Genomic DNA, 55,983 nt, shown 5'->3' on the forward strand with positions numbered 1-55,983 from the left:
TCCGGACCGGCTTCCACGGCCCGTTTCATGCCAGCGCCACCCACACCTTCACCTGTGTGCCCGGCGGCGCGCTGGTCAAGCCTAAGCACCCGGCCGCCCGGAAGGGCAGGTGAACCGAAATGCCGTCGCACACCTCCACACGCTGCCGAGAACCGGCGTCCGACTGCGACCGGCGCCCGCTGCGGCTGCCCGACGCCGGCGCGTATCCCACGCTGGCCAAGGTCGCCGAGGGCCGCCCGTATGAGCAGGTGGCGGTGGAGTTCATCGCGTCCCGACCGACCACCCGCCGCGGCCTGTCCCGCGTGGTGTTGAACCCTGGCGTGATCAACGACGACGCTGAGGAGTTCTTCGCCTGGGGGTATTGCTGGCTGCTGGCCGCGGCCCTGCACGAGGCCAGCGGCTGGCCGTACGGGCTGGTGGAACGGCAGCGGGAGAGCAGCTGGGAGTGGACGCACGCCGGGGTGATCACCCCCGGCGACCGGTTCCTGGACATCCGCGGCTGCCACGATCGGGGCGGTCTGAGCGCGCTGTTGACCGTCGCCTACGGCGTGCCGGCGCGCGTTCGAGCCGGCAGCTTCGCCGATCTGTGCCAGGCCATGGGCCTGGCCGCCGGCACCGCGCCCGACTGGTGGCTGGGCCTGCTGGCCGACCCGATTCTCACCGACACCGTCCGCTACTTCGCTGCGCGCCTGCTGCAGGCGTGCCTGCCAACGCCGCCGGCCGCGCCTGACCGCACTGTTCACGTGACGTCGGCGGCTACGCGCTGCCGCGCCGCGTGGGCGCCTGCCTTGACTGCGTTGAAGGGAGCGCCGCATGAACACGACTGAACGCATCGGCAAGGCCATCGAGATAGCCGTCGAGTGCGGCCGGTTCGACGGAAGCCATCACAAGATGTGGGTCATCGATCAGATGCTCCGCATCCTCACCGATTGCCCAATCATCACCCGGTCCGCCACCGACGCGGCCGGCCGCCCCTACACCTATGAGGCGTATGGGGAGAACGACGCCTACCGGCAGGCTGTCAACACCGGCGACCAGCACTGGTTTGCCTGGGATGTGGGGGTGGCACCCTGATGACCACCTCCTCCTATTGGGACGCCAAAGCCGCTCGTACGGTGGCAGCGGCCGACGCGGAAACCCGGCTGGCTGAAGCCGAGGCAACGCGCGCCGAGACGATGCTGCGCGTCCAGACGCAGCGCCTGGCGTTGCAGGCGCAGCAGGATGAGCACGCCGACCAGGCCCGCACGCGCCGCCTGGAGACGCAAGCCAGGGCGCGGCGGGAACGTCGCGCCGAGCGTGAGCGGCGCCGCAGGGAAGGCCGCCAGCGGCGCCGGCACACCATCGAGGCCGTCGCCGGCGCCGTGGGCGAGTGGGCGCCGTTGCTGGTCGGTGGGGTCGCGATGGGCGCTCCGATCGCCATTGCCTGGGATGGCCAACTGCAGTTCGGTCAGGCCGTCATGCGTTTGGGGGCGCTGGCTGCGGCGGTGCCGGTCGCGCTGGAGGGCAGCGCCTGGTATCTGGCCTGGCTGACCCACAAGGCGGTGCAGGCTGACCGGCCGACCGGCCGACTCCGTCTGTGGACGTGGCTGCTGGCGCTGATGGCCGCGTCCATGAACCTGTGGCACGGCATCACCGGTGCGGAGTTCGGTGCGGACGGGTTGCAGGTCGGCATCGTGCGCGGTCTGGCCTCGCTGCTGGGGGTCGGGCTGTGGGAGTTGACCGTGATGGCCCGCCGCCAGCGCAACGCCGGCCGGTCGCTGGCCGAACTGCGCACGGTGTTGTGGCGGCGGCTGCGCTACCCGCGCCTGTCCTGGCAGGCCGCCGGCATCCTGGCCGCCCGCGGCCCGGCCTGCCGCGCGGACGAGGCGTGGCTGGCGGCCTGGATCGACCGCTACGGCCTCGGCCCCGACGCATCCCGACCCGAACGCCGCCTCGCCCGCCGCATCATCCGCCGTCAAGCCCGCAAGGATCGCCAAGCGGTCAAGGCGGGACGGCTGTCCATGGTGGGCGGGTTGGTGCTCGGACGAGCGATCCCGATCATCATCCCCGACCGCCCCGGCACGCCCACCCCGGCGACAGCATCCCCGGTGGTGCCCGCCGTGTCGATCGACGTGGTTCGCATCGATCCTGGCGCCCGTCGATCGCCCAAGCGGCGGCCCGCGTCGATCGATCGACCCGTACGGGCATCGATCGAGCCCGTGGGAGGTGATAGCGATCGGGCTCCCCGTCGATCGATCGCCGAGCATCGCACGATCCTGCAGCGGTTGATCGGGCGCGGAGTGCTCACCGCGCAATCCACCGCCGAAGACATCCGCAAGACGCTGCGGTGCGCCCCCAGGACCGCCGCGGCGCTCAAGAAGGAACTCACCCAGGAGGTGAGCAGATGAGCCGTCGCCAAGCCTCCAAGCCTGATGTTTGGACGCTTTTCCCGGTAGCGGCACTGATCAGCTTCGCCGGATGGGTCGTCCACATGGCCGCGAACGACGACCCGATGGCCGTCATGCTGTGTGTCACGCTGTTCCTGGCCGCGGTGTGGAAGCTGTGCCGCAGGTATCACGAGATCCGCCGCAACATCGACAACGCCAGTGCCGGGCGTCGGCTGCGGGAGGACCTGTCCGAGCGGGGGCCGCGATGAGCCGGCGCCGCACCCTCACCGAAGCGCTGGTAGGCGCACTGTTCACGGTGGCCGCGCTGTCGGTCGCAACCGGCCTGTTGGTGGCCACCATGACGCCGTGGCCGCGTGAGCTTGCGCTATGGCTGTCAGGCGCGGTCGCCGGTCTGGTGGCCGGTCCGCCGGTGCGCGGGTGGCTGGCCCTGGTCGCTGCCCGGTTGGCCGGCAAGCCCGCCATGACGCGGCGCCGTACCGGCCGCACGACTGTACGGCGGGGGCGGTGACGGGTGATGACCGACACCGAACCTCCCGTCTACGTGATCACCGACGCCCCACCGCCCCGCGCCCTCGCCGCCTCTACCTCGATGTTCGCCCGTGGGGTGCGGCTGGCCGGCCGTGCGCTGGTGGCGGTGTTCGCGCTGGTGGTGGCGCGCTGGCTACTGACGGCTGAGGCGTTCGACGGCTGGCGCTGGCTCATCGGCGCCGCCCTGCTGGCCTGGCTGTGCCGGCCGTGGCTGGCCGGCGCCTGGCGGGTTGCCGGGTTGGTGTTCGGCGCTGCGGATGCGCTGATCTCGGCCTGGCTGGGCACCCGCCGCCTCGGCTACGTGGCCGCGCTGCTGCGCGCGGCCACCCGCACACCCCCCACCCCCAAGCCCAACCCCGACCTTGCTCCTGATTCGCCTGCCGAGAGGCGCCGGACGGAAGGAACGTCATGAGCGATCAGCCCGCCAAGCCCGGCCGCAGCCGGATTCCCGAGCTGTCGGCCATCCCCTGGCAAGGCCCTTCGGCGATCACCCGCTACGCCCAGGTGGGCCGTCAGCTCGCCCGCGATCTGGCCGAGGAGTTCGCCGTGGGCAGCGATGAGCTGTATGCGGTGCTCGTCCGCAGTTTCAAGGGGCACCCGGTGCTGGCCGTGTTCGGCGCCCCGGACGTCAAGCTGCGCGCCCGGCGCGTGGTCAAGCGCCTGCAGCGCGCCGCCGAACTGCAAAAGGGCGCCGGGGTGGAGCTGGTGAAGTTCCACGCCCAGTTCCGCAAGGAGTTCGTGGACATGCTGCCGCAGGCCAAACCGGACAAGCGGCGCTCGGAGTTCAACTGGAATGAGGACACCTGATGCCCCGCCCCGCATCCACCACATCGCAGCCGCCCGCGGTGCTGCCCGCCACCCCAGACTCCTCCTCGTGGGAGCAGGTGGCCACCCGCGAGGTTTCCAAGGCGCTGCTGTACTTCCCGCCCTGGCTGGTCGGCTTGCTGCTGTTCGGTCTCGGCTTCGTCTTCCACGTCACCCTGGCCAGCGATGACCCGCAGGTCAGCGCCTGGACCACCGCTGCGATCATCACGTGCGTGCTGGTGCTGACCGCGTACACGTGGAAGCAGTCGCACGCCCGCAGCCTCACCGGCCGTGCCCACACCACGCTGACCACGCTGGCCGCCGGGTTGTGGGTGTGCGCGGCCACCATCGACGGCCCCACCTCGACCGTGACCGGCCGCGCCATCTTGATCGGTGGGGTGGCGTTCGCGCTGTCGTTCAACATCCGCACCGTCATCCGCGTCAAGAACATCGACGTCAACGCGGCCGTCGCCGACCCGCTGGCGTTCTTGTTCAACCGCGGCGCCGAAAAGGCCGGCATGCCCGCCGTACAGGCGCGCACCATCCAGGCCACCGCGCACAAGGTGACCGGCGAAGTACAGATGGCGGAAGGCCGGCAGATCGCCGACGACTTGCAAAAGAAGGTGCCCTACATCGAGTCTGGCATCGGCCTGCCGCCCGGATCGATCACCACCGCGATCGATCCAGACGACGCCAGCAAGGCCAAGGTGATCATCTCCGATGCGCGGGTGATGAAGCATCCGATCGCCTGGCCCGGCCCCTCCCGCGTCGGCGTCAGCATCGCCGAACCGCTGCGCCCCGGCCTGTGGCAAGACCTCGACGACGTCGAATACATCATCATCGGTCACCACCTGCAGTTCATGGGTAAGACCGGCTCGGGCAAGTCCATCGGCGGCGCCTGGAACTTCCTGGCCGAGATCGTCACCCGCCGCGACGTGGCGGTGTTCGCCGTCGACATCACCAAGGGAGAACAGACCCTCGGCCCGCTCAAGGCCGCCCTGCACCGGTTGGAGACCAGTAAAGACGGCGCCCGCGCCCTCATCTCGCAGATGTTCGAGAAGATCAAGCCGCGCACCGATCTGCTGGCCGGCAAGGGCCTGCAGAAGTGGGTCGAGGGCTGCGGTCTCACGTATTGGGTGCTATGGCTGGAGGAGTTCCCCGACATCTACGACGCCCTCACCGACAAGCAGCAAGACCAATTCCTTTCGCTGATCAAGGCCATCCGCTCCGCCGGCGGCACCGTCGTGCTGTCGCTGCAGCGCTCGGACTGGACCCAGATGCCCACCATCGCCCGCGGCCAGCTCGCCAAGATGTGCTTCGGTGTGGACTCGCCCGGCGATGCCAGCTTCGGCCTGACCGAGGCCCAGCAAGACGCCGGCTGCCGGCCCGAACTGTGGGACAACAAGCAGCCCGGCATGGCCTACCTGGACGCCCCGTCCATCCCCGAGGAGCGCATCGCCATGCCCCTGCGCACCTACGCCTGGGGACTCACCCCCACCGGCCAGTTCGACGACGAGATGGCCAACGCACAGATGCGCGCGCACGCCGCGGCCTTCCCCGCCATCCACAAGAAGGTGGATGCGATGACCGCGGCCCTGTCGCGCCTGGCCGCCGAAGCGCTGGCCAGCCCCACGCCGCTGCCCGCCATCAACAGCCCGACCGCCGACACCAACACCGACACCGACACCGACACCGATGACGACGATGAGGAGGTGCGCAACGTCGCCGCGGAGTATCTGACCAGTGACGACCCCGACCCGCAGGTATCGGCCGGCCTCGACGATGAGATCACCGACTTCCCCGAGGGCGAGCCGCCGCTGACCTTCGCCCCGCCCGCCCAGACCATGACCCCCGAGCAGCGCGGCGCCGTACTGATGCAACGCCTGCACGAGCTGTGGGACGGCGGCGCCCGTGATGTCGGCACCGGCGACTTCAAAACCATCTGGGACACCACCGATATCTCCCGCGCCTGGTTCCAGAAGCAGCTCAAGCGCCTGTCCGCAGCCGACGTCATCGGCCCCTACGACGACGACCGCAACCGCTACACCATGCCTGCCCGTCCCGAACTGCCCTAGCAGAGCAGGAGAGCGCATGCCCCAAGTCCGTGTCATGGGTGACGACCTCCACCATGTCGAACAGGTCGTCACCCTGCTGTTGCACCTCATCAACTCCGCACCTGCCCTGACCGCCGGCGACCCCACCCGGCTACACCATCGCGGCGGCGGTGGGCGCATCGTCTTCGACGTCAACGCCACCACCCGCCCCGCGAGCGCCGAGCGGCCCGAACAGGTCCGCGCCGAACGCATCGACAACCAAGGCGCCCGGCCACCACGCCGTACGCCGCGCCGGCGCGCGCTCCCACCCGCCTAACGCCGGCACCCCCTTTCATGATCTCGTGGCCCCCTCGTTGGGGCCACGGGCGGGGGCTGGGGGAGGGATATACAGGTCAAAGCCAGGGCCACGCCCCGTGGCCCCCACCGTGGCCCCCGCGTGGCCCCCCGTCGTGGCCCTCCCTCGGCCCCCTCGCTCGACGGCCGTGGCCCCTGTCGTGGCCCCACCTGCAAGATCGAAAACTTTCGCGGCCCGCATCCCACGCGCAGCCGCGCGTAAGCCTGCCCGCAACCCCCGTCCAGCAGTCCGGAAGGACCCTGACCATGAACCCACTCACACTCAACCCCGCCCAATGGCGCGTGCTGACCTACCTGGCCGCCCACGGCACCAGCCGGGCCGGCATCCGGGCCGACGTGCTTCACGACATGTGCCAGGCCATCCCCGCGGACCTGATCGTGCTGGCCGACGCCGGCCACATCGCCGGCCACATGCACGGCGACAACGCCCGCCCGGTGCCGAGCGTCGTCATCACCGCCCGCAACCCCCGCAAACTGCGCATCCACCTCACCCGCCCCGGCCAAAGGGCCGCCACCACGCTGGACGCCTGCTACCGCGCCCTGCGCCACCTGTACGCCTACGGCCTCGCACCCGATCGCGCGCTGCCCCTGGCCAGCCTGTACGGCGAGGCCGGCACACATCCCGACACCCTCACCCACCTCCAGCGGCACGGCCACCTCGACATCACCCCCGGCCCCTACCTGGCCTGGAACACCGGCGGCTACCCCCACCTGTACGGGCCGCCACGCACCGCCGGCCGCTACGGCTGCGACCCCTGCCTGAGTTGCGGCAACCCCCCGCCGCAGGGCGCAACCATCTGGGTCAACAGCTACGGCGACCTGCACTGTGACCCCTGCGCTCGCCGCAACGCCGGCCAGGCGCCCACCGCCCTGGCCGCGCTCACCAGCCTCGGCTACCGCTACGCCCTGCCCAGCCACCTGCAGGTGCAGTCATGACCGGCGCATCATCCGTCTTCGACCTCCTCGCCCTCATCGCCACCACCGCCACCATCGTCGGCCTCGTGGTCGCCGGGCTGGTACTCGGCTACCGCTACAGCCTCAAACGCCACCCCTACGTCTACTGCCGCCGCTGCAACGGCACCGGCGCGCGCCGCAGCCGCATCTACGCCCACTCCTTCGGCATCTGCCCGAACTGCGACGGCAGCGGCCACCGGCTGCGGCTGGGCGCCCGGCTGCTCAACGTTCGCTAACCACCGGCATGGCAGACCCTCGCGACCTACGAAAGCAAGGCCCCTGACCGGCCCACCTTCTGAAAGGACGCCGCCCCATGTCCGGCGCCACCGTGATGACCATCATCGGCAACCTGACCGACGACCCCCAGATGCACTACACCCAGACCGGCGCGGCGGTGGCGAGCTTCACCATCGCCTCCAGCGAACGCCGCTACAACAAACAGGTAGAGCAGTGGGAAGAGGGCGATGCCCTGTTCATGCCCTGCAGCGCCTGGCGCGACCTCGGCGAACACGCCGCCGAATCCCTCACCAAGGGCACACGCGTCATCGCCTCGGGACGCGTGCGCACCCGCACCTACGAAACCGGCGAGGGCGAGCGCCGCACCGTCACCGAGATGACCGTCGAGGACATCGGCCCCTCCCTGAAGTTCGCCACCGCCCAACCCCACAAGGCAGCCCGCACCGGCAACAACAACCACGCCCGCGGGTTTGATGTCGGACCCGGCGACCCGTGGGCCAACGACGAGCCGCCGTTCTGACCCCACACCGACTCGGCCTCGGCGACAAGCCGGCCAAGCACCCCTGCCGAGGCCGCGACCCCTCCCGCTCCTCCCGCCCCGCCCTCTCCCATCCCTCGACCCTTTTAGGAACGGACCTGCCATGACAGCCACTCGTCACCTCGGCGACGATCACCCGCTGGCCGCGGCACTGGACGCCTACCGCCGCCGCCAGCAGCACCACCATGACCAGGACATGGCCATCCTCGCCCGCCTCGGCGGTGAGCTGCGCGAGGTCCTGACCCGCATCGACCTCACCCCCGTGGGCGGCATCTGCGCTGACGCCGCCGAGTCCGTCTCAGCGCTCATCGCCGACCTCGTCTCGGACAGCGACGACGACGGCAGAGAACTCACCCGCCGCGTCTGGGTGCAAAACCAGCGCGGCCACCTGCGCATCCTGACCGGCACCGCCGCCACCCCGATCTGGCGCGCCCGCCTCAGCACCGACTTCGGCCCCGAATGGCGCGAGCTGACCACCGATGACGACCTCCTGGCCGCCATCGGCAAAGCCCTCATGCACGACCCCTGGAACGACGACGAGCAGCCGGACCCGCCGCCCACCCACTACGAACTCGCAACCGCGGTCCTGAGCCCCACCCGATTGTCGAACGAACCGGCCCTTTCCTTGGACGTCGCTGAGATCTGCGACACGCTGACCGCGCTCACGCACGCCGTACTGGCCGTGGTCGAACAGATCGCCGCCGGCCGAAGCGCATGAACAGGCGCCGGATGCGGCCTCGGCGACAAGCCACCAAGCACCCCGCCGAGGCCGCGCCCTTCCGATCACAGCGAAAGGCGACCCCAGCATGACAGCCACCCACCCCGGCAACCAGACCCGCCACCACCACACCCCGCTACCGCCCCAACCCCCCGCCACCGCCCCGCTCGCACTGCGCACTGCGGCGCGTGCGACCGATCTGCGGCCTGGGCACGCCGTCCGTATCGCCGGCTACGGAACCCTGCCCGTGGCAGCAGCCGCGGCCCCGGTCGCGGCGCCGTTGATCGCGGTTCGGCTCGGCTGGGCCGGCCTGTCCCTGATCGTGCACCCGACTACCCCGTTGGACGCCCTCACCCACCACGGCGCCGCGCTCTACCGCATCTGGCAGTGCCACCACTGCCACGGCACCGGACAGTGGCAACCCGAGCGAAGGACGACGTCCCATGGGGGGCATTGACCTGACCAGCCAAAGCACGCCGCGCGCCCGCTTCTACCTCGGCACCCATCAACCCCACTGGCTAGAACGGGTCGATATCCCGCTGTTCGTCAGCCACCGCCAACTCGCCCGCCGGCCGCGCCGCCGTCAGCTCGCGGCGCGCTGCCGCTGGGCGCTGGACTCCGGCGGCTTCACTGAGCTGGCCCTGCACGGACGATGGATCACCCCGCCAACTGTCTACGCCGAGGCCGTCGCCACCTACGCCGAAACCATCGGCGGCCTGGACTTCGCCGCGCCCCAAGATTGGATGTGCGAGCCGGTCATGCTGGAACGCACCGGCCTGAGCGTGGCCGAGCATCAAGAACGCACCGTCGCCAACTACTTGCTGTTACGCCAGATCGCACCCGGCCTGCCGTTCATCCCGATTCTGCAAGGCTGGCATCTGACCGACTACCTGTCCTGCATCGATCTGTACGCCTCAGCCGGCGTCCGGCTGGCCGACCTACCCCGCGTGGGCCTGGGCTCGATCTGCCGTCGCCAGTCAACGGCCGAAATCGCGTTCATCGTCGCCATCCTGGCTGGCCGCGGTCTGCGCCTGCACGGTTTCGGCGTCAAAACCGGCGGCCTCAACCAGTACGGCAAGCACCTGGCCTCAGCCGACTCACTCGCCTGGAGCTACGCCGCCCGCCGCCAACCACCGCTGACCGGCCACCCCCACAAGAACTGCGCCAACTGCCTGCCGTATGCCCTGGCTTGGCGCGAGCGCGTCCTGGCCCACCTGGACGCAGCCACCCACCAGCAAGACCTCTTCGACCTCCTCGCCGAAGGACAGGCCGCATGACCACCGACCTTCGCGAAAGCGTTCCTACCGCCGCTCACCTCACCGGTGATGCGTCGCATTCCGCCGGCGCAACGCGACGCATCACCGACCACAACGCGTCGTGTTCCACCGCGGCGCGAGCCGACGCATCCCGTCAGAATGCGCGACAGTGCGCGTGGTGTGAGCAACCGATCCCCGGCACCGCCCGGCGTGATGCGGTGTGCTGTTCGGTGCGCTGCCGGCAAGCACGCCACCGCTTCCTACGCACGGTCGGCACCACGCCAGCCGTCGCGCCCGGCCGCACGCTACGGCTGGCCTACGCCGATCCGCCCTATCCGGGCAACGCCCGCTTGTATCGCGGGCATCGCGACTACGCCGGCGAAGTAGACCACCCTGCCCTGATCGCCCACCTGGCCACCTATGACGGGTGGGCGCTGTCCACCTCGGCCGCCGCCCTTCCCACGGTGCTGGCGCTGTGCCCGCCCGGCGTACGCGTGGCCGCCTGGCATCGCGGTGAACGCCCCACCGCCAGTCGCTGGCCGCTCAACGCCTGGGAACCAGTCATCTACACCCAGGGCCGGCCGAACGATCCGTCGCGCAGGACCTGCGCTACGCGGCGGGTCGATTCCCTGGTACACGGCATCTCCGCAATGACCACACTGCCCGAACGCGTGATCGGCGCCAAACCGGCCGCGTTCTGCCGCTGGGTCTTCGACCTCCTCGGCGCACAAGCCGGCGACAGCCTCGACGACCTGTTTCCCGGCTCCGGCGCCGTCAGCCGAGCATGGGCAGCCTTCACCACCACCCCGAACCCGTCGCACCTGGCCGCGGCCGACGCGTCGCACCCAGCTGGACGCGACGCATCAGCCGAAGTCCAGCCGTCGCACCCGCCGGCGCACACGACGCCTCCCCTCCACAACGCTGACACCGAGCTGACCAGGAAGGAAGCATGACCGTCTCGACCACGCAAGCGGCTGTAGCCTCGGCCCTGGACCACATCGCGGCGGGTCGCGCTGTCTTCCCCTGCGTTCCGGGCGGCAAGCGGCCCGTTGGTCACCTCGTTCCCAACGGCTTCCACGACGCCAGCACCGACATTGAGTTGGTGCGGGCTTGGTGGCGGCGATGCCCCCACGCCAACCTCGCCATCTCCACCGGAACCGGCTCCTTCGACGTCCTGGACGTCGATGTCAAGCCCGCCGGCACCGGCTACCCGGCGCTGCGCCGCCTGCACGCCGCAGGACTGCTGCCCCCACCCCTACTGGTCGTAGACACTCCCTCCGGCGGCCTGCACTGCTACTACCGCGGAACCAGCCAGCCCTGCGGCGCGCTGCGTGATCACTTCCTGGACTTCAAAGCCACCGGCGGCTACGTGCTCACCCCACCCAGCACCGTGGCCGGCCGACCCTACCGACACCGGTCGCGCCCGACCTCAATAGGACACCAACTCAATTGGAGCGCCATCCGTAGCTTCCTGCTTCCACCCAAGCCCGCCACCCACAGCCCCCGCCCCCCAGAAACGACCGCAACGGCCGCAGTGACGGCACCCGACGCCGGCGTCGCCGGCTTGGCCCGCTGGCTGGCCACCCAACCCAAAGGCAACCGCAACCGCGGCCTGTTCTGGGCCTGCTGCCGCGCCGCGGAAAACGGCGCCACCCTGCCCGACCTCGCCCCCCTCATCGAAGCGATCACCGCTCAAGGACTGGACCCCCACGAAGCCCACCGCACCGCCGCCGACGCCCTACGCACCAGCCAAGGGGCCACATGAAGCGCACACCAGGGGAGAGCCGCATGAACCACCCGCCAGACGGCGCCGCCCTCCTCGACCAACTCCGCGAGGCCCTGACCCGCTACGTGATCCTGCCCTCGCCCGAGGTCGCCGACGCCGTCACCTTGTGGATCGCCGCCAGCCACGCCCAAACCGCCATGGCCCACGCACCCCGCCTGGTCATCCGCGGCCCCGAGAAACGCTGCGGCAAAAGCAGGCTCCTCGACATCGTCGAGGCCACCTGTCACGACCCGTTCATCACCGTCAACTCCACACCACCGGCCGTCTACCGCTCCATCGGCGCCGACCCGCCCACCATCTTGGTCGATGAGGCCGACACCATCTTCGGCCCCAAAGCAGACGGCAACGAAGACCTACGCGGCCTGCTGAACGCCGGCCACCAGCGCAACCGGCCCGCCAAACGCTACAACGCCAACGCCAACCGGGTGGAGTCCATCCCCACCTTCGCCATGGCCGCCCTCGCCGGCATCGGCGCCATGCCCGACACCATCGAAGACCGCGCCGTCATCGTGCGCATGCGCCGCCGCGCCCCCGGCGAGAAGACCGCCCCCTACCGCTTCCGCCGCGACCGGCCACCCCTGCGCGAGCTGGCCACCGCCCTCAACCAATGGCTGCGCGCCGACCTCAAACGACTGGAGGAAGCCGAACCCGCCATGCCCGTCGAAGACCGCGCCGCCGACACCTGGGAACCCCTGGTCATCATCGCCGACCACGCCGGCGGCACCTGGCCCGACCGCGCCCGCGCCGCCGCCCTCGCCCTCACCGCCGAAGCCGACGACAACGGCACCCCCTCCACCGGCTTGCGCCTGCTCACCGACTGCCGACAAGCGTTCGGCCCCGACACCGCCCTGCCCACCGCCACCCTGCTAGACCGGCTCAAAGCCAACCCCGAATCAGGGTGGGCCGACTACGGACCCACCGGGCTGACCGCCATGAAACTCGGCGCCCTGCTCCGCGAATACGACATCCGATCCTGCAACATCCGCTTCCCAGATGCGCCACAGGGCAAGGGCTACCAGCGCGCCGATTTCCTCGACGCCTGGGCCCGCTACTGCCCCGCCGTCGAAGCCGTCCCAACCGCCGATGTGCTCCCCTTCGAGGGGGGTACCCGTCCCAGCCGTCCCAGCCTCATTTCCCCAGCTCAACGCGGGACGGCTTGAAACCTGGGACGGCTCAAGCCGTCCCACCCAAAAAGCCGTCCCAGGGCTGACCAGCCAAAACGAGGCTGGGACGGCTGGGACGGCTACCCCCCTCACAACCCGCCAACAGGCCCCGGCGACAAGCCGCCAAGCACCCCGCCGAGGCCCCCGCTCCGCATCGATCACACCGCATGGAAGGTCCATCACAACCATGACGACGCGTGCGAAAAGCCTGCTCACTATTGCCGAGGTTCTCGACGAAATCGACGTACCTAAGTCCACCTTCTACCGCTGGCTTCACACCGGACGTGGCCCCCGGTCCCTCAAACTCCCCAACGGCAAGCGTAAGATCCGCCGCGCCGACCTAGAGACCTGGCTCCGCGGCTGCGAACAATCCGCAGCCTAGGAGGACCAGCATGGAGTCTCTGGACGTCATCATCTGGAACATCCGTCAACGCAGCGGACGAGCAAAGCCGTACGAGCTCCGTTGGAAGGTCGGCACCGAGCCGAAGTCCAAATCCTTCATGACTCACGCTCTGGCTGATCACTTCCGCGCCAACCTACTCAAGGCCGCCAAGAAAGGCGAAGCCTTCGACACGATTACCGGGCTCCCCGCGTCCACGCTAAAGCCCGAAAAGCTCAACCTGAGCTGGTACGACTTCGCGCGAAAATACGTCGCCATGCGATGGAAGGCGGCCGCCGCAAAAACCAGGGAGAGCATCGTTGACAGCCTCATCGTCGCCACCTTCGGACTGCTGACCGGCGAAGCTGCCGGCCTACCAAAGAAGAACCTCAGAGCTGCCCTGCAATGGGCCCTCATCCCACGAGAAGACACCGAGGCTCCGCCGCCGCCACTAGAAAACGCCGTCCGACTTCTACGGAAAGGCACACTGGCCGTACATGAGCTGAGCGACCCCATCGTCGCACGCCGCGTATGCGATGAACTCACGCTCACCCGCGAGGGCGGACCTGCCGCGGCTGATACCGCAGCCCGGCGCCGCCGAGGTCTGAACACCGCTCTCGCCTACGCCATCGATCTGGGCGAACTGTCCGAGAACCCGCTCGAGCAAGTCAAGCAAAAGAAGATCGCGCGAGACAACAGTGTTGACCGTCGCTGCGTGATCAACCCCCGACAAGCGGACGAGCTTCTTATCTGCCTCTCCTACGTCGGAAGCTGGCACCGAGGCCGAGGTCGCCGCCTGGTCGCCTTCTTCGCCACGCTCTACTACGCAGGTGTACGGCCCGCAGAGGCTGTTGGACTCCGAAAGTCCGACTGTCATCTACCAGAGAAGGGATGGGGGCTGCTCACACTCGAAATCACCCGCCCAAGCAGCGGCAAACAGTGGACCGATAACGGCACCGTTCACGACCAGCGCGGACTCAAACAGCGCGAAGAACGCGCCGTTCGACTCGTCCCGATTCCCCCGGAACTGGTGGCCATCCTGCGCGCCCACCTGGAAGAGTTCGGCACCGCCCAAGACGGCAGGCTCTTCCGCAACGAGCGCGGCGGCGTACTCGGCGCCTCCACCTACTCGCGCGCCTGGGAAGAAGCGCGACGCCTCGCCCTGACGCCGCAGCAGGTAGCCTCACCGCTCGCCGGCCGGCCGTACGACCTGCGGCACGCGGCTTTGTCCACATGGCTCAACGCCGGCGTTGAGCCCACCGTGGTAGCAGAGCGCGCAGGCAACAGCGTCGGAGTACTGCTCAAGCGCTACGCCAAATGCCTGGACGGCCGAGACGAGCAAAACAACCAGCGCATCGCCGCTGCACTCCAAGCGTGACCTAGCCCGGCCCGTCGCTGGCCCACGGCTGGCCCACAACCAGCGAGCGCCAATGAGAACGGGCGGGACTCCATGAGACTGGAGACCCGCCCGATTCCGATATGTTCACCCTGGTCAGCGCCTGAAATAGCTGATCAAGATTGGTGTGCCCCCTGTAGGATTCGAACCTACGCACCCGGCTCCGGAGGCCGGTGCTCTATCCCCTGAGCTAAGGGGGCTCCAACGGGTCACAAGGCTATCAGCATCCCGCCACCACTCGGCACACGATAAAGCTCCGGGCACACATCCATCGAAAACCGCACGTGACCACCCCACTAGGAGTTAGCTTCGTGGCCGTGGGTGAGGTTCTGGGTAGGGTGCTGGTGGTTGATGATGACGAGGTCATCAGGCAGCTCATCGCGGTCAATCTGACCCTGGAGGGGTTCGAGGTGGAGACCGCCACCGATGGGGAGGACTGCCTGGAGCGGGTTCGGGATGTCATGCCCGATGTGGTCACCCTGGATGTGATGATGCCGTGTCTGGATGGGTGGGTTACGGCGCATCGGTTGCGGTCTGAGGAGGAAACCAGCCACATCAAGGTGGTGCTGATCACGGCCCGGGCCCAGGAGGATGATCGTCGGCGGGGCTTGGGGATCGGGGTCGATGCCTATTTGACCAAGCCGTTCGATCCGGCGGAGTTGATTCAGGTGGTGCGGGATCTGGCTGCTCGGGCGCGTACGCCCGGGGGCTAGGCGCCGGGGATCAGGTGGCGGGCGCGGGCGGTGGCGGCGGCCTGGGTGCGGGTGGAGGCGTCGAGTTTGGCCAGGATGTTGGAGACGTGCACGCTGACCGTCTTCTGGGCGATGAACAGGCGTTCTGCGATCTCCCGGTTCGTCAGTCCTTCGGCTACCAGGCTGAGGACTTCCAGTTCGCGGGCGGTCAGTGAGCCTGCTGTGGTGGGTGTGGTGAAGCGGGCTCGGCGCCCGAATTCGTCCAGGGCCGACAGGAGCGGGGTGGCCTTCAGGGCCGTCGCGGCGTCGCGGGCGAGGGTCCAGGTGGTTTGGGCGGAGTCGCGGTCGCCGGTGGCGAGTTGGGCTTCGGCCAGGCGCCAGCGGGAGCGGGCGGTTTCGTAGACGAAGCCGTAGTCGAATGCCTCCACTACCGATTGCCAGAGGGGCACGTCGTGGTGGCCGTTCACGCGGGACCACTCCGCTTCCACGCGCAGGGCCCAGGCGCGGCCTTCCAGGCCCATGGGGCCGCGGCCGCCGTCGGGGCCGGCCACGGCGGTGCGGGCGCGCCTGCGGAGGTCGTCGGCTTCGTCGGTACGGCCCAGCTCGGCCAACGCCCAGAGGCCGGTGGCGCAGATGCGCAGGTTGCCGGGATCGGCGGGGATGAGTTTGGCCAGGCACGCCTGTACGTGTTCCCAGGCGGTGGCGGGATCGCCCTTCCAGAGGGCGTCTTCCGCGGCCATGCCGCGGGACATGTAGGTGGCCAGTTCGCTGGTCCAGAAGGGGCGGAGCCAGTCGAGGCGGGATTCGGCGGCGGGCAGGCCGCGGGCCACCTCGATGAACAGGGCGAAGGACGACAGGATCGCCTCGGGCAGGGTGCCGACCCGGGCGCCGAAGGTCGCGGCGAGGTGTTCGGCGGCGTCCCATTCGCCGGCCACGTAGTGGATGAGGAAGCGCAGGAACCGCAGGTCGGTGCCGTACGTGCTCCACTTCAGCCCGGCTTCCTCCGCCATCCTGATGCCGGATTCCGTGACGGTGGCGGCACGGGTGAGCTCTCCCTGTTCATACAGGAGGCGGGCGCGGGCGAACTGGGCGCGCAGGTCCATGGCGAGGTCGCCGGAGCTGTGGGAGGCGGCCTGTTCGTAGCTGGCGGACGCGGCGGTGAAGTCGCCTTCCAGTTCGGACAGCATGGCGAGGACGATCAGGGCGCTGATCTCGGCGTCGGCCACGCCGGCGGATCGGGCGACGTCCAGGGCGCGGCGGGCCAGGGGGGCGACTTCGGTGTGCCGTTCGGTCCAGGCGAGGGAGCGGGCCGTGGTGGCCAGCGCGCGGGCCAGTTGGGCGGGGGTGGTGGCGGTTTCGATCGCGGCGTCGCCGGCTTGGACGGCGGCCTCGTCCTGGCCCAGTTCGGCCAGGTAGTAGGACAGGCGTTCATAGACCGGGGACATGGGCGGCAGGACGCGGAGCTGGGCCACGGCGCGGTGGTTGTCGCCGCTGTCGGCGGCCATGATCGCGCTGCGGAAGGCGAGGTCGCCGCGGCTTTCGCGGGCCAGTTCGGCGGCGTCGGGAACGCGTTCCCACAGGCTGAGCGCCTGGTCGTAGTGGCGGTGGGCCTCGGCGGGGGCGCCCAGGCGTTCGGCCTCCCTGCCGGCCTCGGCGGAGGCGCGCAGCGCGCCGGCCAGGTCGTGCCCGGCCAGGTGGTGGTGGGCCAGCTCGGCGGGTGAGGTCAGGAGGGCGGCGAAGGCGGCGTGGAGCCGGGTACGTTCGCCGGGCAGCAGGTCTGTATAGACGGTCTCCTGCAGCAGGGCGTGCCGGAACGCATAGCCGTACCCGTCGACGCGCATGAGCCCGCGCGAGACGATCTCGCGGACGGCCTCCTCGAAGTCGGCGAGAGGGAGGCCGGAGACCTCGCGCAGCAGCACGTCCTCGACGCGCCGGCCGGCGACGGCGGCGGCGCGCAGCACGCGCTGGCCGGGCTCGGACAGCAGCTCGACCCGGGACATCAGCAGGCTGGCCAGCCCGTCGGGGAACGTCTCGCCCTCCGACAGGGCGGCGTACAGCTCCTCGGCGTAGAAGGGGTTGCCGTCGGCGCGGTGGACGATCTCCCAGAGCTCCCGCCCGTCCATCTCACCCAGAGTCGCGACATAGTCGGAGATCTCGTCGGTCGCCATCGGCCCCACCTCGACCGACGTGACCGAAGGCAGCCGCTTGAGCTCGGCCAGCACGGACCGCAGCGGATGCCGCCGATGCAGGTCATCCGTCCGGTATGTCCCGACCAGGCACACCCGCTCCGTCTGCAGCATGCGGCTGAGGAAGACCAGCAGGTCCCGGGTGGAGCGATCTGCCCAATGCAGATCCTCGATGACGAACAGGACAGGCTGCACCGCCCCCAGCAGCCCCAGCAGCGACCCGAACAGCCGCTGCTGCGTCAGGCCGGTCGAGGGCGCGATCTCCCCACCGGGCAGGAGCTGCTCGAGCACGGGCCGCTCGGCGATGGCCGCCCGCAGCGCGGGGTCGGCGCCGCGCAGTGCGTCGGCGAGGGGGAGGTACGGCAGGGCGTCGCCAAGCTCGGCGCACTGCCCGATGAGCACGTTGAAGCCCCGCTCCCGCGCTTGCGCGACCAGCTCGGAGGCCAGGCGCGTCTTGCCGATGCCGGCATCGCCACCGAGGAGCGCCACCCCGGCGGTGCCGTCGCCGGCGATCTCGAGCACACGAAGGAGTTTCCGCAGCTCAGCCGAGCGCCCGATGAGAAGGCCGTTCACCTCAGCAACTCTATATGTCGAGGAATGGCGATTTATCGCACCGATCTCTAGCCATCACCGAGCTCTAGCCATCGCCGAGCTGTGGCTGTCGTGGGTGAAGGGCCCGCGGTCAACTCCGCGGTGCGTGGCGTGGTGGGTTCCGCGGCGGTGCGTGGCGTGGTGGGTTGTGCGGGTGGGTTGTGCGGGGGTGGGTTCCGCGGGTGGGTTGTGCTTGGGTGGGTTGTGCGGGGGTGGGTTCCGCGGGTGGGTTGTGCTTGGGTGGGTTGTGCGGGGTGGTGTCTGCTTGGGGTGGCGTCAACCCCCCATCCAGTACGGCAGGCCGCCCCCAAGCCACCCGCCGACGCGGGCGGGCGCAGGTCGGGGGGATCGCTTCTCACGTCGGACGCACGCGCCGCCGCAACGGCCCACATATACCCCCGAAGTGGTCCACGCTTTGCCATGGCCAAACCGGACAAAGGAAACACTGCTGGAGGAAGGGCCAGTGAGATAGCAGAGGGAGCACCGATGGATGGTGCACTGGAGAGAACCGGGCGCGGTCCTGAGCCCGCGAAGCTGACGCTGACGATCAACGGCGTGACCACCGCGATCGAGATCGAGCCGCGCGTGAGCCTGCTGGACACGCTGCGCGAGTATCTCGATCTGACCGGTACGAAGAAGGGCTGTAACCAGGGCGCGTGCGGCGCGTGCACGGTCTGGGTGGATGGTCGGCGGGTGGTGTCGTGTCTGACGCTGGCGGTGAGCTGCGAGGGCAGGGAGATCACCACGATCGAGGGTGTGCGCGATCATCCGATGCAGGAGGCGTTCCTGGCCTGTGACGCGCTGCAGTGCGGGTACTGCACGCCTGGCCAGATCATGTCGGCGATCAAGCTGCTGGAGGAGGGGCACGCGGGTGACGACGCGGAGATCGCCGAGTGGATGAGCGGGAACATCTGCCGCTGCGCCGCGTACCCGCACATCCGGCAGGCGATCAAGGAGGTGCGCGACGGTGCACGGCATTAGTTACGCGCGGGTCGCGGATCTGCGGGAGGCGCTGGCCGAGGGGGCCGATCCGGACAGCCGGTTCCTGGCCGGCGGGACGACCGAGGTGGACATGCTGCGCATCGGCGTGGCCCAGGAGAAGCGGCTGGTCGACATCAACGACCTGCCGCTGAACCAGATCGAGGAGCTGCCGGGCGGCGGCCTGCGGCTGGGTGCGCTGGCGCGGATGAGTGACGTGGCGGCGGCGCCGGTGGTGCGGGAGCGGTTCCCGATGGTGGCGCAGGCTCTGGAGCTGGGTGCTTCGGCGCAGCTGCGGAACATGGCGTCCATGGGCGGCAACATGATGCAGCGGGTGCGCTGCGCCTACTTCCGCGAGACGGCGATGCCGTGCAACAAGCGGGAGCCGGGCTCCGGCTGTGCCGCCGAGGGCGGGTTCCATCGGGGGCACGCGGTTCTCGGGACGAGCGAGTCCTGCTTCGCCACGCATCCGTCGGACGTCGCGGTGCCGCTGGTGGCGCTGGACGCGGTCATTCACCTGTCCAGCGCGAACCGCACTGCCGACGGCAGCGCGAACCGCACCGCCGACGGCAGCGCGAACCGCACTGCCGACGGCAGCGCGAACCGCACCGCCGACGGCAGCGCCAACGGCAGTGCGAACCGCAACGCCAACGGCAGTGCGAACCGCAACGCCAACGGCATCGCGAACGGCGCTGCGCACGGGACACGGTCGATGCCGCTGGAGGACTTCTTCCTGCTGCCGGGTGACACGCCGGAGCGGGAGCACCCGATCGAGCACGGCGAGCTGATCACCGCGATCGAGGTTCCGGCGGCGCCGGTGGCTCGCCGGTCGCTGTATCTGAAGGTGCGCGATCGTGAGTCGTACGAGTTCGCGCTGGTCTCGGCGGCCGTCGCGGCCGCCGTCGAGAACGGGATGATCACCGACATCAGGCTGGCCCTGGGCGGCGTGGCCACCAAGCCGTGGCGGGCCAGGACGGCGGAGCGGCACCTGATGGGCGGGCCCGCCACCAGGGAGGCGTTCGAGGCCGCCGCCGCGGCCGAGATGGCGCAGGCGGTGGGCCGGCCGCAGAACGCGTTCAAGATCGAGCTGGCCAAGCGCACGATCGTCCGTGTCCTGGAAAGGGTGTGCGTGAGGGGGAGCGGGTCATGACCGCGCTGATCGGCGAGCCCGTCACCCGGGTGGACGGCCGGGCCAAGGTCACCGGGGCGGCCAAGTACACGGCGGAGATCCTGCTGCCCGGCATGCGGCACGCGGTCATCGTCGGGTCGGAGATCCCAGCGGGCCGGGTGACCGGGATAGATCCCACGCAAGCGCTGGCCGAGCCGGGAGTCCAGGCCGTACTCACCCACGAGGACCTGCCGAAGATCGCCAACCAGCCGGTGCTGACGCTGTCGCTGGCGGGGACGATCGCCGACGGGCAGAGCTTCTTCCCGATGCAGGATCCGGTCATCCACTACGCCGGGCAGCCGGTGGCGATCGTGGTGGGCGAGACGCTGGACGCCGCCACCCGCGGCGCCGAGCTTGTCCGCATAAATTACGAAAAATCCGAAAAAACCATCACCGTCATCGACCAAGGCCGCGACCAGGCGTACATCCCGGAGCGCATCCTGGCCGGTCTCGCCCCGGGGCAGATGAGCCGCGGCGACGTCGCCCAGGGCCTGGCCCAGGCCGAGCTCACCGTGGAGGGCACGTTCACCTTCGCCGCCAACCACCACAATCCCATAGAGATGTCGGCCTCCGTGGCCTCGTGGGACGGCGACCAGCTCACGCTCTGGGACGCCACCCACGGGCCGACCGCCACCCAGATGACGGTCGCGCACCTGCTCGGCGTCCCGGTCTCGCGGATCCGGGTGATCACCCACTTCGTCGGCGGCAGCTTCGGCGCCAAGGCGATGATCTGGGCACACCCGACACTCGCCGCCATGGTGGCAAAAATCGTGAACAGGCCGGTGAAGCTGGCCCTCACCCGCGAGCAGATGTTCACCTCCTGCGGCCTGCGCGAGGACAACGAGCAGACCATCACGCTCGGCGCCACCGCGGAGGGCAGGCTGACCGCGATCCGCCACCACAAGCTGTCGATCACCTCGGCCTACGACGACTGGGCCGAGCCCGCCCTCAGCGGCTCCGGCGAGTTGTATGCCTGCGACAACTTCGACGCCGCCTACCACCTGATCAAGGGCAACACCATGACGCCCACGTTCATGCGGGGGCCGGGGGAGGCGGCGGGCCTGGCCGTACTGGAATGCGCGATGGACGAGCTGGCGGAGAAGGCCGGGCTCGACCCGATCGAGCTGCGGCTGCGCAACCACACCGACGTGGATCCGAACAGCGGCAAGCCGTACTCCAGCAAGGGCCTGAAGGAGTGCTACGAGCGCGGCGCCGAGCTGTTCGGCTGGGCGCGGCGCGACCCGCGCCCGCGCTCGCAGAGGGACGGCGACTGGCTGATCGGGACCGGCATGGCCACCGCGCTGTATCCGGTATATCCGCTCATGAACCCGCAGCGGGCCCGCGCCCGCCTGTACGCCGACGGCACGGCGGTCATCCAGATCGCCGCCGCCGACATCGGCACCGGGTCGGCCACGATCCTGACCCAGATCGGCGCCGAAGGGCTCGGCCTGCCGCTCGACCTGGTCAGGGTGGAGTACGGCGACACCGACCTGCCGTTCATGGCCGCCTCGGTGGGTTCCGCGGGCTCGACCGCGGGCGGCAACGCCGTCCACGTGGCCGCCACGGGGCTGCGCGATCAGCTCATCGCCCAGGCCGTCGCCGACGAGGGTTCGCCCCTGCACGGCGCCGACCCGGCCACGGTGACGGTCAGCGGCGGCGTCATGTCCGCGCGCGACGGCGCCAGTGAGAGCTACGGCCAGATGCTGAGCCGCGCCTTCGTCCCGGAGACCGAGTACCTGGGCAGCTACCAGCACAAGGTGCCGGAGGACTACGCGCTGCTGAACTTCGGCGCGCAGTTCGCCGAGGTGGCCGTGGACGCCGAGCTGGGCATCGTGCGGGTGCGCCGCCTGGCCGGGGTCTTCGCGCCCGGCCGGGTGCTCAACCGCAAGACCGCGCGCAGCCAGCTCATGGGCGGCATGTTCTGGGGGATGTCGCAGGCGCTGCTCGAGGCCACGCACATGGACCCGCGCTACGGCCGCTGGGCCAACCCGAGCCTCGGCGACTACCTGGTCCCGGTCAACGCCGACGCGCCCGAGGTCATGGTCGAGACCGTCGAGGTGGAGGACCGGGTCGTCAATCCGCTCGGGATCAAGGGCATCGGGGAGATCGGCATGGTGGGCATGGCCGCGGCCATCGCCAACGCCGTCCACCACGCGACCGGCAAACGCGTGAGATCCTTCCCGATCACCATCGAATCCCTGCTGTGAAGCCGGGGTGACCGGCGGGTGTAGCAGGATCTGAGGCCATGACCGACACCTCAGGACCCCGCCGCCCGCTGGTCATCGCCCATCGCGGCGCGAGTGCCCTGCGTCCCGAGCACACCCTGGCCTCGTACGAGACCGCCATCGCGCTGGGCGCGGACTACATCGAACCCGACCTGGTCGCCACGAAGGACCATGTCCTGGTCGCCCGGCACGAGAACGACATCACCGACACCACCGACGTCGCAGCCCGCCCCGAGTTCGCCGACCGGCACGCCACCAAGATCATCGACGGCCGTGCGCACACCGGCTGGTTCACCGAGGACTTCACGCTGGCCGAGCTCAGGACGCTGCGCGCGATCGAGCGCCTGCCCGACCTGCGCCCCGCCAACACCGCCTTCGACGGCCTGGCCCAGATCCCCACCTTCGAGGAGGTCGTACGGCTGGCGTGCGAGCACGGCGTCGGCGTCTACCCGGAGACCAAGCACCCCACCTATTTCACCGAGCTGGGCCTGCCGCTGGAGGAGCCGATGCTGGACACCCTCAGCCGGTACGGCCGGCGGCACGAGAGCGACCCGGTCTTCCTGCAGTCGTTCGAGGTGGGCAACCTGCGCGAGCTGCGCAAGCGCACCCGGCTGCCGATCATCCAGCTCATGTACCGGGGCGGCCGCCCCTACGACGGGGAACCCGGCTACGACGCGATGATGACCCCCGAAGGGCTGGCCGAGGTGGCCGGGTACGCCGACGGCATCGGCGTGGAGGCCGGGTGCGTGCTCCCGATCGGCCGGGACCAGCGCGTGGGCGAGCCGTCGGGCCTGGTCGAACGGGCACACGCGGCGGGCCTTCAGGTGCACATCTGGACGTTGCGCAACGAGAACGCCTTCCTGCCCGCCGACCATCGGCGCGGCGATCCCGGCCACCCGGCCTTCGCCCGCGCCCACGGCGACCCGGCCGGATGGCTGCGCCGCTTCGTGGACCTGGGAGTGGACGGGGTGTTCGCCGACGATCCCGGGCTGGCCCGCGCGGTGATCGGCTAGAGAGTCCCGGGGTGCGTTCCCTGTCACATCGCCCGGACGACGCGTAGGCGAAGGACAGCGAACACACCCCGGGAGAACCACCCCATGCGAAAGATCATCAGCGGCCTGTTCGTCTCGCTCGACGGCGTCGTCGAGGCGCCGGACCAGTGGCACTTCCCCTACCTGAACGACGAGATGATCGCCGCGGTCGGCGCCCTTCAGGCCGACGCCGACACGCTGCTGCTGGGCCGTACCACCTATGAGTCGTTTGCCGCGGTCTGGCCGCACCAGAGCGGCCCGATGGCCGACCGGCTCAACGCCGTCCGCAAGCTCGTGGTCTCCGGCACGCTGGAGCGCGCCGACTGGAACAACTCCAGCCTGATCGGCGGCGACGTGCTCGGCCGGATCGCCGAGCTGAAAGGCGAGCCCGGCGGGAACATCAGCCTGACCGGCAGCGTCACCCTCACCCGCGCCCTGCTCAAGGCCGGCCTGGTGGACGATCTGCACCTGCTGGTCCACCCGATCGCGCTGGGCACCGGCATGCGGCTGTTCGACGAGAGCACCGGGCGGGTGCCGCTCCGCCTCGTCGGCTCGGCCACCTTCAGCACCGGCGTCGTCAACCTCCACTACCAGCCCGCCTGAGATCCCGAAAAGCACAAAAGACCCAAAGGAGCATCATCATGACCGTCAACGACTACACCGCCAAGCTCGACCAGCCGCTGCGCGAGATCGCCGAGAAGCTCGGGGACCTGATCGGGGCCGCCATGCCCCAACCGGGCGCCCTCTACCACGGCCACCCGGTCTGGAGCCTCGGCCCCGCGCCGGGCAAGACGCCGGTGGCCTTTTTCAAAGCGTACTCGAAGTACGTGACCTTCGGCCTGTGGCGCGGGTAGGAGCTCGCCGACCCGTCCGGCCGGCTGGAGTCGGCCAACCGGCAGATGGCCGTGGTCAAGCTGCGCGGCGCCGACGAGATCGACGCCGAGCTGTTCACCGCCTGGCTGAAAGCCGCCATCGAGCTCGAGGGATAACGCGGGGGTTATAGCAGCCCTGAGAATAGGCGGGCCGCTCCGCCGGCCGTACCGTCGGGGCATGGTCTTACGGAGTATCGTCGCGAGCCTCGTGCTGGGCGCCGGGCTCGTCACCGCGCCCGCCGCCGCCTACCCCGTCCGGGGCGGGGACGCCTTCTCCGTGGGCGCGAGCGCCCGCTGCACGATCGGGGCGTCCGTGGCGGGCGGGTACGTCATCGCCGGTGACTGCGCCACCGTGGGCAGCACCGTGAAGGGCTTCAACGGGGTGACGCAGGGGACCGTCGCGGGGGCGAGCTTCCCGGGCCGCAGCATGGGCTGGGTCCGGGTCAACTCGTCCTGGACCCCGCGCGGCGTGGTCAGCACCGGGACGGGCGAGGTCCGGGTGACGGGCACCCAGCTTGCCCCGATCGGGGCGTCGGTGTGCCGGTCGGGCAGCGCGACCGGCTGGCGGTGCGGGACGCTGACCCGGCGCAACATCACGGTCACCTTCCCGCAGGGCTCTCTCCACGGGCTGATCGAGACCAACATCTGCGCCGAGCCGGGCGACAAGGGCGCTCCGCTGATGTACGGCGGGCATCTGCAGGGCATCCTGGTCGGCGCCTCGGGCAACTGCAGCACCGGCGGGCGCAGCTACTACCAGCCGATCATCCCGATCCTTCAAGCGTACGGGCTGACGCTGCTGTCCGGCTGACCTCGCGGGTCACGAGCACGTCCAGCTTGGCCGTGAGGGCGGCGAGTTCCTCGCGCACCGCGGCCAGCTCCGCCCGCGTCTGGGCCTCGGCGGGGGAGTCCTCGACCTCGTTCATGGCGTTCACCACGACCGCGATGAACAGGTTCAGCGCCACGAACGTGGACATGAGGATGTAGGCGATGAAGAAGATCCACGCCCAGGGCTTGTGCTGCATGACCTCCTGGGCGACGTTGCCCCAGTCGTCGCCGGTCATGATCTGGAAGAGCGTGAACAACGACCGGGGCAGCTCGTCGAAGCGCCCGGGCATGATCTCGCCGAACAGTTTCGTGGCGACGACCGCCGCGATGTAGATCAGCAGGACCAGCAGGCCCATGATCGAGGCCATGCCGGGCACCGCGGCCAGCAGCGCGTGGACCACGCGGCGCATGCTCGGCACCGCCGAGATGAGCCGCAGCGCCCGCAGGATGCGCAAGGCCCGCAGGATGGACGTCGGGCCGCTGGCCGGGATCAGCGAGACGAGCACGATGACCGCGTCGAACCAGTTCCACGGGTCCTTGAAGAACTCGCGCCCGTAGGCGTAGAGCCGCAGGGCGAGCTCCACCGTGAAGATGGCGAGGGCGACGTGGTCGATGGTGACCAGCAGCCCGCCGGCGCTCTTCATGAGCGTGGCGCTGGTCTCGGCGCCGATCGTGACCGCGTTGACGACGATGACCGTGATGATCGCCCGTTGGACGGCCCGTCGTTCGAGGAAGGCGCGCACCTGCGCTCGCCTTGACACCTGCATCGCTCCAGGAGATGGGGGAGTACTGACGAGAAGATCATCCCAGGGGCGTCCGCATATATCAGGAAATCAGCGGACCACCTCCGGCCGCACGCCCATGCCGACGAAGCGTCCCATCAGATGCCGCAGCGGCGGCAGCGCGCGGAAGGCCGTGAAGATCGCGGGCACGTGCGTCGTCGTGTCGTCCGACAGCCGCCGCGGATAGAGGTCGCGCAGGATCATGGTCTGGAACGCCTGCGTCACCCTGGCCGGGAACTCCCGCCGCGCCCACACCTTGGCCAGCTCCCGCTCGGCGGGCGGCCCGGTACGGCGCAGCGCGGGCCCCAGCAGGTTGGCCGTGGCCACCGCGTCCTGGATCGCCAGGTTGACCCCGACGCCCCCGGCCGGCGACATGGCGTGCGCGGCGTCGCCGATGCAGAGCAGCCCCGGCCGGTGCCAGCGCCGCAGCCGATCGACGCGGACGGCCAGATGCCGCAGGTCGGACCAGCCCAGCTCGCCGACCCGATCGCGCAGGCCGGGGACGAAGGCGCCCAGCCGGTCGTGGAGGACCGGCAGGCCGCGGGCCTTGAGCTCGTCATAGGCGCCGGCCGGGATCGTGTAGGCGAGCTGGAAGAAGTCCCCCCGGTCGATGGTGACCAGCGAGCCCAGCCCGCCCTGGAAGAACGGCACCCGCTCGCCCTCGTGGCGCGGCAGGCGGAACCACAGCACGTCCATGGGCGGCGAACCGGCCACGGGCAGCAGTCCGGCCTGCGCGCGCAGCCGGGAGTGGCGGCCGTCGGCGGCGATCACCAGGTCGGCCCGGATCTCGAGGTCGCCTGCCCGCGCACCCGCGACCCGGCCGTCCTCGATGACGAGCCCGGTGACCTCGGTGGAGCGCATCAGCCGGAAGCCGGGATAGGCGGCGGCCTTGCCGTACAGGAAGTCGAGCAGGTCCCACTGGGGCATGAAGGCGATGTACGGGCAGCGCACCCGGAGCCGGGTGAAGTCGGCGAAGGTGACGCGGCGGCCGCCCATGGTCACCGACACCTCGCGCATCTCGCTGTGCGGCAGCTTCAGGAAGTCGTCGAGCCAGCCCAGCCTGGCGATGACCTCCAGCGTCGAGGGGTGCACGGTGTCGCCGCGGAAGTCGCGCAGGAAGTCGGCGTGTTTCTCCAGGACGGTCACCTCGACGCCCTGGCGGGCCAGGAGCAGGCCGGTCATCATGCCGGCGGGACCGCCGCCGGCCACGAGCACGCGGGTTCGCACGGCCGTCACCTCTCGCCGGGGTAGAGCAGGCCGATCAGGGCCGGGACGTCGATCGGGGCGCGCATGGCGCGGTTGACCGCCACCGTGGCGAACAGCGTCCGCGCGGCGGTGCGGGTGTCGTGGGGACGCAGCTCGCCGGCGGCGACGGCGGACTCCAGGAAGGCGCCGATGAGGTGTTGTCCCTCGCCGGTCAGCTCGGCCAGCGCCGCGCGGGCGCGGGTGGCGCCGAAGAAGAGCGCGACCAGGTCGGCGTTGTCGGCCAGCAGGGTGTCGAAGTCCGTCAGCAGGTCGATCAGGACCTCGCGCGCGGGGCGGCCGGTGTGGCCCGCGGTGAGCAGCTCGCGCAGGCGGGGCAGGAAGCCGCGTTCCCTGAGCAGGGTCTCGACCAGGGCTTCCTTGCTGTCGAAGTAGCGGTAGAGCAGTCCGGGGGTGACGCCGGCGGCCGTGGCGAGGTCCTTGACCGAGGCGCCGTCCACACCCTTGGCCGCGAAGACGGTCAGCGCCGCGTCGAGGAGCTGTTCCCGCCGGCGCTCTGCCTGTTCCTTCCGAGTGGTCATGGGAATCCTTGTTGAGTAAACGTTTATTCAACGAAGATACAGGGTTCCGGATACCGGAACAACGCATTTCGCTTTCGGTAGCGGGGCGATAACTTCGCGTGCGTGTCAGGAGCAGGTGGCGATCCTTCCCGGAAAGGCGTGCCTATGTCCGTGGTCATCAGCAGCCCGTACCAGAACTCCGTGGCTGACTACTGGAACAGGGAGAAGAACCCGGTCAACCTCCGCCTCGGCGAGGTTTCGGGCACCTATCACCATCACTACGGCATCGGGGACGTCGACTGGTCGGTCCTGGAGGGGCCCGAGGAGGGCCGCGACGAGCGGATGATCGCCGAGATGCACCGGCTGGAGACGGCCCAGGCCGTGCTCCTGCTCGACCACCTCGGCCCGATCCAGCCCGGCGACCGGCTGCTGGACGCCGGCTCCGGGCGCGGCGGCAGCAGCTTCATGGCCCACGAGCGCTTCGGCTGCCACGTCGACGGCGTCTCGATCTCGCAGAAGCAGGTCGACTTCGCCAACGAGCACGCGCGCCTGCGCGGAGTGGACGACAGAGTCCGCTTCCACCTGTGCAACATGCTCAAGACCGGCTTCGAACCCGAGAGCTTCGCCGGCATCTGGAACAACGAGAGCACGATGTACGTCAACCTCGCCAAGTTGTTCGCCGCCCACGCCCAGCTCCTGCGGCCCGGCGGCCGGTACGTCACCATCACCGGCTGCTACAACGACGTCTACGGCCTGCCCTCCAAGGCGGTCAGCGAGATCAACGCCCACTACATCTGCGACATCCACCCGCGCAGCGCCTACTTCCGCGCCATGGCCGACAACGGCCTGGTGCCGATCAGCGTGGTGGACCTGACCGAGCTCACCATCCCCTACTGGGAACTGCGCGCGCAGTCCTCCGTGATCACCGGCATCGAGCAGGCGTTCCTGACGGCCTACCGCGACGGCAGCTTCCAATACCTGCTGATCGCCGCCGACCGCGTCTGACCCGAGCACCCTCGCCCAGCGAAAGGAACGTCATGCCCGACCCCTCCGCGTTCCTGTCCGGACCAACCGGGCTCGGCACCTCCGCCGTCCGCCTGTTCGCAGATCCGGCGGACGGCGGCCCCGTGCCAGACCCGTTCTGGTGCTCCGCCGGACCACGGGTCACGCGGCAGCCGCCGCTCACCTACGCCCTGCGGCCGTGGGCCGACGGGAGCATGCCGCCGCTGTACTGCCCGCTGACCGTCCGGGTGAACGACGCGCTCGCGACCCTGGTCAACGAGCGGCTGGTGGCGTGGGCCGAAGGGATCGGACTGCACGAGGGACGCATCGAGCAGTTCCGGCAGACCGGGTTCGGGCGGCTGATCACGCTGGCGCACCCCGACATCGACGACCCCGACCGGCTGCTGCTGGCCGCCCAGATGAACGCCGCCTGGTGGGCCTGCGACGACTATTACGCCGACGAGACCGAGCTGGGCGCCGACCCGGAACTCCTGGCCGGACGGCTGGCCCTGGCCGTGTCGGCCATGGACGCGCCGCCGCCCGCCGACGAGTTCACCGAGCAGCTCGACGAGCAGCTGGGCGCCGATCCGGTCCTGGTCTCGCTGACCTCCGCCCGCGATCACGTGGCGAGGCACGCCACGCCCTCCCAGATCGCCCGGGTCAACCTCACCTCGTGCCAGATGTGGGTGAGCTGGAACGCCTACGGCGCCTGGCGGCAGAGCGGGCAGCAGGTGGAGGCATGGCGATACCTGGCCACACGCCAGCACGACAGCTTCTACACCTCGATGACGCTCATCGACATCGCGGGCGGCTACGAGCTGCCCGCCAACCTCTTCTACCGGCCGCGGGTGCACCGCGCGGCCATGCGGGCCGGCACCGCGGCGGTGATCGTCAACGACCTGCACTCGGCCCTCAAGGAGGCCGCCGACGAGCGGCCCGACTGCAACCTCGTGCTGCTGATCGCCGAGGAACGCGGCTGCAGCCTGCGCGAGGCCGCCGAGCGCGCCGTCGCGCTGCACAACGACATCGTCGCGGCGTTCGAGGCCGACTGCCGCGAGCTGGCCAAGACGCCCTCGCTCGAGCTGCGGCAGTTCCTGTGGGCCCTCGGCGCCTGGCTGGGCGGCAGTTTCGAGTGGCACAGCACCACCAACAGGTACTCCACGACAGAGACGTAACTGTGCGGCGCCACCACGCGGGCACCGGTTAACACCGCCGGAAGTTGTGGCAACCCTCCATATCTGGATCATCGGGTTGTGGTGTGAGATCGGTGCCATGAAAAATGCTGGAGACCTGGCGAGGGTCAGCGTGTTCGCGGCGCTCATCGCCGTGCTCGGACTACCGGGGTCGCTGAACGTTTTCGGCAACGCCGTACCGATCACCTTGCAGACCTTCGGCGTGATGCTCGCCGGGGTGATCCTGGGCACGTGGCGGGCGGCACTGGCCGTCGTCGTGCTGCTCGTGCTGGTGGCGGTCGGGCTGCCGCTGCTGGCCGGAGGCCGGGGCGGGCTCGGCGTGTTCGCGATGCCGTCGGCCGGATACCTGCTCGGCTGGATCCCGGGCGCGGCGCTCACGGGGTGGATCGCGGAGCGGGGCGGGGCCAAGCCCGGCTTCGTCCGGCTGCTGATCGCCTGCGTGGTCGGCGGGATCGGGGTCATCTACCTGATCGGGGTGCCGGTGCAGGCGGCGATCACCGGGCTGCCCCTGTGGGCGGCGCTGGCGGGCAGCGCGATCTTCCTGCCCGGCGACCTGATCAAGGCGGTGCTCGCCGCCCTGGTCGCGCGGGGTGTGCAGCGTGCCTATCCCGACGCCGCGCCGGGGCGCCGGCGGGAGCACCACACGTGACGGTCGCCGACCTCGTCCTGGAGCACGCCGCACGTGCTCCGGAACGGCTCGCCCTGGTCGGGCCGGACGAGGAGGTCACCTACGGGGAACTCGCCCGCCGGGTGAAATCCCTGCCCGCCCGGTCCGTCATCACCGCGCGGGATCCGGTGCGCGCCCTGACGACGGCGCTCGCCGCCGACCTGGCCGGGATCGTCCCGCTGATCTGCGATCCGGCGGCGGCGCGCCTGGTCACGCCGGAATGGACGCTGTCCGGGCCGGGATGGGCGAGCTTCACCTCCGGCAGCACCGGCCGCCCGCGTGCCGTGCTGCGCTCGCGGGAGTCGTGGCGGGACTCCTTCCCGCACCTCAACGCGCTGGCCGGGGTGAGCGAGGACGACGTCGTGCTCGTGCCGGGCCCGCTGGTCTCCTCCTTGTACGGCTTCGCCGCCGCGCACGCGCTGGGCGTCGGCGCGACGGCCATCGTCCCGGGCCGGTGGTCGCTGGAGCACCTCGGCCGGGCCAGCGTCGTCCACCTGGTGCCGCACCAGCTGCCGCAGGTGCTGCCCAAGCCGCCGTCGCTGCGGGTGGCCGTCGTGGGCGGCGCGGCACTGGACCCCGCCGTGCGGGCCCAGGCCGAGGGGCTGCGCGTGGTGGCGTACTACGGGGCCACCGAGCTGTCCTTCGTCGCCGCCGACCCCGACGGGAATGGGCTGCGCGCCTTCCCCGAGACCGAGATCGAGGTGCGCGAGGGCGTCGTGTGGGTGCGTTCGCCCTGGGTGGCCAAGGGGTACCTGGGCCCGGCCGCCGGGCCGCTGCGCCGGGACGCCGCCGGGTGGGCCAGCGTCGGCGACCTGGCCGGGCCGTACACGCCGGGCGGGGTGCTGCGGGTGCGCGGCCGGGGCGACGGCGCGATCCAGACCGGCGGCGCCACCGTCGTGCCCGAGGACGTGGAGGCGGTGCTGCGCCGGGTGCCCGGCGTGCTGGACGCGGTCGTGGTCGGCTCGCCCCACCCCGAGCTGGGCGCGGTCGTGACCGCGGTGGTCGAGGGCGACGGTGTACGGCGGGCGGCGCTGGAGGCGGCGGCCCGCGACGGGCTCGACCCGGTGCAGCGCCCGCGCCGCTGGTACGCGGCAGGCAGCCTGCCGCGCAACGCCACGGGCAAGCCGGCCCGCGCGCTGGTCGCCGAGGGGCTGACCGGGTTCAGGCGGCTGGTCTGACATGGGCCGGCCGATGATCGTCGCGGCCCGCCGTACCCCGATCGGGACGGCCGGGCACGCCTTCAAGGACCGCACCGCCGAGGACCTGGCCGCGCCGGTGATCGCGGCCGTGGCCGGGGACGCCCGGGTGGACGACGTGGTGCTGGGCAACTGCATGGGACCGGGCGGGAACCTGGCGCGGGTGTCGGCGCTGGCCGCCGGGCTCGGTCACGAGGTGCCGGGGCTGACCGTGGACCGGCAGTGCGGCAGCGGGCTGGCCGCGATCCTGGTGGCCGGGCAGGCGGTGGCCGCGGGGGAGATGGACGTGGTGATCGCGGGCGGGGTGGAGAGCGCCTCGACGGCGCCGCTGCGCACGCATCCCGGGGCGGCCGGGCCGTACGCGAGAGCGCCCTTCACCCCGCGCGGCCGGCCCGACCCCGACATGGGCCCGGCCGCCGAGGCGCTGGCCGTCAAGTACGGCATCAGCAGGGAGCGCCAGGACGCCTACGCGATCGAGAGCCATGCCAAGGCGCTGGCGGCCGACTTCGGCCGGGAGATCGTCCCGATCGGCGGGCGGGAGCGTGACGAACGGCCCCGCGTGCTGCGCGCGGCGTCGCTGGCCAGGCTGCCCGCGGCGTTCGTGCCCGGCGGGACGGTGACGGCGGGCAACTCCTCGCCCATCAGCGACGGCGCGGCGGCGGTCATGCTCGTGCGCGAGCAGCCGGGCGTGCCGGGATTGCGGCTGGTCGCGGGCACCGTCGCGGGCTGCGACCCGGAGCTGCCGGGCTGGGGCCCGGTCCCGGCCGTGGAGCGGGTGCTGACGCGGGCCGGAGTCGGGATCGAGCAGGTCGCCGCCGTGGAGATCGTGGAGGCGTTCGCCGCCCAGGTGCTCGCGGTGACCGACGCGCTCGGCCTGGACCCGCTGGGCGCCGACCGAAACCGCGTCTGCGCCGGCGGCGGCGCGCTGGCACTCGGGCACCCATGGGGAGCCAGCGGGGCCGTCGTCGTCACCCGGTTGTTCACCCGTTTGACCGGGCACGGCGTCGCACGTGGCACCCTGGGTCTGGCCGCGGCCGCGGTCGGGGGCGGCCTGGGAGTCGCCGCGTTGTTCGAGGTGGTGTGAGTGATCGAGCTGAAAGACGTGCGCGTACGGCTGGCCGAGCGCGACGTCCTGGACGGGCTGACGCTCACCCTGCCCGAGCGGCGCATCGGCGTGGTGGGCGCCAACGGCTCGGGCAAGAGCACCTTCGCCCGCCTGCTCAACGGCCTGGCCCTGCCTGCCTCGGGCAGCGTGCGCGTCCTGGGGATGGACACCCGGCGGGAGGCGGCCACGATCAGGCGGCGGGTGGGGTTCGTGTTCACCGACCCCGACGCGCAGATCGTCATGCCGACCGTCGCCGAGGACGTGGCCTTCTCCCTGCGGCGCAGGGGCCTGTCCAAGGCCGAGGTGAACGAGCTGGTCACCGACGTGCTCTCCCGGTACGGCCTGGCCGGGCACGCCGACCACCCGGCCCATCAGCTGTCCGGCGGGCAGAAGCAGCTGCTGGCCCTGTGCTCGGTGCTCGTGCTCGAACCCGACATCCTGGTCATGGACGAGCCCACGACCCTGCTCGACCTGCGCAACTCCCGCCAGGTGGCGCAGGTCATCGCCGAACTGCCGCAGCAGGTGGTGGTCGTCAGCCACGACCTGGAGCTGCTGACCGGCTTCGACCGGGTGCTCGTCCTGGACCAGGGCAAGCTCGTGGCCGACGGCCCGCCCGCGAGCGCGCTCGCCCGCTATCGCGAGCTGATGGCGTGACCGGGCTCAAGCTGCTCGGGCTGGCCGCGGGCTGCACGGTGCTGGTCCTGCTCCGGTCGCCGTGGGCGCTGGCGGGGGCGGCGCTCGTCGTGATCGGGCTGTACGGCGTGGCCCGCGTCCGTCCCGCGGCGGCCTGGGCGCAGGTGCGGCCGGTGCGCTGGTTCGCCGCCGTGCTCTTCGCCACCCAGCTCCTGCTCGCCGGCCTGCCGGAGGCGGTCTCGACCACGACGCGGGTGGTGCTGATGGTGGCCCTGGCCGGGCTGGTCACGCTGACCACGCCCGCCTCCGTGATGATGGCCACGCTGGAACGCGGGCTGACGCCGCTGCGGCTGTTCAAGATCGACCCGTTCCGCGTCTCGCTCATGCTCACCCTGACCCTGCGCAGCGTGCCGCTGCTGGCCGACCTGGCGCGGCGGGTCAGGGAGGCGCAGCTGGCGCGCGGGGTGAGCTGGAGCCTTCGGGCCTTCGCCGTACCTCTGGTGGTGGGGGCGTTGCGGCACGCGGACGCGCTCGGCGAGGCACTCAGCGCCCGCGGCCTCGACGACTGACGCGCGGTGCTCAGCGCCCGCGGCCCTCCTTGAGCCGGGTGAACCGCTCGAAGACCCGCTCGCGGTCCTCGGGGGCGATGCCGTTGCCGTCGTCGGTGACGGTCAGCACCACCTCCTCGCCCTCCACCGCGACCCGCAACCTCGACGTGGGAGCGGGCGTGGCGCTCGGCGTTGTCCAGCAGGTTCGTCAGCAGCCGGTCGAGCTGGATGGGCGAGCCCTCCACGTACGCCTCCGACGCCAGGTCGGCGGTGACGGCCGGGCGGCGCGCGGCCTGCCGCCGCGCCAGCTCCGCGACGTCCACGGGCCCTTCGTCCGGTACGGCTCCCGCGTCCAGCCTGGCCATCAGCAGGAGTTCGTCGATGATCCCCGCCAGCCGGTCGGCCGCCTCGAGGGAGCGGGCGCTCACCTCGGGCCAGTCGGTGTCCTCCGGGTAGGTGACGGCCAGGTCGAGCTGGGTGCGCAGGGCGGTGATGGGGCTGCGCAGCTCGTGGGAGGCGTCGCTGACGAAGTTGCGCTGGGTCTCGGTGGAGCGTTCCAATCGGGCCAGGGTGTCGTTGGTGGTGGCGGCCAGGGCGGCGATCTCGTCGCCGGTGCCGGGCTGGTGGACGCGCCGCCCGAGGTCCCCGGCGGTGATGGCGGCCAGCTGGGTGCGGATGCGCTCCACCGGGCGCAGCGCCTGGCCGACGGCGGTCCAGGCGGCGACGGCCACCATGACGAGCAGGGTCGGAACGGAGACGGCGAGCGTGAGGTAGAACAGGCCGACGGCCTGCCGGGTGCCGGCCACGTCCTCGGCGGCGTAGACGGTGACCTGGCCTCGGGGCGAGGTGGTGGACATGGCGGCGATGTAGTAGTCGCCGGCCTGGCCGGGGAGCGACGGCGGGCCGTACGCGGAGTAGATGCGCTCGGCCTGCGGGGTGGGCAGGGTGCTGAAGCGGCCGGGACCGGTGGCCTGCGGCGAGCTGGAGAGCACCCGGCCGTCGGCGGCGACGACCTGGAGGAGGTCGATGCCGGGCGGGGTGGACAGCTCGGCGGGCAGGGGGAGATCGTTGCCGAAACCGGCTCGCAGCAAAGCGTCGCCCTGGTAAAGGACCGCTATGGGCAGGTGGGTTCGGCCGGCTGGGCGGGCAGGCCGATGGCGTTCCAGGACTGTCTGACCACGTCGAACTCGGCGCAGCTCGGGGCATGCAACGTCTTGGCCGCGGTGAGGGTGGCGATGCGGGCCTTCTTGTGGTTCCAGGGGTTGCTCTTGAGTGTCAGCGAGGCCATGAAGATCTGCAGGGCCTTGCGCACCCCGATCCCGGTGATCGGCGGGCCGCCGTCGCAGCGCTGGGGGCTGGCCCTGGTGCCGTCGGCCAGCAGGACGAACCAGCGGCTGTGCGGGGCGGAGGTGGCGTGTACCTCGCCGATGGGGCCGTGGCAGGCGGGGAAGCCGACCGCGGCGGGGTTGGCCAGGTTGCGCAGCGGCCCGGTGCCCAGTCCCGGGAGCTCGCCGATCAGCCAGTCGGGCGGGTTGTTCGGGTTGTTCGCGTAGTGTTCGACGCCGGCGCCGAGGATGTCGGCGGCCGACTCGTTCAGCGCGCCCATCTCGTTGCCGGACCCGGCGCCGCCGGGGGTGTACTGGTAGACGGCGTGGCCGTACTCGTGGCCGACGAGGTCCAGGGTGGTGGTCCGGGGCCTGAGCGCGGCGATGCCGAAGCCGGCCCTCGCGCCGTTCCAGTAGTTGTTGACGGTGCTGGCGTCGACGACGGCGGGGAAGGCCCGGCCGTTGCCGTCGAAGCCGTTGCGGCCCGCCCAGTCGCGCAGCATGTTCCACAACTGCTGTGCGCCGTACATCACGTCGACGCAGGCCCTGACGGCAGGCGAGCCGTCGACCGGCTCCGTGACGACGAAGGGGACGCCGCTGGTGCCGCCGCAGCGGAGTCCCGGCCGGGTGGAGTCCACCATCCGGCCGGGGTCGAGGTCAATCGTGACCCTTCCGTTGTGAAGCCCGAAGCCGACGGTGGGTTGCAGAGTTCCGCCGGCCAGAGTAACGACTGCGGCGAGGGCGACGGAGCTCAACCGGGGCATCAGTTTCACCCCTTCAGGGCACACCACTCGATCGGTCGGGAAAAGCCCACGTGTCGCCATAACGGCGCCTTATACCTCGCGCAGGACCTCGCGCAGGCGGGGTTCGAACGTCCCCGGGTCCTCGGCGAAGCCGATGTGGCCGCCGGGGAACATCGTGGGCTGGGTGCCGAGCGAGGCGGCAAGTGCCCTGGAGGTCCGGTCGCAGAGCTCGCCGGCCGATTCCTCGCCGAGGCCGATGAGGATCTTCGCCGGGTTGTCGCGCAGGTTGGGCAGATCGGGCACCCACTGGACGGTGCCGCGCAGCATCTGGAGGTAGGAGTAGCGGTCGTCGGCGGCCGCCTGCGTGCCCGGCTCGGGGACGAAGTGGTCCAGCATGCCTTCGGGCAGGTGGATGTTGGCGTTCTCCATGAACATCGCCCAGGCGCCCTTGATGTCGCCGGCGGCGTAGGCGGCGATCATGTCCTCGACCCTGGCCGTCAGCTTCTCGCGGTCGTCGAGCTGGTGGTAGTGCGGGGGCTCGTGGGCGATGACCGCGCGCAGGAGGTCGGGGCGGGACTGCGCGAGGGCGAGCACGGTGACAGCGCCGCCGCTGGAGCCGAACGCGACGGCGGGGCCGGCGTCGAGGTGGTCCAGGAGCCGGGCCAGGTCGGCGGCGCGCAGGGCGGGCGTGGACTCCTGCTCGGGGTCGGTCAGCACGCTGCGGCCGATGCCGCGCGGGTCGGCGGTCACCACGGTGTGGTCGGTGGCGAGCAGGTCGGCGAGGGGGGCGAAGGCGCCGGCGTCCATGGGAGCGCCGAACAACAGGACCAGGGGGCCGGTGCCGCGGACCTCGTAGTACAGCCGGCCATCAGAAATGTCGAGATACATGGTGTTTCCTCTCTCCGCATTCGGAACTAGACCGTACAGTACTGCCGTGAGTACTGGACCGTCTAGTATGATTTTGAGCATGGAGCAGACACAGTCGGACGGGCGCACGGCCAGGAAACGCCGCGCCATCCTCGACGCGGCCCGCACCCTCTTCCTGCGCAACGGCTTCGCGGGCACCAGCATGGACGACGTCGCCGCCATGGCCGAGGTCTCCAAGCAGACCGTCTACAAGCACTTCGCGGACAAGCAGAGCCTGTTCGGCGAGCTGATCACGCTCGACATCTCCCAGATGGAGGTGGACCCGCACCCGCTCGAACTGGCCATGCCCGGCACCGACGACCTGGAGCGCGACCTGCGAGAATACGCCCGCATGCACCTGAGCGTGGTCATGCAGCCGCCCCTGCTGCGCATGCGCCGCGTGCTCATCGGCGAAGCCGACCGCTTCCCGCACCTGGCCCGTGCCTGGTACGAGAACGGGCCGGAGCGCTCGTGCGCCATCTTCGCCGGATGGTTCGAGGCGCTCGACCGGCGCGGGCTGCTCCACGCGCCCGACCCCATGCTGGCCGCCCAGCACTTCAACTGGCTCGTGCTGTCGATCCCGCTGAACAAGGCGATGTCCATGCCGGTCGAGGGCGCCATGTTCAGCGACGCGGAACTGCGCCACTACGCCGACGCGGGCGTGCGCGTCTTCCTGGCCGCCTACGCCAGCGGCACCGCCGCCTCTGCCGTGAACGGCAGGAACGTGAACGACTCCTGAAGGTAGAGCCTGACCGTGGCATCCGTGTGCGACAGGTAGCCGATCGACAGGTCCTGCCCCAGGTGCAGGTCATAGTCGCCACCCCGCGTGGTCAGGACCAGCGCGCCGGTCAGCGCCGGCGCCCAGATGATCTCGCCGTCCACCATGCGCTCGATGTGCGCGCGCACCGGGTAGCCGTGGTCGCTGGTCTCCGTCACGCCCGTGTACGCCTCCGCGCCCAGCAACACCGTGTACGGCCCGTCCACACCGGCCATGCGCAGCCCGCTCAGCGCCTGGGCGATCGCCTCCGGGTAGCCGGTGACCTCGGCGGGCAGCGGGATCGGGGTGTGCGAGCTGGCCGGGACGATGCCCGAGATGGCGGCCGCGCCGTACCCATGGAAGATCGCGCGGTCCTCGGCGATGGCCAGGGCGGTCGCGGCGTCCTTGGCCGGCTGCCAGTCGGAGTCGCCCGAGCCGCGCTCCACGTCGTCGATCGCCTCGCGGCTCAGCTCGAACGGCCGGCGCAGCTCCACCAGCGCGGCCACCTCGCGGCGGCGGGCCTCGACGCCGTCGCCCGGCGGCTCGATCCTGGTGTAGTGGCCGGTGCCGACGGCCGACAGGCCGGCGCCCGAGGGGCCGTGGGTGTCGACCACCCGGCGGCCGGCGAGGTTGCGCTTGAAGGTCCTGGCCACCTCCTCCTCGATCTGCGCCCAGGCGGCGGCGGAGATCGGCGCGAGGTCGCGGTGCAGGTTGTTCATGTCTGCGGGACTCCTTTGAGGCTGCCGATCTCGAGCGCGCCGGGCTCCTCGGTCTCCTCGGCGGCCTCGGCGAGGCGGTCGAGCAGGGCGGGTGCCGGGACGAAGTAGCTCGAGCCGGTCAGGGCGGTGGAGAAGTCCAGGATCCGGTCGTAGTTGCCGGGCGGATCGCCGGCGAACATGTTCGTCATCATCCGGTCGATGGTGTCCGGGGTCCTGGAGTAGCCGATGAAGTAGGTGCCGAACTCGCCCGCGGCGGCGTTGCCGAACGGCATGTTGTCGCGCAGGATCTTCAGCTCTCTGCCGCCCTCCTCGATGACGGTCAGGGCGTTGTGCGCCCACGGGGGCTTCGTCTGGTCGTCGAGCTCGACGTTGCCGAGCTTGGTGCGGCCGATGACACGCTCCTGGTCCTCGACCGGCAGCGCGTTCCAGGCGGTCAGGTCGTGCACGTACTTCTGCACGGTGACGTAGGAGCCGCCGGCGAACACCGGGTCCTCCTCGCCGACCAGCACCGACGCGGCGGCCAGGTCCTCGTCGTCCGGGTTCTCGGTGCCGTCCACGAAGCCGAGCAGGTCGCGGGCGTCGAAGTAGCGGAAGCCGTGCACCTCGTCCACGGCGGCCAGCGCGCCGGACAGCCGTTCCATGACGAGCGCGGCCAGCTCGAAGCAGAGGTCCATCCGCTCGGCGCGCAGGTGCAGCAGCAGGTCGCCCGGCGTCGAGGGTGCGTAGTGGACGCCGCGCACCTCCGGCATCGGGCGCAACATCGCCGGGCGCGGCAGGTCGAACAGCCGGTCCCACGCGTCCGCGCCGAACCCGAGCGCGCAGGAGAGCCGGCCGTCCATGCTGCGGAACCCGACCGTGCGCAGCAGCGCGGGCAGGTCGCCGCAGAGCGCGCGCACCGCGTCCCGGGCGGCGGCCCCCGGCCGGACGGTGGCGACGGTGAAGACGGCCGCCCGGCTCAACGGCCCGAGCACCGCCTGAAGTCCATGCTGTCGTGGGCTCACCTGGTCGAACGTTGCCGCCCGCCGGTAAGGCCAACCTCACAGGACAACCAACGGTCTGAATGGGTGGTTTCCGGCGGCCGCTCGCGGACACAGGCGAGGAGTGAGACGACTGCCCGCCCTCGGGGTATGCCTGACAGCCGCCTTCATGTCCGGCCTCGACGTGAGCATCGTCAACGTCGCGCTCCCCTCCATCGAGCAGAGCCTCCACGCCACCGAGGACGGCCTGCAGTGGGTGCTGTCCGGATACGCGCTCACCTTCGGCCTGCTGCTCGTGCCCGCGGGCCGGCTCGGCGACGCCCGCAGCCGCCGGACGATGTTCATGATCGGCGTGACGCTGTTCACGCTGGCCAGTACCGCCTGCGGGTTCGCGCCCACCACCCACCTGCTCATCGCCGCCCGGCTGGTCCAGGGCATCGGCGCCGGACTGCTCAACCCCCAGGTGTCCGGGCTGATCCAGCAGATGTTCCAGGGTCAGGAACGCGGCCGGGCCTTCGGCGCGTTCGGGGCCACCATGGGCGTCGCGACCGCCGCCGGTCCCGCGATCGGCGGCGCGCTCGTCACGCTCTTCGGCGCCGAGTACGGCTGGCGGTGGGTCTTCCTCGTCAACCTGCCGATCGGCGTGATCCTGCTGCCGCTGGCCTGGAAACTGCTGCCCGCGCCCGGCCCCGCCCTGCGCCGCCGGCAGCAGAGCATGGACCCCGTCGGCGTGTTCCTCCTGGGCCTCGGCGTGTTCGGGCTGCTGCTGCCGTTCATCCAGCAACACCAGTGGGACAGCCAGGCCAAGTGGCTGCTCGTCCCCGCCGCCCTGCTCACGCTGACCGCGTTCGTCACCTGGGAGCGCCACTACGGGCGTGAGCCGCTCGTCCAGCTCGACCTGTTCTCCCGGCGCTCCTACAGGTTGGGCGCCGCCATCGGCATGCTCTACTTCGCCGGGTTCACCGGCATCCCCTTCACCTACACCCTCTTCCTGCAGAGCGGCCTGGGGTACACCCCGCTGGAGGCGGGCCTGGCCATCACCCCGTTCGCCCTCGGCTCCGCGCTGGCGGCGCTGGCGGGCGGGCGCCTGGTCGCGCGGGCCGGGCGGCGCGTGGTCGCGGCCGGCCTGACGATCGTCCTCGCCGGCCTGGCCGCCACCATCGCCGTCACCTTCCTGGCGCCCGCCGCCGGGCTCGGCTGGTACACCGCGCCCACCCTGCTGGTGACCGGGCTCGGCAGCGGCCTGGTCATCTCGCCCAATCAGGCCATCACGCTGTCGGAGGTGCCGCCCGAGCACGGCGGCAGCGCCGCCGGAGTCCTGCAGACCGGCCAGCGCCTCGGCACGTCGTTCGGCATCGCCGCCACCGGTTCGATCTTCTTCGGCGCGGTCGGCGAAGGCTGGCCCGCAGCCTTCCGCAACGGCCTCGTGATGGTGCTCGTCTTCGTCGCCGCCGCCCTCGCCGCAGCCCTCCACGATCTGTCCCGCAGCCGCGGCAAAGGGCCGGTACATCGGCCCTGACCTGCGACTATCGTCGCGGATAGCGCACGATAGCGAAACGGTAGTGGGACGATGCCCGTCCCCTTGAGCCTGAGGCCAGTTGATCCACAGGACCGGCCCCCACCCGGGGCGAGGCGAAGGAGACGCAGGCCATGTTCACCGCCAAACTGACTCGTACGTTCATGCTTCTCATGTCGCGCCGCACCGCCAACAACCCCTGGGAATAACGGGTGCCGATCGGACCCAACCCTGGGGCCGGATGCCCTTCACACCGCTCACCCGGCAAGGAGGCCGACGTGAGTTCCCCCGAGCGCCGGGTCGAGCTGCGCAGCGACACCTTCACCCTCCCGTCGCGGGAGATGCTGGAGGCGATGGTCGTAGCCGAACTCGGCGACGACGGCTATGGCGAAGACCCGACGGTCAACGAGCTCGAGGCCATGGCCGCGCACGTGATCGGCAAAGACGCCGCCTGCTTCATGCCCAGCGGGACCATGGGCAACCTGTCCGCCATCATGACCCACTGCCCCCGCGGGGCCAAGGTCATCGTGGGTGCGGAATCTGATATCTACCTGTACGAGGCAGGCGGTGCCTCAGTGTGCGGAGGAGTGGTCTACCACCCGGTGCCGAATCGCGCCGACGGCACCATGGACCTCGCTCTCATCGCCGCCGCCTTCCCGGCCAGCCCCGGTGATCCGCAGTACGCCCTGCCCGCGCTGCTCTGCCTGGAGAACCCGCAGAACCACCGCGGAGGCAAGGTGCTGCCCGCCTCCTACCTGCGCGAGGTCACCACCTTCGCCCGGGAGAACGGCCTGACCGTCCACCTGGACGGCTCACGGATCTTCAACGCCGCGCTGAGCGCCCGCGTACCCGCGGCCCAGCTCGCCGGCTATGCCGACTCGGTGATGTTCTGCCTGTCCAAAGGGCTGGGCGCGCCGGTCGGCTCGATCGTCGCCGGGACCGCCGCCTTCGTCCGCGACGTGCGCCGCCTGCGCAAGATGCTCGGCGGCGGCATGCGTCAGGCTGGAGTGCTGGCCGCCGCCGGCATCGTGGCCCTGGCCAATCGCGACCGCCTGGCCGACGACCACGTGAGCGCCCGCCGGCTCGCCGACGGCCTGGCCGCCATGTCCGAGCTCGCCGTCGAACGCGTGGACCCCGGCATCAACATGGTCTTCTTCCGGGTGGCCACGTCCGAGCTGGACACTCACGCCTTCATCGCCGCCGCGCAGGCGCGAGGGGTACGGCTGGCGGAACTCGGCCACAACCGGATCAGAGCGGTCACCCACAACGGAGTGTCCGCCGACGACATCGGCTACGCCCTCGACGTGATCGGATCGATCCTCGCCGACGCCAGGAGGAGGGGACGGACCGATCGCCGACGCGTGCTCGCCGGCTGACGCCCTGGCCCGGCGGCGCTGTCCGACGCCGAGCACGCCACCAGAACACCTCCTGTCCCATTCGACGCCGGGGGCACACCCCGCCGGGAGAAACGCATGTTGTTCAGCCATGATCTGATCCGCTCGCTGGGCACGGCGGTCGACCTGGTCAACACGCCGCTCACCACCGTCGCCGACCTGGCGGCGCTCGTCGAACGCCGCAAGGTCGCCAGTCCGGACGAGGTCACCGGAGCCGACCTCGACGCCGTGCGCGGCTCGCGGGACGAGCTCCACCGCGTCTTCACCACGCCAGACCAGGCCGTGGAGCGTCTCAACAAGCTGCTCGGCGCGACCAAGGTCACGCTGCGGCTGTCCGAGCACGACGGCCTGCCCCTGCATCTGCACCACTCGGCCGAGCAGGCGCCGGTGGCCGAGCAGCTGACCGCCGACTGCGGTCTGGCCCTGGCCCAGCTGTTCGTGCACGGGGAGCAGACGCGTCTGCGCACCTGTGCCGCGGAAGGGTGCAGCCGGGTCTTCGTGGACGCCTCACGCAACCGCTGCCGGGTGTACTGCGACAGCCGTACCTGCGGAAACCGCATGCACGCGGCGGCGCATCGGGCGCGGCGCCGTAGATAGATCACAGACGTCGGGCCGGGCCGCCGGATCCACCTGGGGTTCGGTGTATCCGGCGGCCCGCGCCCGGCCCCTCGGCCGCAGCCCTCGACCGTGCGGTGGTGGAGGGCTGCGGCCAGGACCGGCTCGTCACCGTGTTGCGGGCGGTCCGGCGAGCCGGTCTTGCCGCCTGCCCCGGCGGCGTACCCGCGATGGCCGGGCGATAGTGCCGCGATAGCGGTCGCTGGCGTAGTGGGCGGCATCACGGGAGGGAGGGGTCGTGCACGTCGAGCTCCCGATGCGCGTGAAAGTGGACCGGGCCCACCTCGTGATGCTGGCCGAACGCCGGCTGGTGGCGCGCGAGCGGGTCGTCGCCGTGCTGCGCTTCCTGGAGACTCTCGCCTGCGGCGACCTGGACGCCGCGGACTACGAGGCGTACCTGGCCGAGCGGCTCGGCCCGGACGCGGGCGGCCTCCTGGAGACCGGCCGCGCGCGGGACGATCTCGACGCCACCCTCACCTCCCTCCGGAGCCGCGCCTGGCTGCTGGGCTTCGCCGAGAAGGCGATCCGCCTGGAGGCGATCCTGCTGGCGCGGGCCCGCGCCTACGAACCGGTGATCCTGCCGGGGCACACGCGCTTCCGGGCGGCCGCGCCGATCACCTACGGCTACTACCTCCTGGGAGTGGCGCGGGCGGTGGGCAGGGAGATCGACGCGCTGGTGGCCGCGGCAGGCGGGCTGCACACCTGCCCTCTCGGGGCCTGCGCCGGCGCCGGCACTGACCTGCCCATCGACCCGTCGCGCACCGCCGGCCTGCTCGGCTACCTCGACGCGGGCCGGCACGCGCTGGACGCGGTGGCCAGCCGTGACGCCGTGCTGCGCATGCTGGGCGCCGCCGCTGGGCTCACCGTCGTGCTCAGCAGGTTCGCCGCAGACCTCCAGGCGTGGAGCGCGGCCGAGTCATCTTTCATCTCCTTCCCTGACCGGCCGCGCTCCACTTTTCCGCTCGAACACCTCAAGGCCAGGCCCGCCAGGCTCGCCGGCGCCTGGGCAGGGGCGGTGTCGGCCATGGCGGCGGCGCCGTTCGCCGGCACGGCCGAGGTCGGCGCCGAGGCGATGGAGAACGTCTGGCCGGGGCTGTCGGCGGCCGAGCAGGCGGTGGCGATGGCCCAGACGGTGGCCGGGGGAGCACGGCCGGACGCGCCCGCGCCCGCGCCCGCGGAGGTGCCCGAGCAGGTGCGCGAGCACTCCTACGGCGGCGGGCCCGGCGCCTTCGCCGAGCCGTACCAGCGCGCCTACGCCTCCTGGGTACGGCACCGCCGCTGGTGCGTGGACTGGCGGGAGGCGCAGGCCGAGGCCGACGCCGCGCTGGAGGCGGCCGTGAAGAGCGTCCTGGAGCAGCCATGAGCTGGTTCGTGCTGGTCGAGGGCGGCGCCGAGGGCCGGATGTTCTGCACGCGAGCCCGTGAGCTGGGGCTGACGCCGATCGTGCTCACCCGCGAGCCCGGCCACGCGGCCGACGGCGTCGAGGCCCTGCGGGCGGACACCGGCGATCCGGCGGTCGTGCTGGCCGCCTGCCGGAGGCTCGGCGGCCGGGTCGCGGCGATCACCAGCGGCTCCGAGCGGCACCTGGCCACCGCCGCGGAGGTGGCCGGTCGCCTGGGCCTGCCCCATCCGGACCCGGCGGCGATCCGCGCCTGCCGCGACAAGGCGGTCCAGCGGGCGTTGCTGCGCGAGGCCGGCGTGCCCGGCGCGGCCTTCGCCACCGCCCGGACGCCCGGTATCGCGGTCGCCGCCGCTCAGGCCATCGGCTTCCCGGTGGTCGTCAAGCCGGTCGCCGGCTCGGCCTCGGTCGCCTCCCGGTTGTGCCGGGACGCCGCCGAGGCGGAGGCGGCCGCCCACGACGCGCTGCGCGCCGGCAGCACGGTCATGGTGGAGGAGTACCTGCGTGGCGCCGAGTACTCGGTGGAGACCTTCGGCGACCAGGTCGTCGGCGTCACCCGCAAACACCTCGGCGCGGAGCCGTACTTCGTCGAGATCGGGCACGACTTCCCCGCGCCCCTCGACCTCGCGGCCCGCGCCGAGGCCGGCGAGCTCGCGCACGCCGCGCTGAAGTCCCTGGAGTTGTGCTGGGGCCCGGCGCGCATCGAGATCAGGTACGGCGCGGCCGGCCCGCGCGTCGTCGAGGTCAGCCCGCGACCGGCCGGCGGCGTGGTCGCGCGGATGGTCGAGGCGGCCACCGGCATCGACCTCGTCCGGCACACGGTCGCCAAGGCCGCGGGCCTGGAGCTCCCGCTGCGCGCCACGGTAAGGCGGGCGGCGTCCGTCCGCTTCCTGGTGGCCGCGCGCGAGGGCCGCCTGGCCGGGATCGACGGGCTGGAGGCGGCCAGGGCCGTGCCCGGCGTGGTCGAGGCCGGGCTGACCCGCGAACCCGGCCAGGAGGTGCGGCCGCGCGGCTCGCCCCGGGACCGGATCGGCTACGTGATCGCGGTGGCCGGCACCGGCGTGGCCGCGGCCCGCGCCGCCACCGCGGGGCTGGCCACGCTGACCGCGCGCATCACGCGATAGCGCGGCGATAGGCAGACGAAAGGCGCCGGGACGAGCGTGACCACAGCGAGCGGAGGTGCGGTGAAGACGGTAACGGCGCTGGTCGAAGCCCGCGTGGCGGCCTCGCCGGAGGCGATTGCGATCGTGGACGACACGGGCGCGACCACATACGGCGAGCTGAACCGCCGGGCGGAGGAGATAGCGGCCTGCCTTGTGGCGAGGGACGTGGGCCGCGGGTCGCTGGTCGCGGTACGCACCGGCCGGTCGGCGGCGATGGTCGCCACCTGGCTGGGCGTGCTGAAGACCGCGGCCGCCTACCTTCCGCTCGACGGCTCGTACCCGGAGGCACGGCAGCGGTTCATGCTCGCCGACTCCGGGGCCGAGCCGGTTCTCGACGGCGCCGAGCCGCAGATCGGGCTCGACGCGACCGCAGCGCGCGTCGAGCCCGATGACCTCGCCTGCGTGATCTACACCTCCGGCTCCACCGGCCTGCCGAAAGGTGTCATGATCGAGCACCGGAGCCTCGCCGGGACGCTCGAGTGGTACGCGGACGCGACCTGCCTGTCGCCCGGCGACCGGGTGGGCCAGACCGCGGCGAGCGGCTTCGACGTGGCCGGCTGCGAGATCTGGAGCGCGCTGGCCGCCGGCGCCGAACTGCACATCGCCCCGGAGTCGGTCAGAAAGGCGCCGGAGGAGCTCTGCCACTGGGCGGCCGAGCGCCGCCTGGACGTGCTGTACATGGTGACGCCGCTCGCGCAGCTGGCCGTGGAGAACGGCTGGCTGGATCGCGCCCCGCCGAGGGTCCTGACCACCGGAGGGGAGCGGCTGACGGTGACGCCGCCGCCGGGCGCGCGCTATCGCCTCCTCAACATGTACGGCCCGGCCGAGACGGCCGTGGTGGCCACGTGCGCGGAGGTGCCCCCGGGCAGCGAGGCGCCGCCGCCCATCGGCCACCCGATAGCGGGCGCTACCGCGCTCGTGCTGGACGCCGCCGGGCTGCCGGTGCCCCCGGGCGTGCCCGGCGAGTTGTACATCGGCGGCGCCGGGGTCGGCCGCGGCTATCTGGGCCGCCCGACGCTGACCGCCAAACGTTTCCTGACCCGGGCGGGCGAGCGCGTCTACCGCACCGGTGACCTGGTGCGGCGGCGCGTCGACGGGCAGTTGGAGTATGTCGGCCGGGCCGACGACCAGGTGAAGATCCGCGGTTTCCGCATCGAGCTGGGCGAGGTGGAGGCGCATCTGCGCGCCCACCCGGAGGTGACCGACGCCGCGGCGGCCGTGTGGACGCCGGCCCGCGGTCACCCGCGCCTGGCCGGGTACGCGGTCGGGCTGTTCGACCCGATCGAGGTGCGCCGCTGGCTGGCCCGGCGGCTGCCGGCGCACATGGTGCCCGCGGTGATCGTGCCGATGGCGAGCCTGCCGCTGACCCCCAACCAGAAGCTCGACCGCGCCGCCCTGCCCGATCCCGCCCGGCTGCCCGACACCGCGGTGCTGACCGACCCGGGTGAGCGCGCGCTGGCCGCGGACTGGCGGGAGGCGTGCGGCGTGGTCGTCCGCGGCCCCGGCGACAACCTGGCCGAGCTGGGGGCGGACTCCCTCGACCTGATCCTGGTGCGCGCCCGCGTGGCGGCCAGGGCGGGGGCGCCGATCCCGGCCGACCTGCTCACGCTGGTGCAGCCGCTGAGCGAGCAGGCCGCCCTCCTCGCGGCGCTGCCCTCGCTCGAGGCCGCGGCGGCCTGTGGCAGGCGGGCGCCATGATCTACGACAACGTGATCGACTGGGCCCGTAAGTTCCCTGGGCGGCCGTGCGTGATCGAGGCGGGGCGCGTCTTCACCTGGGCACACCTGCTGGAGGTGTTCGAGGACGGCCGCCGCGAGCTGAAGCGGGCCGGGATCGGCCCCGGCGACCTGGTCGCCGTCGGCGGCGTGCGCCGGGGCGCGGCGATCGCGGGCATGCTGGCCGCCTGGTCGGTGGGCGCCGCCTACCTGCCTCTGGCGTACGGGACGCCGCTGGCCCGCGCCGAGCTGATCCTGGACATCGCCCGCCCAGCCGCCATCCTGGACGACCCGCTCGTGGCCGACGGCGACTGGGGCGGCTTCCACCTGCTGGACGACCCGGCCAAGCTCAATCCGGCGACGGCCTACGTGATCTTCACCTCGGGATCCTCCGGCGTGCCCAAGGGCGTGATGGTCGGGCACGCGGGGCTTGGCCCGCTGACCGAGTGGTACCGGGAGATCACCATGCTGGCCCCGGGTGACGTGGCCGGCCAGGTGGCCTCGCTCACCTTCGACGCCAGCGTCCTGGAGATCTGGGGCGCGCTGGCCAACGGCGCCACGCTCGCGGTCCCGCCGCTCGACGCCGTGCTCGACCCGGAGGTCTACCAGGACTTCCTGCGCGAGCACGAGGTCAGGGCCGCGTTCGTGCCGACCGGCATGGTGGCGCCGCTGTTCGACCTGGACTGGCCGGAGGACGTCCCCACCCGCATGCTGTTCACCGGCGGCGAGCGGCTGACCCGCTGGCCGGAGCCGCGCCACCCGTTCGCCTTCTACAACTGCTACGGCCCGGCGGAAAGCACCGTCGCCGCGACCTGCCACCTGCTCGACCCGCGCGCCGCCCGCCGCGAGCCGCCCCCGATCGGCCGCCCCCTGTCGTACGTGCACACGCGCGTGGCCGAGGACGGCGAACTGTGGCTCGGCGGCCCCGCGATCGCCCTCGGTTACCTGGGCGCCGCCGACGACTCCTTCGTCGAGCACAACGGCGAGCGCTGGTACCGCACGGGCGACCTGGTCACCCAGGACGCCGATGGCGTCCTCCACTACGTCTCGCGCACCGACGACCAGATCCAGCTGGACGGCCGCAGGACGGAACCGGCCGAGATCGTCCACACCATTCTCATGCTCGCCGACGTCGCCGACGCGTTCGTCTTCACGCGCGAGACCCCTTCAGGGGAGGTACGGCTGAGCGCCGCCGTCACCCCGGCCACCGTCGCCATGCAGGAACTCCGGCACCACCTCGAACGGCTGCTGCCCGCCTACATGATCCCGTCCGAGATCATGCCGATGGACGCGTTCCCTCTCACCGCCCACGGCAAGGTCGACGTCGACGCCCTCAGGGAGCGACGATGAATCTCGACAGTCTCTTCTCACCGGTGCGGCACGCTCTGGCCGCCCTGGTGACGCGGCAGGAGGCCGACACCCGCCCTGCCGTCCACGTCTTCCTGCTGACCTGCCACGCGATCGTCCTGCGCTACTGCCTCGGGATGTTCACCGAGGCCACGGCCAGACGGCTGCTCGGCCATCTGGTGAACGTCGCGCTAGGGGGCACCAGGACGCACCTGCTCACCCGGACCTGGGCCGGGTCCGCCAGAGGGGAACCACCTACCGGGACGGTGGTGAGTCTCGTCCGGGCACAGGCGGCGGCCTCGCCCGGGGCGAGTGCCCAGGCCCGCGGTGAGCAGGTGCCCAATCTTCGCCGGGTGAAGGGCGAGGTGCCGCTCACGCCGGTGCAGCGGCGCTTCACCACGATCGGCGGGCTCGACTCCCAGTCGGTACGGCTGCGCTGGGGCGAACCTCCCGACCCCGATCGCCTGCGGGCGGCCCTGGGCCGGCTGATCGCCCACCACGACGCCCTGCGGCTGCGCCTGCGCAGGACGCCGGGCGGCTGGCGGCAGCACGTCGCCGAGAGGGAGAGCGCCGACCCGCTCCTCGACGGCCCCCGGCCGCCCGGCGGCCGGTGCGTCGATCCGGCGCGCGGGCCGATGCTGCGCGCCAGCCTGGACGGACGGGACCTGACGATCACTGTTCACCGCCTGGCCGTCGACGCGGCCTCCTGGGACATCCTGCTCGACGACCTGGCCACGGCCTACCAGGGCGGCCCGCTTCCGGCCCGGACCACCCCCTTCCGCCGCTGGGCCGAGCGCCTGGCCGGGCATGCGGCCGCGCCGGAGTTCGCCGCCGAGGCCGCCTACTGGCGCACGCCACGACCGGAGCCGGCGTCCTTCCCCGTGGACCACCCGGGCGTGACGCACGCGGACGCGGCCACGCTGGTGCGCACCCTCGACCCCGCTTACACGCGGGCCCTGCTGGCCAAGGAGGTCCACGACCTTCTGGTCACCGCCCTGGCCCAGACGGTCGCCGATCACACCGGGCGTCCCGACGTCCACCTGGATCTGGAGCGCGACGGCCGCGTGCCGCCCTTCGCCGGCGTGGACCTGTCCAGGACGGTCGGCCCGTTCACCGTCGTCCACCCCTTCCACGTGCACCTGCGTGACGCCCTGGACACCGACCGCTGCGTCAAGGCGGTGCGTGAGGTCCTGCGCACCACGCCCTGCCAGGGCGTCGGCCACGGCCTGGCGGGCGGGCGCGCGGCGGCCCCGATCAGCTTCGCCTACGAGGGCGTGGTCCCGCGGGGATCGGGTGTGTTCACCCGGCTCACGCCCGAGTCCTGCCCGGGGCGCTCGCACCTCATCGAGGTCCGCGCGGCCGTGGTGGACGAGGTTCTGCAGGTCACCTGGGCCTACTCGCCCGCCCAGTACCGAGAGGAGACCGTGAGCGCGCTGGCCGAGCGCTTCCTGGACCGGGTCGTGGCGCTGCTCATCCCGTCCGGGCGGCACACGCCACGCGGGCGGGCGTTTCTCGACCGGTTCTTCCCCGGAATTCCGGCCACGTTGCTGCGCATGCACCGGCACCGCGTGCCCGGCGCGGCTGTCGCGCTGGTGGCCGATGGCGTGGTGGCCGAGGCGTGGGGCGAGGGGCTTGCCTCGGCCACCACCGGGCTCCCGGTGCGCCGGGACACGGTCTTCTGCGCGGGTACGGCAGGCGAGCACGTCACCGCGCTGGCCGTCCTCCGGCTGGCCCGCGAGGGGGTCGCCGATCTGGACGAGGACGTCAACCACTACCTCAGTGCCCCGGGGGTGCGCCCCGGTCTGACCCTGCGCGTCCTGCTCACGCGCACGCCCGAGGGCGGCAAGGTGGTCGAGCGGGTGCTCTGCGCGCTGACGGGCAGGGATCTGCCCGGGCTCATGCGGGAGCTGGTCTTCGACCCCCTGGGCATGCGGCACAGCGGCTACGACGCGCGCCTGCCGAAGGCGGCCACGGGCCACGACCGGCGGGGCAGGCCGCTGTCCGGCTGCCCGGCCGGACTGTGGACCAGCGCGGAGGACCTGGCCAGGGTGGCCACGGAGATCCAGCGGGCGTACGCGGGCACCGGCGTGCTGCTCGACCGCTGGGCGGCCACCCAGCTGCTGACCCCCGTCCCGGGCACCGTCCACGGGCTGGGCACCGTGGTCCGGGAGGCGGACGGTGTGCGCTGGTTCGGGCACACCGGGACGGCGCCCGGATATCACTGCTATTCGGGGGTGGGTCTCGAAACGGGCGCCGGAGTGGTCCTGATGTCGAACGCAGAGTCGGGAATGGAGTTCGCCTTCGACCTTCTGGTGGAGCTCGGGGCCGGATTCCACACCTGGACGGAGCGCTAGTCGTAACCTGACGGGTGCCATCTGCTGGTTTCGGCGGGTGGCACCCGTTGAGTTTGCGAGATTAACTCGTATGTTGGCATTGGTGCGCGCCTAGGCCCCCGTGCGCCAAGCTGGCGCTCCACATTGCCATAATTCGCGCATATAGTGACCTCTGCAGATCAACGGTAACTCTTTGTCAAGTGAGAAGGTGGGCGTTGATCCTCGAGTTTCGGGTGCTTGGGCCGCTCGAAGTATTCGCCGGAACCAAGGTGGATATCGAGGGCCGCCGACGCCAGATCGTGCTGGTGATGTTGTTACTCGAGCCTGGCCGGGTGGTCACCACCGGCCGGCTGATCGAGGCGCTGTACGGCGACGAGCCGCCGAAGACGGCCGACGCCCAGGTGCAAATCTGCATCTCCCAGTTGCGCAGCTGGTTCGCCAAATACACCGACAGTGAGGTCATCGTCACCCATTCCGCCGGATACCTCATCCGGATTCCGGAGGACTGCCTCGATCTGACCCGCTTCCGCCGGCACATCACCCGGGGCCGCGAGGCCGCCCGTGCCCAGGATCTCGAAGGCGCGGTCAACGAGTTCCGCGCGGGCCTGGCCCTGTGGCGGGGCGAGGCGCTGGAAGGCATCAACAGCCGGCGCGTGCAGGCCGCCGCGACCCGGCACAACGAGGAACGCTTCGTCGCGCTGCAGGAGTGCATCGACCTGGAGCTGCGCCTGCAGCGCCACCACGAGCTGCTGGGCGAGCTCAAGGAACTGGTCGCCGTGCACCCGCTGCGCGAGGAACTCCACATGCAGCTCGCCCTGGCGCTCTACCGCGCCGACCGGCAGGTCGAGGCGCTGGAGGTGCTGCGGAACGTGCAGTACACACTGGTCGAGGAGCACGGGCTGAGCCCGGGCGAGGAGCTGCGCCAGCTCGAGCAGGCCATCCTGTCGCAGGATCCCTCCCTGGCCGCCCCCGCCTCGGAGCCGACGAAGATCGTGCCGCACCAGCTGCCCGCCGCGCCGTCCAACTTCGTCGGCCGCGACGAGGTCATCAGGGAGGTCCGTGACCGCCTGGTCAACCCTGGGCAGGTCCACCGGGCCGCGGTGGTCATGGTCACCGGACCCGGCGGGGTGGGCAAGACGGCCCTCGCCGTACACGCCGCGCACAAGGCGCGCGAGGAGTTCCCCGACGGCCAGCTCTACGTGCACCTGCGCGACGCCGACGGCCACCCGGTCCCGGCCGAGCAGGTGCTGGAGCGGCTGCTGCGCTCGCTCGGCGTCGCGCCGTCGGTGCTGCCGAGCGGCATCGTCGAGCTCGGCACCATGTACCGCAGCGTCATGGCCAACCGCCGGGTGCTCGTCGTGCTCGACGACGCCGCCAGCGCGCGGCAGATCCTGCCGCTGGTGCCCGCCGAGCCGCGCTGCGCGCTCCTGGTCACCAGCCGCCGCTCGGTCATCGGCCTGCACGGCGCCCACCACGTGGACCTGGACGTCTTCGACGAGAACACCAGCCTCGAACTGCTCTCGCAGGTGATCGGCGAGGCCCGGGTCATGACCCAGGAGGCGGCCGCCAGGCGGCTGGCGGAAGCCTGCGGCCACCTGCCGCTCGGCCTCGGCATCGTGGCGGCCAAGCTCTCCATGCGCCAGCACTGGCCGATCGACCAGATGGTGCGCAGGCTCGCCGACGAGCGGCGCCGCCTGGACGAGCTGATCCTCGGCGACGCCAGCGTCCGCGCCACGATCTCGATCTCCTGCCAGGAGCTCGACCCGCCCGCCGCCCGGCTCGTGCTGCTGCTCGGCGCCCTCGACGAGGTGGACTTCGCCGGCTGGATCGCCGGCCCGCTGCTTGACATGGACCCGTACGTGGCCACCGACATCCTGGAGACGCTGGTCGAGGAGCGGCTGGTCGACATCGTCGTGCGCGACGACCAGCAGGTGCGCTACCGCCTGCACGACCTGACCAGGACCTACGTGCGCGAGCTGCTGGCCCGCGAGATCCCGCTGGAGGAGCAGGAGGAGGCGCTGCACCGGCTGCTGCGCTGCTGGCTGCACCTCGCGGGCCGGGCCCACCGCCAGGCATACGGCGGCGACTACACGATCCTGCACTCCGCCGTCGAGCCGTGGACCCTGCCGGAGGAGCTGGTCGAGAGCCTGATCGCCGACCCGATCGAATGGTTTCAAACAGAGCTGACGAACCTGGTCTCCGGCGTGCACCAGGCCGCCAGGCTCGGCCTGCACGAGTTGTGCTGGGACCTGGCCGTCACCTCCGTGACCTTGTTCGAGACCCGCTCCTACCGGCAGGCGTGGCGCGAGACCCACGAGATAGCGTGGGGCGCGGTACGGCGGGCCGGCGACAAACGCGGCGAGGCCGTCGTGCGCTACTCCCTCAGCGGCCTGGAGCTCGTCGAGCAGCGGCTGGCCGAGGCGCAGCAGAACCTGGAGGCGGCCCGCGCCTGGTTCGAGGCCAGCGGCGACATCCACGGCCGCGGCCTGGTCCTGCGCCACCTGGCCTTCATCGAGCGCACCAAGGGCCAGTACTCGGTGGCCCAGGACTGGTACGAGCAGGCGCTGAAGGACCTGCGCGGCGCGGGCGACCTCGTGGGGGAGGCGCACGTGCTGCGCAACATCGCCCAGATCCACCTGGAGTCCGGACGGCCGGAGGAGGCCGAGCCGTACCTGCGTGAGTCCTTGGCGATCTGCGTGCGCACCGGGTCGAGCCGGATCGAGGCGCAGGTGCGCTACCGGCTGGGCGAGGCGATGCTCACGCGCGGGCGGCTGACGGAGGCCGAGGAGTCGTTCGACGCCGCCCTGTTCACCGCGACCAGCATGAACGACTCGATCGGCGAGGCGTTCGCGCTGCTCGGCATCGGCCGGGTACGGCTGGCCCAGGGCGACTTCGTGGGCGCGCAGCCCCTGCTCGGCGACGCCCTGATGTCCGCCTGCCTGGGCGGCAGCCAGTTGTGCGAGGGTCAGTCGCTGCTGGCGCTGGCCGAGCTGGCGCTGGCCGGGAACGATCCGGACGCGGCAGGGGTACGGCTGGACCGTGCCGAAGCCATCTTCACCGACATCGAGGCCAAGGCGTGGCGGGCCAGGGTGGACGAGCTGCGGGCCAAGTTCTGACCGGTCAGGCGGGGAAGAGGGCGTCCACGTAGGCGTTGCGGAACTTGCCCGGGGGGTCGAGCCGGCGCCTGAGCCGGGCGAAGTCGGCGGCCCGCTCGTAGAGGGCGCCGATCTGCCGGGGCCGGGCGGTGGTCAGCTTGCCCCAGTGCGGCCGGGCGCCCAGCGGCAGGAGCCGTTCCTCGACCGCGCGCAGCGCCGGCATGACCGCGGCGGTGTCCCTGATCCACGTGAAGTGGATCGTGAGGGAGTCGCGGTCGTAGGCGGGGCTGAGCCACAGATCGTCGCCGCGGACCGTGCGCACCTCGGAGATGTGCAGCACGGGCGCCACGAGCGGGCCGATCTCCGCGATGGCCGCGAACGCCTTGCCCGCCGCCTGCCTGGGCAGGTAGTACTCCGACTGCAACTCCTGCCCGGCGCTGGGCGCGTGGGCGGGGCGGAAGTGCGGCAGCCGTTCGTGCCAGGGGCCGGGCACGCCCTGTTGCTTGGTGCAGGCCCGCGCCGGCATCCCGGGCACCGGATGCATCGGGCGCTCCGCGGCCCGCCCGCCGGCCCAGCCGCTCTCCGGCCGGGGCCCGGGGGCGTCGAGGCGGTGTTTGAGCCAGACCGCGGCCCGGCCGCTGCGCCAGTCGGTGAACGTGCTGACGCTGTAGGCGGCGCCGAACACCTCGTCGAAACAGTCGGCCACCTCGGTGAGCGGCACGTCGAGGCGGACCCGCTGGGCCACCTCGTAGGCGGGCTCGATCTCCAGCGTCAGCCGGGTGACGATGCCGAGCGCGCCGAGGGCGACGACGGCGCCGGGGAAGACGCCGGGGTCGTGGTCGCGGCTGAGGGTGACGAGGTCGCCTTCCGGGCCGACCATCTCGACGGCGACGACCGCGGCGGCCAGGCAGCGGGAGCCGTCGCCGGAGCCGTGGGTGGCGGTGGCGCAGGATCCGGCGACGGAGATGTGCGGCAGCGAGGCCAGGGTGGCCAGCGCGTATCCGGCGTGGTGCAGGTGTTCGGCGACGTCGGCGTAGCGCAGGCCGGCCGAGACGGCGGCGGTCGACGTCGCGGTGTCGATCTCGACGGACCCGGGCAGAGCGTCCAGGCGGACCAGGTCGTGGACGGTATCGGCGACGAGGCTGAAGGAGTGGCCGCTGCCGAGCGCGCGCACGCGGCGGCTGGTGGCGACCAGGTGGCGCAGGTCGCCGAGGGTGGCGGGCCGGTGCACGCGGGCGGCGCCGAAGGTGACGTTGCCCGCCCAGTTGGTGATCGGCATGTCGGCTCCCGGTCGGCGTCAGAGCATGCGCAGGGCGTCGGTCACGGCGGGGGAGATCTCCACACTGCCGCCCAGGTCGGGGATCGGCAGCCAGGCCACCGCGTCCGTGGTGCCGTCCACCTCGATCACCTCGGGCGAGCCCGACGCCACCTCGGCGGTGTGGAACAGGCCGATCAGGTGCCAGTACACGCCCAGCCGCCGCACCGCGTAGCTGCGCGCGCCCACCAGCCGGGCGCCGGTCAGCTCGAGCCCGGTCTCCTCGCGCACCTCCCTGGCCAGGGCCTCCTCCGGCTGCTCGCCGGGGTCGATGCCGCCGCCGGGCAGGTGCCACTCGCCTGGTTCGAAGATCGGGGAGCTCTCCGACAGGCGGGTCAGTAACAGCCGGTCGCCGGCGGTGATCATCGCGTAGGCGGAGACCCGGATGCGCGGTTGTTCCATTCAGATCCTCCCGGTGGCCAGGGCGACCGTGCTGTCGAGGAAGTGTTCCAGGATCGCCGCTGCGGGTCCCGGATCCTCCTCTTCGAGGAAGCGCAGCACGATGCCGTCGAACCCGCTGATGAAGTACCGCGCGACCACCTCGGCGGGCAGGGCGAGGGGCTGGCCCGCGCGTTCGGCCGCCTCCGTCAGCAGCCGCGCGGCGATGGCGTCGAGGCTCAGCGTGTAGCAGGAGGCGGCCTTGCGCAGCACCG

At 71.5% G+C, this 55,983-nt stretch carries 56 protein-coding genes, 1 tRNA gene and 1 pseudogene (1 of these 58 only partly in view); 45 read left to right on the plus strand and 13 right to left on the minus strand.

Translation table 11 applies throughout. The annotated features are described in order from the left end of the window. Positions 1-119 precede the first annotated feature (119 nt). From FVE25_RS48450 to FVE25_RS48545, 20 genes are all read left to right on the plus strand, one after another. Entirely contained in the window at positions 120-827 is a 708-nt protein-coding gene (locus FVE25_RS48450) for a hypothetical protein (protein WP_157249700.1), read from the plus strand. Next, a complete protein-coding gene (locus FVE25_RS48455) occupies positions 814-1,074 on the plus strand; it encodes a hypothetical protein (RefSeq protein WP_157249701.1) in 261 nt (86 codons plus the stop codon). The genes FVE25_RS48450 and FVE25_RS48455 overlap by 14 nt, the downstream gene beginning before the upstream one ends. Next, positions 1,074-2,387: a DUF2637 domain-containing protein gene (locus FVE25_RS48460; protein ID WP_157249702.1), complete on the plus strand. Its 1,314-nt coding sequence runs from the start codon at positions 1,074-1,076 to the stop codon at positions 2,385-2,387. Before FVE25_RS48455 ends, FVE25_RS48460 begins: the two co-directional genes overlap by 1 nt. Continuing rightward, the gene (locus tag FVE25_RS48465) at positions 2,384-2,635 is read left to right on the plus strand and encodes a hypothetical protein (protein ID WP_157249703.1); all 252 of its coding nucleotides are present in this window, start codon (positions 2,384-2,386) and stop codon (positions 2,633-2,635) included. The genes FVE25_RS48460 and FVE25_RS48465 overlap by 4 nt, the downstream gene beginning before the upstream one ends. Further along, entirely contained in the window at positions 2,632-2,895 is a 264-nt protein-coding gene (locus FVE25_RS48470) for a hypothetical protein (RefSeq protein ID WP_157249704.1), read from the plus strand. Before FVE25_RS48465 ends, FVE25_RS48470 begins: the two co-directional genes overlap by 4 nt. 6 nt (positions 2,896-2,901) lie before the next feature. Beyond that, entirely contained in the window at positions 2,902-3,327 is a 426-nt protein-coding gene (locus FVE25_RS48475) for a hypothetical protein (RefSeq protein ID WP_157249705.1), read from the plus strand. After that, positions 3,324-3,722, plus strand: a complete 399-nt coding sequence (locus FVE25_RS48480) for a hypothetical protein (protein ID WP_157249706.1) — start codon at positions 3,324-3,326, stop codon at positions 3,720-3,722. Before FVE25_RS48475 ends, FVE25_RS48480 begins: the two co-directional genes overlap by 4 nt. Beyond that, a complete protein-coding gene (locus tag FVE25_RS48485) occupies positions 3,722-5,794 on the plus strand; it encodes a P-loop NTPase family protein (RefSeq protein WP_157249707.1) in 2,073 nt (690 codons plus the stop codon). The genes FVE25_RS48480 and FVE25_RS48485 overlap by 1 nt, the downstream gene beginning before the upstream one ends. Before the next feature lie 16 nt (positions 5,795-5,810). Next, positions 5,811-6,089, plus strand: coding sequence for a hypothetical protein (locus FVE25_RS48490; RefSeq protein WP_157249708.1), 279 nt, complete (start codon positions 5,811-5,813; stop codon positions 6,087-6,089). Positions 6,090-6,373: 284 nt separating this feature from the next. Continuing rightward, positions 6,374-7,063 carry a hypothetical protein gene (locus FVE25_RS48495; RefSeq protein ID WP_157249709.1) on the plus strand — a complete coding sequence of 230 codons (690 nt, stop codon included), beginning with the start codon at positions 6,374-6,376 and terminating at the stop codon, positions 7,061-7,063. Beyond that, on the plus strand, positions 7,060-7,317 hold the full coding sequence (locus FVE25_RS48500; RefSeq protein WP_157249710.1) for a hypothetical protein: 258 nt from the start codon (positions 7,060-7,062) through the stop codon (positions 7,315-7,317). The genes FVE25_RS48495 and FVE25_RS48500 overlap by 4 nt, the downstream gene beginning before the upstream one ends. A gap of 77 nt (positions 7,318-7,394) precedes the next feature. Further along, complete coding sequence (gene ssb, locus FVE25_RS48505; RefSeq protein WP_157249711.1) at positions 7,395-7,838, plus strand: single-stranded DNA-binding protein; 444 nt, start codon at positions 7,395-7,397, stop codon at positions 7,836-7,838. 121 nt (positions 7,839-7,959) lie between these two features. Then, positions 7,960-8,574, plus strand: coding sequence for a hypothetical protein (locus FVE25_RS48510; protein WP_157249712.1), 615 nt, complete (start codon positions 7,960-7,962; stop codon positions 8,572-8,574). A gap of 88 nt (positions 8,575-8,662) precedes the next feature. Then, entirely contained in the window at positions 8,663-9,031 is a 369-nt protein-coding gene (locus FVE25_RS48515; RefSeq protein ID WP_157249713.1) for a hypothetical protein, read from the plus strand. Beyond that, on the plus strand, positions 9,018-9,851 hold the full coding sequence (locus tag FVE25_RS48520) for a deazapurine DNA modification protein DpdA family protein (protein WP_157249714.1): 834 nt from the start codon (positions 9,018-9,020) through the stop codon (positions 9,849-9,851). Before FVE25_RS48515 ends, FVE25_RS48520 begins: the two co-directional genes overlap by 14 nt. Then, positions 9,848-10,783 carry a hypothetical protein gene (locus tag FVE25_RS48525; RefSeq protein ID WP_157249715.1) on the plus strand — a complete coding sequence of 312 codons (936 nt, stop codon included), beginning with the start codon at positions 9,848-9,850 and terminating at the stop codon, positions 10,781-10,783. The genes FVE25_RS48520 and FVE25_RS48525 overlap by 4 nt, the downstream gene beginning before the upstream one ends. Next, the gene (locus FVE25_RS48530) at positions 10,780-11,595 is read left to right on the plus strand and encodes a bifunctional DNA primase/polymerase (protein WP_157249716.1); all 816 of its coding nucleotides are present in this window, start codon (positions 10,780-10,782) and stop codon (positions 11,593-11,595) included. The genes FVE25_RS48525 and FVE25_RS48530 overlap by 4 nt, the downstream gene beginning before the upstream one ends. 23 nt (positions 11,596-11,618) lie before the next feature. After that, entirely contained in the window at positions 11,619-12,776 is a 1,158-nt protein-coding gene (locus tag FVE25_RS48535) for a DUF3631 domain-containing protein (protein ID WP_157249717.1), read from the plus strand. A gap of 190 nt (positions 12,777-12,966) precedes the next feature. After that, on the plus strand, positions 12,967-13,161 hold the full coding sequence (locus FVE25_RS48540; RefSeq protein WP_157249718.1) for a helix-turn-helix transcriptional regulator: 195 nt from the start codon (positions 12,967-12,969) through the stop codon (positions 13,159-13,161). A gap of 10 nt (positions 13,162-13,171) precedes the next feature. After that, positions 13,172-14,536 (plus strand): tyrosine-type recombinase/integrase, encoded by a 1,365-nt coding sequence (locus FVE25_RS48545; RefSeq protein WP_157249719.1) that lies wholly within the window; start codon positions 13,172-13,174, stop codon positions 14,534-14,536. A 146-nt stretch (positions 14,537-14,682) separates the two neighbouring features. On the opposite strand, the gene FVE25_RS48550 is transcribed toward FVE25_RS48545, so the two are convergent. Beyond that, positions 14,683-14,754, minus strand: a tRNA-Arg gene (locus tag FVE25_RS48550). A gap of 117 nt (positions 14,755-14,871) precedes the next feature. Here FVE25_RS48550 and FVE25_RS48555 point away from each other — a divergent pair. Next, entirely contained in the window at positions 14,872-15,267 is a 396-nt protein-coding gene (locus FVE25_RS48555; protein ID WP_246267460.1) for a response regulator transcription factor, read from the plus strand. On the opposite strand, the gene FVE25_RS56685 is transcribed toward FVE25_RS48555, so the two are convergent. Beyond that, complete coding sequence (locus tag FVE25_RS56685) at positions 15,264-18,005, minus strand: ATP-binding protein (protein ID WP_157249720.1); 2,742 nt, start codon at positions 18,003-18,005, stop codon at positions 15,264-15,266. The genes FVE25_RS48555 and FVE25_RS56685 overlap by 4 nt on opposite strands. 504 nt (positions 18,006-18,509) lie before the next feature. Here FVE25_RS56685 and FVE25_RS48565 point away from each other — a divergent pair. From FVE25_RS48565 to FVE25_RS48595, 7 genes are all read left to right on the plus strand, one after another. After that, positions 18,510-19,004, plus strand: coding sequence for a (2Fe-2S)-binding protein (locus tag FVE25_RS48565; protein ID WP_181019716.1), 495 nt, complete (start codon positions 18,510-18,512; stop codon positions 19,002-19,004). Then, the gene (locus FVE25_RS55940) at positions 18,991-20,151 is read left to right on the plus strand and encodes an FAD binding domain-containing protein (RefSeq protein WP_157249722.1); all 1,161 of its coding nucleotides are present in this window, start codon (positions 18,991-18,993) and stop codon (positions 20,149-20,151) included. The genes FVE25_RS48565 and FVE25_RS55940 overlap by 14 nt, the downstream gene beginning before the upstream one ends. Next, positions 20,148-22,376, plus strand: coding sequence for a xanthine dehydrogenase family protein molybdopterin-binding subunit (locus tag FVE25_RS48575; protein WP_157249723.1), 2,229 nt, complete (start codon positions 20,148-20,150; stop codon positions 22,374-22,376). Before FVE25_RS55940 ends, FVE25_RS48575 begins: the two co-directional genes overlap by 4 nt. A gap of 38 nt (positions 22,377-22,414) precedes the next feature. Then, the gene (locus FVE25_RS48580; RefSeq protein ID WP_157249724.1) at positions 22,415-23,407 is read left to right on the plus strand and encodes a glycerophosphodiester phosphodiesterase; all 993 of its coding nucleotides are present in this window, start codon (positions 22,415-22,417) and stop codon (positions 23,405-23,407) included. Between the two features lie 84 nt (positions 23,408-23,491). After that, the gene (locus FVE25_RS48585) at positions 23,492-24,028 is read left to right on the plus strand and encodes a dihydrofolate reductase family protein (RefSeq protein ID WP_157249725.1); all 537 of its coding nucleotides are present in this window, start codon (positions 23,492-23,494) and stop codon (positions 24,026-24,028) included. A 38-nt stretch (positions 24,029-24,066) separates the two neighbouring features. Beyond that, positions 24,067-24,279 carry a hypothetical protein gene (locus tag FVE25_RS54755; protein WP_219825644.1) on the plus strand — a complete coding sequence of 71 codons (213 nt, stop codon included), beginning with the start codon at positions 24,067-24,069 and terminating at the stop codon, positions 24,277-24,279. Positions 24,280-24,475: 196 nt separating this feature from the next. Further along, positions 24,476-25,105: a S1 family peptidase gene (locus tag FVE25_RS48595; RefSeq protein ID WP_157249726.1), complete on the plus strand. Its 630-nt coding sequence runs from the start codon at positions 24,476-24,478 to the stop codon at positions 25,103-25,105. Here FVE25_RS48595 and FVE25_RS48600 read toward each other — a convergent pair. The 3 genes from FVE25_RS48600 to FVE25_RS48610 all read right to left on the minus strand — a co-directional run bounded on the left by FVE25_RS48600 (position 25,059) and on the right by FVE25_RS48610 (position 27,688). Further along, the gene (locus FVE25_RS48600) at positions 25,059-25,883 is read right to left on the minus strand and encodes an ion transporter (RefSeq protein ID WP_246267466.1); all 825 of its coding nucleotides are present in this window, start codon (positions 25,881-25,883) and stop codon (positions 25,059-25,061) included. The genes FVE25_RS48595 and FVE25_RS48600 overlap by 47 nt on opposite strands. Positions 25,884-25,955: 72 nt before the next feature. Beyond that, entirely contained in the window at positions 25,956-27,131 is a 1,176-nt protein-coding gene (locus tag FVE25_RS48605) for an FAD-dependent oxidoreductase (RefSeq protein ID WP_246267468.1), read from the minus strand. A 5-nt stretch (positions 27,132-27,136) separates the two neighbouring features. Next, the gene (locus tag FVE25_RS48610; protein WP_157249729.1) at positions 27,137-27,688 is read right to left on the minus strand and encodes a TetR/AcrR family transcriptional regulator; all 552 of its coding nucleotides are present in this window, start codon (positions 27,686-27,688) and stop codon (positions 27,137-27,139) included. A gap of 144 nt (positions 27,689-27,832) precedes the next feature. Between FVE25_RS48610 and FVE25_RS48615 the strand changes: the two genes are divergently transcribed. The 7 genes from FVE25_RS48615 (at position 27,833) to FVE25_RS48645 (ending at position 34,032) form a co-directional block, all read left to right on the plus strand. Further along, positions 27,833-28,672, plus strand: a complete 840-nt coding sequence (locus FVE25_RS48615) for a geranyl diphosphate 2-C-methyltransferase (RefSeq protein ID WP_157249730.1) — start codon at positions 27,833-27,835, stop codon at positions 28,670-28,672. A 32-nt stretch (positions 28,673-28,704) separates the two neighbouring features. Continuing rightward, positions 28,705-29,844, plus strand: coding sequence for a family 2 encapsulin nanocompartment cargo protein terpene cyclase (locus FVE25_RS48620; RefSeq protein WP_157249731.1), 1,140 nt, complete (start codon positions 28,705-28,707; stop codon positions 29,842-29,844). A 97-nt stretch (positions 29,845-29,941) separates the two neighbouring features. Continuing rightward, on the plus strand, positions 29,942-30,511 hold the full coding sequence (locus tag FVE25_RS48625; RefSeq protein ID WP_157249732.1) for a biotin transporter BioY: 570 nt from the start codon (positions 29,942-29,944) through the stop codon (positions 30,509-30,511). Next, on the plus strand, positions 30,508-31,707 hold the full coding sequence (locus tag FVE25_RS48630; protein ID WP_157249733.1) for a class I adenylate-forming enzyme family protein: 1,200 nt from the start codon (positions 30,508-30,510) through the stop codon (positions 31,705-31,707). Before FVE25_RS48625 ends, FVE25_RS48630 begins: the two co-directional genes overlap by 4 nt. Before the next feature lie 13 nt (positions 31,708-31,720). After that, the gene (locus FVE25_RS48635) at positions 31,721-32,809 is read left to right on the plus strand and encodes a thiolase family protein (protein WP_157249734.1); all 1,089 of its coding nucleotides are present in this window, start codon (positions 31,721-31,723) and stop codon (positions 32,807-32,809) included. Further along, entirely contained in the window at positions 32,810-33,484 is a 675-nt protein-coding gene (locus FVE25_RS48640) for an energy-coupling factor ABC transporter ATP-binding protein (protein WP_157249735.1), read from the plus strand. It begins immediately after the preceding gene. 38 nt (positions 33,485-33,522) lie between these two features. Beyond that, the gene (locus FVE25_RS48645; RefSeq protein ID WP_246267572.1) at positions 33,523-34,032 is read left to right on the plus strand and encodes an energy-coupling factor transporter transmembrane component T family protein; all 510 of its coding nucleotides are present in this window, start codon (positions 33,523-33,525) and stop codon (positions 34,030-34,032) included. 335 nt (positions 34,033-34,367) lie between these two features. On the opposite strand, the pseudogene FVE25_RS48660 reads toward FVE25_RS48645, so the two are convergent. The 3 genes and pseudogenes from FVE25_RS48660 to FVE25_RS48670 all read right to left on the minus strand — a co-directional run. Further along, a pseudogene (locus FVE25_RS48660) lies at positions 34,368-34,868 on the minus strand (histidine kinase dimerization/phospho-acceptor domain-containing protein); the annotation flags it as partial. 257 nt (positions 34,869-35,125) lie between these two features. Beyond that, positions 35,126-36,100: a M4 family metallopeptidase gene (locus FVE25_RS48665; RefSeq protein WP_181019717.1), complete on the minus strand. Its 975-nt coding sequence runs from the start codon at positions 36,098-36,100 to the stop codon at positions 35,126-35,128. A 69-nt stretch (positions 36,101-36,169) separates the two neighbouring features. After that, positions 36,170-36,967, minus strand: coding sequence for an alpha/beta fold hydrolase (locus FVE25_RS48670; protein WP_157249740.1), 798 nt, complete (start codon positions 36,965-36,967; stop codon positions 36,170-36,172). 79 nt (positions 36,968-37,046) lie between these two features. Between FVE25_RS48670 and FVE25_RS48675 the strand changes: the two genes are divergently transcribed. After that, positions 37,047-37,724: a TetR/AcrR family transcriptional regulator gene (locus tag FVE25_RS48675; protein ID WP_157249741.1), complete on the plus strand. Its 678-nt coding sequence runs from the start codon at positions 37,047-37,049 to the stop codon at positions 37,722-37,724. Here the strand turns inward: FVE25_RS48675 and FVE25_RS48680 are convergent. Then, the gene (locus FVE25_RS48680; RefSeq protein ID WP_157249742.1) at positions 37,667-38,461 is read right to left on the minus strand and encodes a family 1 encapsulin nanocompartment shell protein; all 795 of its coding nucleotides are present in this window, start codon (positions 38,459-38,461) and stop codon (positions 37,667-37,669) included. The genes FVE25_RS48675 and FVE25_RS48680 overlap by 58 nt on opposite strands. Continuing rightward, entirely contained in the window at positions 38,458-39,432 is a 975-nt protein-coding gene (locus tag FVE25_RS48685; protein WP_246267470.1) for a Dyp-type peroxidase, read from the minus strand. The genes FVE25_RS48680 and FVE25_RS48685 overlap by 4 nt, the downstream gene beginning before the upstream one ends. 130 nt (positions 39,433-39,562) lie before the next feature. Between FVE25_RS48685 and FVE25_RS48690 the strand changes: the two genes are divergently transcribed. From FVE25_RS48690 to FVE25_RS48730, 9 genes are all read left to right on the plus strand, one after another. Next, positions 39,563-40,957 carry an MFS transporter gene (locus FVE25_RS48690; RefSeq protein WP_281367894.1) on the plus strand — a complete coding sequence of 465 codons (1,395 nt, stop codon included), beginning with the start codon at positions 39,563-39,565 and terminating at the stop codon, positions 40,955-40,957. A gap of 275 nt (positions 40,958-41,232) precedes the next feature. Continuing rightward, entirely contained in the window at positions 41,233-42,330 is a 1,098-nt protein-coding gene (locus FVE25_RS48695) for a GntG family PLP-dependent aldolase (protein ID WP_219825646.1), read from the plus strand. A 96-nt stretch (positions 42,331-42,426) separates the two neighbouring features. Continuing rightward, positions 42,427-42,945 carry a CGNR zinc finger domain-containing protein gene (locus FVE25_RS48700; protein ID WP_157249745.1) on the plus strand — a complete coding sequence of 173 codons (519 nt, stop codon included), beginning with the start codon at positions 42,427-42,429 and terminating at the stop codon, positions 42,943-42,945. 256 nt (positions 42,946-43,201) lie between these two features. Then, positions 43,202-44,326 carry a lyase family protein gene (locus FVE25_RS48705; RefSeq protein WP_157249746.1) on the plus strand — a complete coding sequence of 375 codons (1,125 nt, stop codon included), beginning with the start codon at positions 43,202-43,204 and terminating at the stop codon, positions 44,324-44,326. After that, positions 44,323-45,486 carry an ATP-grasp domain-containing protein gene (locus tag FVE25_RS48710; RefSeq protein ID WP_157249747.1) on the plus strand — a complete coding sequence of 388 codons (1,164 nt, stop codon included), beginning with the start codon at positions 44,323-44,325 and terminating at the stop codon, positions 45,484-45,486. The genes FVE25_RS48705 and FVE25_RS48710 overlap by 4 nt, the downstream gene beginning before the upstream one ends. Before the next feature lie 60 nt (positions 45,487-45,546). Further along, positions 45,547-47,223 (plus strand): amino acid adenylation domain-containing protein, encoded by a 1,677-nt coding sequence (locus FVE25_RS48715; protein ID WP_181019718.1) that lies wholly within the window; start codon positions 45,547-45,549, stop codon positions 47,221-47,223. Further along, entirely contained in the window at positions 47,220-48,590 is a 1,371-nt protein-coding gene (locus FVE25_RS48720) for an amino acid adenylation domain-containing protein (protein ID WP_157249749.1), read from the plus strand. The genes FVE25_RS48715 and FVE25_RS48720 overlap by 4 nt, the downstream gene beginning before the upstream one ends. Then, positions 48,587-50,941: a serine hydrolase gene (locus FVE25_RS48725; RefSeq protein WP_157249750.1), complete on the plus strand. Its 2,355-nt coding sequence runs from the start codon at positions 48,587-48,589 to the stop codon at positions 50,939-50,941. Before FVE25_RS48720 ends, FVE25_RS48725 begins: the two co-directional genes overlap by 4 nt. A 194-nt stretch (positions 50,942-51,135) precedes the next feature. Next, positions 51,136-54,036: an AfsR/SARP family transcriptional regulator gene (locus FVE25_RS48730; RefSeq protein WP_157249751.1), complete on the plus strand. Its 2,901-nt coding sequence runs from the start codon at positions 51,136-51,138 to the stop codon at positions 54,034-54,036. Between the two features lie 4 nt (positions 54,037-54,040). On the opposite strand, the gene FVE25_RS48735 is transcribed toward FVE25_RS48730, so the two are convergent. The 3 genes in view from FVE25_RS48735 to FVE25_RS48740 are tightly spaced (at most 18 nt apart) and all read right to left on the minus strand, a layout consistent with a single transcriptional unit that may run on beyond the window. Then, entirely contained in the window at positions 54,041-55,294 is a 1,254-nt protein-coding gene (locus FVE25_RS48735; protein WP_181019719.1) for a D-arabinono-1,4-lactone oxidase, read from the minus strand. Between the two features lie 18 nt (positions 55,295-55,312). Further along, positions 55,313-55,732: an NUDIX hydrolase gene (locus FVE25_RS54145; RefSeq protein WP_181019720.1), complete on the minus strand. Its 420-nt coding sequence runs from the start codon at positions 55,730-55,732 to the stop codon at positions 55,313-55,315. Next, positions 55,733-55,983, minus strand: the 3' portion of a protein-coding gene (locus FVE25_RS48740) for a TetR/AcrR family transcriptional regulator (protein ID WP_157249752.1). Its footprint extends 352 nt past the window's final position; only the last 251 of its 603 coding nucleotides appear in the window; its start codon lies beyond the right edge, outside the window — the gene reads right to left on this strand; the stop codon is at positions 55,733-55,735.

The organism is Nonomuraea typhae, from assembly GCF_009760925.1.
Lineage (GTDB): Bacteria > Actinomycetota > Actinomycetes > Streptosporangiales > Streptosporangiaceae > Nonomuraea > Nonomuraea typhae.

Coding starts and splice junctions, on each gene's coding strand:
- FVE25_RS48450 (WP_157249700.1), top strand. CDS start 120: ATGCCGTCGCACACCTCCACACGCTGCCGAGAACCGGCGTCCGACTGC.
- FVE25_RS48455 (WP_157249701.1), top strand. CDS start 814: ATGAACACGACTGAACGCATCGGCAAGGCCATCGAGATAGCCGTCGAG.
- FVE25_RS48460 (WP_157249702.1), top strand. CDS start 1,074: ATGACCACCTCCTCCTATTGGGACGCCAAAGCCGCTCGTACGGTGGCA.
- FVE25_RS48465 (WP_157249703.1), top strand. CDS start 2,384: ATGAGCCGTCGCCAAGCCTCCAAGCCTGATGTTTGGACGCTTTTCCCG.
- FVE25_RS48470 (WP_157249704.1), top strand. CDS start 2,632: ATGAGCCGGCGCCGCACCCTCACCGAAGCGCTGGTAGGCGCACTGTTC.
- FVE25_RS48475 (WP_157249705.1), top strand. CDS start 2,902: ATGACCGACACCGAACCTCCCGTCTACGTGATCACCGACGCCCCACCG.
- FVE25_RS48480 (WP_157249706.1), top strand. CDS start 3,324: ATGAGCGATCAGCCCGCCAAGCCCGGCCGCAGCCGGATTCCCGAGCTG.
- FVE25_RS48485 (WP_157249707.1), top strand. CDS start 3,722: ATGCCCCGCCCCGCATCCACCACATCGCAGCCGCCCGCGGTGCTGCCC.
- FVE25_RS48490 (WP_157249708.1), top strand. CDS start 5,811: ATGCCCCAAGTCCGTGTCATGGGTGACGACCTCCACCATGTCGAACAG.
- FVE25_RS48495 (WP_157249709.1), top strand. CDS start 6,374: ATGAACCCACTCACACTCAACCCCGCCCAATGGCGCGTGCTGACCTAC.
- FVE25_RS48500 (WP_157249710.1), top strand. CDS start 7,060: ATGACCGGCGCATCATCCGTCTTCGACCTCCTCGCCCTCATCGCCACC.
- ssb (WP_157249711.1), top strand. CDS start 7,395: ATGTCCGGCGCCACCGTGATGACCATCATCGGCAACCTGACCGACGAC.
- FVE25_RS48510 (WP_157249712.1), top strand. CDS start 7,960: ATGACAGCCACTCGTCACCTCGGCGACGATCACCCGCTGGCCGCGGCA.
- FVE25_RS48515 (WP_157249713.1), top strand. CDS start 8,663: ATGACAGCCACCCACCCCGGCAACCAGACCCGCCACCACCACACCCCG.
- FVE25_RS48520 (WP_157249714.1), top strand. CDS start 9,018: ATGGGGGGCATTGACCTGACCAGCCAAAGCACGCCGCGCGCCCGCTTC.
- FVE25_RS48525 (WP_157249715.1), top strand. CDS start 9,848: ATGACCACCGACCTTCGCGAAAGCGTTCCTACCGCCGCTCACCTCACC.
- FVE25_RS48530 (WP_157249716.1), top strand. CDS start 10,780: ATGACCGTCTCGACCACGCAAGCGGCTGTAGCCTCGGCCCTGGACCAC.
- FVE25_RS48535 (WP_157249717.1), top strand. CDS start 11,619: ATGAACCACCCGCCAGACGGCGCCGCCCTCCTCGACCAACTCCGCGAG.
- FVE25_RS48540 (WP_157249718.1), top strand. CDS start 12,967: ATGACGACGCGTGCGAAAAGCCTGCTCACTATTGCCGAGGTTCTCGAC.
- FVE25_RS48545 (WP_157249719.1), top strand. CDS start 13,172: ATGGAGTCTCTGGACGTCATCATCTGGAACATCCGTCAACGCAGCGGA.
- FVE25_RS48565 (WP_181019716.1), top strand. CDS start 18,510: ATGGATGGTGCACTGGAGAGAACCGGGCGCGGTCCTGAGCCCGCGAAG.
- FVE25_RS48575 (WP_157249723.1), top strand. CDS start 20,148: ATGACCGCGCTGATCGGCGAGCCCGTCACCCGGGTGGACGGCCGGGCC.
- FVE25_RS48580 (WP_157249724.1), top strand. CDS start 22,415: ATGACCGACACCTCAGGACCCCGCCGCCCGCTGGTCATCGCCCATCGC.
- FVE25_RS48585 (WP_157249725.1), top strand. CDS start 23,492: ATGCGAAAGATCATCAGCGGCCTGTTCGTCTCGCTCGACGGCGTCGTC.
- FVE25_RS54755 (WP_219825644.1), top strand. CDS start 24,067: ATGACCGTCAACGACTACACCGCCAAGCTCGACCAGCCGCTGCGCGAG.
- FVE25_RS48595 (WP_157249726.1), top strand. CDS start 24,476: ATGGTCTTACGGAGTATCGTCGCGAGCCTCGTGCTGGGCGCCGGGCTC.
- FVE25_RS48610 (WP_157249729.1), bottom strand. CDS start 27,688: ATGACCACTCGGAAGGAACAGGCAGAGCGCCGGCGGGAACAGCTCCTC.
- FVE25_RS48615 (WP_157249730.1), top strand. CDS start 27,833: ATGTCCGTGGTCATCAGCAGCCCGTACCAGAACTCCGTGGCTGACTAC.
- FVE25_RS48620 (WP_157249731.1), top strand. CDS start 28,705: ATGCCCGACCCCTCCGCGTTCCTGTCCGGACCAACCGGGCTCGGCACC.
- FVE25_RS48625 (WP_157249732.1), top strand. CDS start 29,942: ATGAAAAATGCTGGAGACCTGGCGAGGGTCAGCGTGTTCGCGGCGCTC.
- FVE25_RS48635 (WP_157249734.1), top strand. CDS start 31,721: ATGATCGTCGCGGCCCGCCGTACCCCGATCGGGACGGCCGGGCACGCC.
- FVE25_RS48665 (WP_181019717.1), bottom strand. CDS start 36,100: ATGCCCCGGTTGAGCTCCGTCGCCCTCGCCGCAGTCGTTACTCTGGCC.
- FVE25_RS48670 (WP_157249740.1), bottom strand. CDS start 36,967: ATGTATCTCGACATTTCTGATGGCCGGCTGTACTACGAGGTCCGCGGC.
- FVE25_RS48675 (WP_157249741.1), top strand. CDS start 37,047: ATGGAGCAGACACAGTCGGACGGGCGCACGGCCAGGAAACGCCGCGCC.
- FVE25_RS48680 (WP_157249742.1), bottom strand. CDS start 38,461: ATGAACAACCTGCACCGCGACCTCGCGCCGATCTCCGCCGCCGCCTGG.
- FVE25_RS48700 (WP_157249745.1), top strand. CDS start 42,427: ATGTTGTTCAGCCATGATCTGATCCGCTCGCTGGGCACGGCGGTCGAC.
- FVE25_RS48710 (WP_157249747.1), top strand. CDS start 44,323: ATGAGCTGGTTCGTGCTGGTCGAGGGCGGCGCCGAGGGCCGGATGTTC.
- FVE25_RS48720 (WP_157249749.1), top strand. CDS start 47,220: ATGATCTACGACAACGTGATCGACTGGGCCCGTAAGTTCCCTGGGCGG.
- FVE25_RS48725 (WP_157249750.1), top strand. CDS start 48,587: ATGAATCTCGACAGTCTCTTCTCACCGGTGCGGCACGCTCTGGCCGCC.
- FVE25_RS48735 (WP_181019719.1), bottom strand. CDS start 55,294: ATGCCGATCACCAACTGGGCGGGCAACGTCACCTTCGGCGCCGCCCGC.
- FVE25_RS54145 (WP_181019720.1), bottom strand. CDS start 55,732: ATGGAACAACCGCGCATCCGGGTCTCCGCCTACGCGATGATCACCGCC.